We start from the raw sequence: 55,608 nt of genomic DNA on the forward strand, positions 1-55,608 counted from the left end.
CGAGTTCGACTTCGAGACGCTCCGCGCCCGCTTCCAGCAGATGGCCTTCCTTAACAAGGGCCTCCGCATCACGCTCACGGACGAGCGCACTTCCGCTGAAGCGGACGGCGACGCCGACCTGGACCTGGACGCCGTGGTCACCGAGGGCGAGGTCAGCGCAGAACACCGCACCGTGGTGTACCAGTACGACGACGGCCTGCTGGACTACGTCAAGCACCTGAACTCGGGCAAGAAGGTCGACGTGGTGCACGAGGACGTCATCGCCTTCGAAACCGAGGACAAGGACCGCAAGATTGCCCTGGAAATGGCGATGCAGTGGACCAACGCGTACTCCGAAAGCGTCCACACCTACGCCAACACCATCAACACGCATGAGGGCGGCACCCACGAAGAGGGCTTCCGGGCCGCGATGACGTCCCTGATCAACCGCTACGCGCGCGAAAAGGGAATCATCAAGGAAAAGGACGACAACCTGACCGGCGATGACATCCGCGAAGGCCTCACCGCCGTCATCTCCGTGAAACTCGCCGAACCCCAGTTCGAAGGCCAGACCAAAACCAAGCTCGGCAACTCCGAGGTCAAGGGCTTTGTCCAGCGCGTGGTCACCGACGGCCTGGGCGACTGGCTGGAGCGCAACCCGGGCCCTGCCCGCGACGTCATCCGGAAGGCGATCTCCGCGGCGCAGGCACGGATGGCCGCACGCAAGGCCCGTGACAATGCCCGCCGCAAGAGCCCGCTGGAATCCTTCGGCATGCCCGGCAAGCTCTCCGACTGCTCCTCGAAGAACCCGGAGAAATGCGAGGTCTACATCGTGGAGGGCGACTCCGCCGGCGGTTCCGCCAAGCGCGGCCGCAACCCGGAGACACAGGCCATCCTTCCCCTGCGCGGAAAGATCCTGAACGTGGAACGCGCGCGCTTGGACAAAGCGCTGGGCAACGCCGAAGTCCAGTCCATGATTACCGCTTTCGGCACAGGCATCGGCGAGGACTTCGACCTCTCCAAGCTTCGTTACCACAAGATCGTCCTGATGGCTGATGCCGACGTGGACGGCCAGCACATCACAACCCTGCTGATGACCCTGCTGTTCCGTTACATGCGGCCCCTGATCGAGAACGGCTACGTTTACCTGGCGCAGCCCCCGCTGTACCGCATCAAGTGGTCCAACGCCGCCCACGACTACGTGTACAGCGACCGCGAACGCGACGCGAAACTCGTGGCCGGACAGGCTGCCGGGCGCCGGATTCCCAAGGACAACGGCATCCAGCGCTACAAGGGCCTGGGCGAAATGGACTACACCGAGCTGTGGGACACCACCATGGACCCGGACCACCGCACGCTGCTGCAGGTGACGATGGACGATGCCCTCGCCGCCGACCAGATCTTCTCGGTCCTTATGGGCGAGGACGTCGAGTCGCGCCGCAACTTCATCCAGCAGAACGCCAAGGACGTCAGGTTCCTCGATATCTAGGACACGGTCCGGTAGATATTCGATTACTGACATATACCTGAAACGGAAATTAATATGAGCGACGAAACACCCGAGAACCCGGCCTCCGAAGCCGGCATTCCGGACACCGTTCTTGAAGGCGACGTGCTGATAGACCGCGTGGAGCAGGTGGACCTGCAGACTGAAATGCAGCGGTCCTACCTCGACTATGCGATGGCCGTCATCGTGGGCCGTGCACTCCCCGACGTCCGCGACGGACTGAAGCCAGTCCACCGCAGGGTCCTTTACGCGATGTTCGACGGCGGCTACCGGCCGGACCGCTCCTTCAATAAGTGCGCCCGCGTGGTGGGCGAGGTCATGGGCCAGTACCACCCCCACGGTGACACCGCGATCTACGATGCGTTGGTCCGCCTTATCCAGGACTGGACCATGCGGTACCCCCTGGCCCTCGGCCAGGGCAACTTCGGTTCCCCGGGCAATGACGGCGCTGCCGCACCGCGGTACACCGAAACAAAGATGGCGCCGCTGGCCATGGAAATGGTCCGTGACATCGACGAGGAAACCGTCGATTTCCAGGACAACTACGACGGCAAGAACCAGGAACCCACCATCCTTCCTGCCCGTTTCCCCAACCTGCTGGTGAACGGCTCCTCGGGTATCGCCGTCGGCATGGCCACCAACATTCCGCCGCACAACCTCCGCGAGGTAGCTGACGGGGTGCAGTGGTACCTGGCCAACCCCACGGCCAGCCGCGAGGAACTGCTGGAAGAACTCCTGCTGCGCGTCAAGGGCCCCGATTTCCCCACCGGCGCCACCATCCTGGGCCACAAGGGCATTGAGGATGCCTACCGGACCGGCCGCGGTTCGGTCACCATGCGTGCCGTGGTAAACGTCGAGGAGCTCCAGGGCCGCACCTGCCTGGTGGTCACCGAGCTTCCGTACCAGGCCAACCCGGACAACCTGGCCATCAAGATCGCCGAGCTCGTCAAGGACGGGAAGATCCAGGGCATTGCCGACCTCCGGGACGAGACCTCCGGCCGCACCGGACAGCGGCTGGTCATCGTCCTCAAGCGCGACGCCGTGCCCAAGGTGGTGCTGAACAACCTCTACAAGCACACCGAACTGCAGAGCAACTTCTCCGCCAACATGCTGGCCATCGTGGACGGCGTTCCGCGGACGCTGAGCCTGGACGCCTTCATCCGCCACTGGGTAACCCACCAGATGGACGTCATTGCCCGCCGTACCCGGTACCGGCTGCGCAAGGCTGAGGAGGAAGCCCACATCCTGCGGGCCCTCCTGAAGGCACTGGACATGCTGGACGAAGTGATCGCCCTGATCCGCGCCTCCAACACCACCGAGGCAGCCCGTGACGGCCTGATGGAACTGCTGGACATCGACGAACTGCAGGCCAGGGCCATCCTGGATATGCAGCTGCGCCGACTTGCCGCCCTTGAACGCCGAAAGATCCAGGACCGGCACGCCGAACTCGAAGCCCTGATCGCCGAGTACAACCAGATCCTCGGCTCCGAGCAGCGCCAGCGGGAAATCATCAGCACCGAGCTGGGCGAAATCGTGGACAAGCACGGGGATGACCGCCGCACCAAGATCCTCATGGGTTATGACGGCGACATGTCCATGGAGGACCTCATTCCCGAAGAGGAAATGGTGGTCACCATTACCCGGGGCGGCTACGTCAAGCGCACCCGCAGCGACAACTACCGCTCCCAGCAGCGCGGCGGCAAGGGCATCAAGGGTGCCCAGCTCCGCGGTGACGACGTGGTGGAGCACTTCTTCGTCACGACAACGCACCACTGGCTCCTCTTCTTCACGAACCTGGGCCGCGTTTACCGTGCCAAGGCCTACGAACTGATGGAGGCCGGACGGGACGCCAAGGGCCAGCACGTGGCCAACCTGATGGCATTCCAGCCGGACGAGCACATCGCCCAGGTCCTGGACCTGAAGGACTACCAGCAGGCTCCCTACCTGGTGCTGGCAACCAAGCGCGGGCTGGTCAAGAAAACCCGGCTGGAGGATTACGACACCAACCGCTCCGCCGGCGTTATTGCCATCAACCTCCGCGACGGGGACGAGCTGGTCTCCGCGCAGCTGGTATCCGAGACCGACGACCTGCTGCTGGTGTCCCGCAAGGGCCAGTCCATCCGCTTCACCGCAACCGAGGATGCGCTCCGCCCCATGGGCCGGGCCACCTCCGGCGTCACCGGCATGAAATTCCGCGAAGAGGATGAGCTGCTGGCCGCCAACGTGGTGACCGACGGTTCCTACGTCTTCATCGTCACCGAGGGCGGCTACGCCAAACGGACAGCTGTTGAGGAATACCGGCTCCAGGGCCGTGGGGGGCTGGGGATCAAGGTAGCCAAGCTCGCGGAAGAACGCGGTGACCTGGTGGGGGCACTGATTGTCCAGGAAGAGGACGAGGTGCTGGTGGTCATGGAGGGCGGCAAGGTGGTCCGCTCCTCGGTTGCCGGAGTCCCTGCCAAGGGACGCGACACCATGGGCGTCATCTTTGCCAAGCCGGACAAAAATGACCGGATTATCGAGGTGGCACGCAACAGCGAACGGGGTCTTGAGGGCGAGGAATCGCCGGAGGATGACGTAACGTTGGCTGAAGATGGCGGATCCCCCGAGGATTCCACCAGCCCAGCAGTGGCAGAAGAATCACCGGCCGTTGAGTCAGAGGACGCCTCGGGCGACGCTGAGCCGAACGAAGACTACACGGAAGGTAACGAGTGAGTAATCCCGACTCATTTCCCAAGTCGAACAGCACCGCTCCGGACGGAAACCGGCCCTCAGCCGCACCACGGGTAAACGCTCCCGTCCGTCCGCAGCAGCGCCCGGCCGCCCCCGCCGCCGCCCCCGGGCAACGCCCCGCCGTTCCCGGCCAGCGTCCTGCACAGGGTGACCGTCCGGCACAGGGCCAGAACGACCGTCCTGCAGGCCAGCCAGGCCAGCCAGGCCAGCCCGGCCAGCCCGGCCAGCCCGGCCAGCGCCCGGCACCGGGACAGCGGCCCGCAGCAGCCGGCCAGCGCCCAGCAGTCGGCGCTCCGGGCCAGGGCAACCCCGGCCTTGTGAAGCCTGCACCGAAGGCAAAGGTCCGGCGCGCCCGGCTGCTCATCAGCAAGGTGGACCCGTGGTCTGTCCTGAAGATGGCCTTCCTCCTGTCCGTGGCCCTGGGAATCGTCACGGTGGTGGCCGCCATTGTCCTGTGGACCGTCCTTGACCTGACGGGCATCTTCGACCAGGTGGACAGCCTGCTGGGCACGCTGGCCGGCTCCGAGGGCGGCGGCTTTGAGCTGAAGAAGGTGGCTTCCCTGGGCCAGGTGGCCTCTTTTGCCACCATCATCGCGGTGGTGAACGTGGTCCTGCTGACCGCGCTTTCCATGCTTTCCGCTGTGCTGTACAACATCTCCGCCACCCTGGTGGGCGGTATCGGCGTTACCCTCACGGACGACTAAAGTCCCTTTTCCGCAGGCCTGACAGCCGCGGAAAGGCCCGATTTGAGATCGGGCCGGGATGTGCTGTAAAGTCATGTCTCGGCCCGATGAGGCATCGGGGCGTATAGCTCAGGCGGTTAGAGCGCTTCGCTGATAACGAAGAGGTCCCAGGTTCAAGTCCTGGTACGCCCACGGAACCTGTGCAGGTTCAAGTGTAGGTTTGGATTGCGTAGCCCGCAGCCGGACCGGAACGGGGAGCATGTGAAGAAGTTGCTTGTAGTGGCAGCGGCAATCGCAGGCGTCCTGCTCTACCGGAAAGCACAGGAATCCGAGGCCCGGAAAGATGTCTGGAGCAAGTCAACCGATACGGTGGACTAGCCCCGGAGCCCGGAACGGAGCTGGTCAAAGGCTCCCTGGTTCTAGGGTATGATTGACGGGTTGCTTCTTATGGGGGCATGGCGCAATTGGTAGCGCACCTGCTTTGCAAGCAGGGGGTTCGGGGTTCGAGTCCCCGTGCCTCCACCATAGGAAAGTCCCGGTCAGCGGAAACGCTGGCCGGGACTTTTGCTTGGCACCGGAACCCCGCAGCATCCGGTCCGGACCGCCCATTAGGGTAGTGCAGTGAACTTCTTTCTCGCAGCCATCGGTGTACTGGGCGTCGCCTCGTCCGGCCCGTTGATTGCTGCCACCCTCGGGGCCACCACTGTGAGTGCCCTGGCCATTGCATTCTGGCGCAACGCCATCGGCGCTGCCGTGATGGCCTCTCCCACCCTCATCCGGGAACCCCGGCAGTTCGGCAGGATCACCCAACGTGAGTTCCGCTGGTGTGTGCTGGCCGCCGGCGCGCTGGCCCTGCACTTCGCCTGCTTCATCACCTCCCTGCAGCTCACCTCCGTTGCCGCGGCCACGGCACTGGTATGCCTGCAGTCAGCCTGGATAGCGGTCTTCCAGCTCTTCCGCGGGACCCGCCACCGGTGGCAGGTGCTGGCTGGCCTCGGCATCGCTTTTGGCGGCGTTGTTGCGATCACCGGATTCGACATGGGGTCTTCGCCGGATGCCCTGCTGGGTGACCTTCTGGCCGTCGCCGGCGGGGCGCTGGCCGGCCTCTACACACTGGCAGGGGGAAAAGCCCGGCAAAGCATGACGACGGGCACCTACACCACGCTCTGCTACGGGATGTGTGCAGCCCTGGTTGCCGTACTGGCGCTCCTTGGCAGGCAACCGCTGGTGGGCTTTGAAGCCGCCGGCTGGCTGGGGATCCTGGCCATCACAGTCTGTGCACAGCTGGTGGGGCATACCGCGTTCAACCACCTGCTGGCCACCATGAGTCCGCTCCTGGTCTCCATGATCATCCTCCTGGAGATCCCGGGAGCTGCGCTTCTTGCCGCGGTCTTCCTCCACGAAACACTTCCCGCCGGTACTTACGCCGGCCTGGGGCTTATCCTGGCGGGTCTCGCCGTTGTGGTGCTGGGCCAGCGGTCAGGCAAAGCCGCACGCCGCGGAAGGCCAGCGGCAAACGGGAGGAACGAACCGCCGTCGGACCTGCCACTCGCGGAGCTGGGAACCGACTGACGCCGGCGCGCTGCGTGCCCTCTACTGACCGCCGCGGCGCACAGGCTGGGCGGTATTGACGGTGTGGATGGCCCGCAGGAGCTTGGCGGGGAAGTACACGGAGAAGAACACCACCATGGGAGCCTTCAGTGCCATCTTCTTGACGTTGTGGGCCTTGTAGGTCCGGTCGAAGCGGGTGACATAGTAGCGGTAGTCCCGCGGTGAATCCTCAAGCCTGCGGGCAGACATCCCGGACACCATCTGGGGGCAGTACTGGATCTTCAGATCGTTCTCGGCCAGGTGCAGGGACAGGTCGATGTCCTCATGCATCTCGTCCTTTTCGTCCCGACAGGTTTCTGCCCGGATGGTTTCCCATGCGGTGGAACGCAGCGCCATGTTGGAGCCGAAGAGGAAATGGTACTGGTGCTTGGCCAGCTTCAACATGAGCTGGCGCATTTTGTCGTCTGCCTTGAGGCCAAAGCGGCGCATTGGCATGTCGTAGTACACCACCGGGCCCGTGGCTGCCTGGACGGAGTGGTCGAGGAACGCTTTCTGCACCTGCTCCACCCAGTCCGGTTCCACCACCGAATCGGCGTCGATCCTGCCCAGGACATCCCCGGTGGCATGGTCCAGTCCGAAGTTCCGGGTGGGGATCAGCCCCTGCTCCTTGTCCTGGCTGAGCAGGACGATGGGGGTCTCCGGGTACTCAAGCTGCATCTGTTGCACAATGCGGGCCGTGCGGTCCTTGGACAGGTTGTCCACCACCACGATTTCGTGGGCCGGGACGGACTGGTAGATGGCAGCTATGAGGCACTGCCGGATGACGCTCTCCTCGTTGTACGCCGGGATGACAATGGACACGCGGGGCAGGTCTGCTGCGTGGTTCAAGGCATCCCCAGAGGATTGTTCGGCTGACATCGGTTCAAATCTAGCACCGAACGGCGCCCCGCCTCCGAAACACCGAAACCATCGGAGACGGGAAAAGGGCCCCGCCCTGCGGCGAGGCCCTTTCCGGTTGCTGTTCCGGCCCACCGAGGACCGGGTACATCAGGACTGTTGATTCAGGACTGTGATGCGCCCTTGTCACCGTTGCCGATGTTGGAGGCGATGTTCTTGGTAGCGGTCTTCGCGTCCGTGGCTGCCTTCGCTGTGCTGTCAGCGGCTTCCTCGGCCACGTGCTTTGCCTTCTCGCCGGTTTCCTCAGCCTTGTCGGAGGAGGTGCCGGCCTCGGCGGCTGCCGGAGCTGCCGCGCTTACCGGTGACTCCTGGACCTCGTTCACCGTGGTGGCGGGTACGGGTGCCGGCGTGGGTGTTACCGGGGACGGGGTCTTCCAGGGGTCTTCGACCGGCTTGGAAGCCTTCCAGGCCGCGACGCCGGCTGCAACCGCAGCAGCGATCACACCGAAAACCAGCCAGCCGCGCTTCTTCTTGGGGGGTTCCGGCTGTGCAAGCTGGATTCCCACCGTGCGGCCGGCTTCGGTTGCTGCGGCCTTCAGCTGGGTACCGGTGGCCTGCGCCTGTTCCTGGATGGCGTGGATGATTCCCACGTCACCGAGTTTGTGGGCGACGGCGTCCACCCGTGCAGGCGTGTTCTCCAGCGTGCGGTGCACGGCGTCGGAGGCAGAACCGATCTGGTCCGAAAGTCGAGGCAGGTATTCCACAACCACGCGGTCACGGGCGTTCAGAATCACCGGGGTTGCTTTGTCCAAGGCCTCGTGCAGGCGGGGCGACGCGTTGTCCACAGCGTCGTTGATCCTCGGAGCGAGCTGGGCCAGGCCGTCCTGGATACGCGGGGTCACCGTTGCTACACCGTCGGCCAGGTTGTGGGCCGCGGACTTCAGGCCTTCCTGGACTTTTGGAGATGCGGTGTCCAGGCCATGCTGGAGACGGTCAATGGCTGCTTCCACACGGGGGGTTGCCCAATCCTTGGCATTCTCCACTGCGCTGGTGACTGACAGTTCAAGGTCACGGGCAATACGGTCCGACTTCTTCACAACTACCTCCCGATTAATGTGACGGTTCTGTGGTTAGCCTACGTGGCTTGGTGTTCACCTGCTATTCCCCCAGCGGATTTTAGGAGGATTTCACCCAGCGCGGAACTGCGACGGCAGCCGTTCGCTCCCAGGGCCGCCGTGGAAGAATAGGGCCTATGACTGCCATCGCAACTGCAAAAGCAACCATTCACACCAGCCTCGGCGACATTGTCGTCAACCTCTTCGGCAACCACGCCCCCAAGACGGTCAAGAACTTCGTTGGCCTCGCCACGGGTGAGCAGGCATGGACCCACCCGGAGACCGGCGAAGACAAGAGCGGTACGCCCCTGTACAACGGCACCATCTTCCACCGCATTATCAAGGACTTCATGATCCAGGCCGGCGATCCGCTGGGCCGCGGTACAGGTGGTCCGGGCTACCAGTTCGATGACGAGATCCACCCCGAACTGGGCTTCAACCAGCCCTACAAGCTGGCCATGGCCAACGCCGGCATCCGGATGGGCAAGGGCACCAACGGCTCGCAGTTCTTCATCACCACCATCCCCACCGACTGGCTGCAGGGCAAGCACACCATCTTCGGTGAGGTGGCAGACGACGACTCCAAGAAGGTTGTTGACGCCATCGAGGGCGTGCGCACCGGCATGGGCGACCGTCCGGTGGAGGATGTCACCATCAACAGCATCGACATCGAACAGCTGTAATACCGCGCCATGAGCTACGGAATTCCGGCGGCTGAGCCGTCCGCCCAGGTTCCGGTGTGCCCACGGCACCCGGACCGGCCCTCCTACGTCCGCTGCCAGCGCTGCGGACGACCGGCCTGCCCCGACTGCCAGCGGGCGGCCGCCGTCGGATTCCAATGCGTTGACTGCGTCAACGAAACAAAACGTACGACGCCGGAGGTGCGGACCGTCTATGGCGGCGCCGTAGCTGCCGGCAAGCCACGGGTGACGTTCGGGATCATCGCCTTGTGCGGTGTGATGTATGTCCTGCAGTGGCTGGTGCCCAACGATGGCATCTATCAGAGCCTCGGTTTTGCGAACTACTACGCGGAGCCCCAATACGGGGAATTCGAACCGTGGCGGATGCTTTCGGCCGCATTCCTGCACTCACAGGGGTTTATCCTCCACATCGCGCTGAACATGTACATGCTGTGGATTTTCGGCCAGGCCCTTGAACCGCTCCTGGGCCGCGTCCGGTTCCTGGCCTTGTACCTGTTGTCAGCGCTGGGCGGCTCTGTTGGCTACCTTCTGCTGACTCCGCTCTATACACCTGGTCAGCCGCTGTACGGAGTGGTCGGTGCTTCGGGTGCCATCTTTGGCCTCTTCGGGGCCATGCTGCTGGTACAGCGCCACCGTGGCGGTGACACCCGGCAATTGTGGGTCCTCATCGCGATCAACGGGGTGATCGGGTTCATCATTCCCCAGATCGCCTGGCAGGCGCACCTGGGCGGACTTGTCACCGGCGGCCTCTGCGCCGCGGTCCTGGCCTACACTCCGCGCGGTCCGCGGCAGCGGCTCCTCCAGGCGGCAGGACTGACCGGAGTCCTCCTGCTGCTCATTGCCCTCAGCTGGGTACGGATTTCCCTTTAGGACCAGGTTCGGGCAGCCGATACCCACACCACGCACAAGAAACCCCGCCGTCCCGAGGACGGCGGGGTTTTTGTTTTCCACAGCCCTTATCCACAGTGTTGGTAACTTACAGGCATGTAGTTCATCGTGCAGACCCTCCCAGACCGCTGAATTGCGGCCGTTTTCCCCAGAACGGGCCTATTTTTCTCCACAGTTGTGGATAACCTCTGGGGATACGGGTGTGTTTAAGTGGACAAACCGGCCGCAGAATGAGGTTCTGTGGATAACCTCGGGAAAGTTCTTTCCCAAGGGGCCCTGGCCGCCGTTCAGAACGGAACTATCAACACCGTTATTCACATTGTTAATAAACAACAACGCTGTAGTTCACGTCTGTGTACAGGCCCGCATTGCAGCGTGCAGGCCTCGGCAGCCCAGCTTGACTCCGCTTGTATCCACAACTGTGGATAACTTGTGGGTATCGGCATGTTGGTAAGTGGATAAGCACCGGGCGCCTACCCTTGGCTTACGTCCGTTTCCGACAGGAGGGTCCATGACTGCGACCACAAAACACATCTTCCTCGACAAGCAGCACCCCGCCGTGTGGCGCGCGCTCAATGGCCTGGGGCTCAAGGTCAAGGAAGCGGCGCAGGAGGCGGGAATGGAGCTGAGGACCATGGAACTCCTGCACGTGCGGATCTCACAGCTGAACGGTTGTGCCTACTGCCTGGACCTCCATGTCAGGGATGCGGTCCAGGCAGGCGAGTCTCCGCAGCGGCTGGCCGTACTGCCGGCCTGGCGGGACACTGCACTGTTTACCGAAAAGGAGCGTGCCGCCCTGGCGCTGGCCGAGAGCATCACGTCCCTTCCCGGCCACAGCTCACAGGAGCAGGATGAAGCCTATGCCAGGGAACACCTGACGGAGGAGGAATTCTCCGTGGTCAGCTGGCTGGCCATTGCCATGAACGCCTTCAACCGGGTGTCGATCACCAGCCACCACCCGGTCCGCAAGGAGCGCTAAGCCTGCCGGGCCTGTCCCCGTCCGTTATCCACAGGTATTCCACACTGTTAATAACTGCGTCCGGGGTGCAGGATTAGCGCGTGCCGCCGTCGCGGCGGGGATCGGCACGTTGAACGTCTTCCGATGGGCGGGTGGCTGTGGATAAGGTTCCTAACAGCTGGGGAAAGCGCGCGGGCCGTGGTGTCATGCGGCCGCCGTTGGCGCAGTAGACCGGGCGGGCCTGCCAGGGGCGCTTCCGCCTAGCCTGCGTCCGGCCAAACCCCGGAGGATCCCCGCCGGTGGCTTCCCACCAGATGGGTGTCCACCATTCCGATGGCTTCCATAAGGGCGAACATGGTGGTGGGGCCCACGAAGGCGAAGCCCTTCTTCCGGAGGGCCTTGGAGAGGGCGATGGATTCCGCCGACTGGGTGGGGATGTCCGCGTGGGTCCGGGGGCGGGGGGTTGCTTCGGGCTGGAACTGCCACACAAAGTCCACCAGGCCGCCGTCCTGCCGCAACGAAAGAGTCGCGTGGGCATTGGTCACCGCGGCACGTATCTTCAGCCTGTTCCGGACAATGCCGGCGTCCTGCAACAGCCGCTCGACGTCGGCCTCAGTGAACTGTGCGACGGCGTCGGGGTTGAAGCCGGCAAAAGCTGTCCGGAACGCGTGGCGCTTGCGCAGGATAGTGGCCCAGGAAAGCCCTGCCTGGAAACCTTCCAGGCAGATGCGTTCGTAGAGGCCCTGCTCATCCCTGACGGGCATGCCCCATTCATGGTCGTAGTAGTCCCGCAGCAACGGGTCTGAGGACGCCCACGCCGGGCGGGCCAGGCCGTCTCCGCCCAACTGGACACCGTGATCGTCAGGGGGCATGCGTTTCCCTACGGGCTAAGGTCCGGCCTGCCGGCCGTCCGGGAAAAGAAGCTATGAGCGCCAGCGGGTGGTCATCAGGAATCCAACGATGGCGATACCGAAACCGGCCACGATGTTCCAGGACTCCCACGCCTGGACCGGAAAGCGTCCTTCGCTGATGTAGAACGTGATGATCCAGAAAAGGCCGATGATCATCAGCCCAAACATCACGGGCTTGAACCACACCGCGTTCGGCTTGTACGTCTGGGAAGAAGCCTGCGTGGTGGTGCTGGCAGTCTTCTTGCGTGGCTTTGACTCGGGCACTGGCTCTCCTTGGCGGGCTGAGGCAAGCTCGGCGTTCCGGGCTTGGTATCCTGCAAGAAGGAAATTGCCAGCGGTCTGCGCGATCTTGGTCAAATCTGGATTCTTACTAGCAGCCAATTCTAGCCGTAGTTCACGGGCCGCCGGTGCCCGTGGAACCGCCCCGAGGAGAACGCGTGGTGTTGCAGGAGAAGGCGGGGCGAGCCGCTGCGGCGCCTGCCGGCGTCGTAATTCTGCGCGGAGCTGTCCAGGTGGTTGGCGAGCTGCTCATCACCGCCGGCATCATCCTCCTGTTGTTCGTTGCCTGGCAGCTGTGGTGGACCAACGTCGAATCGGACGCCAGGCAGAGCGAAGTGATCAAGGAATTCGCCCAGGACCTCGGCGGCGCTGCCCCGGCCGGACCAGCCGCCCCGGACGCTTCTGCGGCTCCCGCCGGGGAGGACTTCGGCGAGCCGGTGGTGTCCGCCGCACCCGGCCACGCCGGCACTATCGGCATCATGTACATCCCGCGGTTCGGCAAGAATTACACCCGCCCCATTGTGGAGGGCACCACCGGCGATGTTCTGGACACCCTGGGGCTGGGACACTACGGCACCACCGCCATGCCGGGAGCAGTCGGCAATTTCGCCGTTGCCGGACACCGCCAGACCCACGGCGCCGTTTTGGACAACATCCACACCCTGGTTCCCGGGGACAAGATCTACGTCCAGACCAAGGACGGCTATTACGTCTATGTCTTCCGGAACAACCAGATCGTGATGCCATCGCGTACCGACGTCCTGGAACCGGTGCCGACACTCCCGGGGACCGTCCCCACCGAAAGATACCTGACCATGACAAGCTGCAACCCCCGCTATGGGGCCGAAGAACGCATCATTGCCTACTCGCTCCTGGACAGTTGGCGCCCCGCCTCGGCAGGTCCCCCCGCCGAAATCGCGGACCAGGTGGCTGCGGCGATCGGAAAGGGCTGAGCATGTACGGCTGGATCTTCCGGCAGCTTCCCGGGCCCCTGTGGCTGCGGATCGTCACCTCATTGGTGCTCATCGCTGCCGCACTGGTATTGATGGTTCAGTTCCTTTTTCCCTGGATGTCCGAATACACCCAATTCACCGACTCAACGATTGGTTCAGCAAGCCAGCCATGACCACAACCAAAATCCTCGTGGTGGATAACTACGACAGCTTCGTCTACACCCTGGTGGGCTACCTCCAGGAACTCGGCGCCGAGACCACGGTTGTCCGCAATGACGACGTCACACTGGCGGAGGCCATTGAACTGGCCGGCACCCGTGACGGTGTGCTCATCTCACCCGGTCCCGGCAACCCCGCGGAAGCCGGGGTGTGCATTGAGCTGATCAAGTGGTGCGGCGAGAACAGCGTGCCGATGTTCGGTGTGTGCCTGGGGCACCAGGCCCTGGCGGAGGCCTTCGGCGGGAAGGTCACGCACGCCCCGGAGCTGATGCACGGCAAGACGTCCCTGGTCCAGCACATCGGCACGAGCGTCTTCGCCGGGCTCCCCTCCCCCGTTACCGCTACGCGCTACCACTCGCTGGCAGCCGTCCGCGAATCGATTCCTGACGTCCTGGAGATCACTGCCGAGACCGCAACAGGTGTGGTGATGGGACTCCAGCACCGGACGGCGCCGCTGTGCGGCGTGCAGTTCCACCCGGAGTCCGTGCTGACTGAAGGCGGCTACCAGATGCTGGGGAACTGGCTGGAGTCGCTGGGGATGAAGGGCGCCGCCGCCCGGGCAGCCAAACTGAGTCCGCTGATCCAGCACTGACCTGCAGGCTGACCCGCTCAGTCGTCATCCTTGTCAGTGGGGGTCGGCTTGGGTGTCGGCGTCGCTGTCGGCTCGGGGCTCGGCGGGGGTGGTGGTGGAGCTTTGGCCACCACGATCGTGACGGTCTTGCCCTGCTCCACTGTGGCGTTGACCGGATCGCTTTGGTCCGTCACCCTTCCTGCCTCCACCTGGGCGTTCTCCACCTCGATCACCGCAGGGACCAGGCCCAGTTCCTTGAGCGCGGCTTCAGCCTCTTCGCGGGTGCGTCCCCGCAGTTCCGGCAGCGCAACCTTGCCCGTGGACACAATCAGTTCGACGCTGGTTCCTACCCCGACCATCTGGCCCGGCGCGGGGGTGGTGGTGATGACAATTCCGGCAGGAACCGTGGCGCTGTTGGCCGTGGTGGTGGAAGGGGCACCAACCAGTCCGCTTTGGCGCAGGATATCCCTGGCTGCCGCTTCCGTCTTCCCCGGGAGGCTTTCGGGGATCATCACGGCGCTGGGGCCCTCGGAAATGTTCAGGACCACCTCCGCCCCCGGATCCATGGACGCGCCGGACTCCGGTTCGGTGCCGATAGCCGTGCCCTTGGGAACGGTATCGTGCTGCGACCGGACAATCCTTGGCTTGAGGTCGGCGTTGTACAGTTCCTGCAGCGCCGCCGATTCTGTCATGGCAGCGACCACCGGGATCTGGACTTTCGGAATCTCCGGGGCCGGCCGGTTGACGGTGCTGTACAGCCACAGCCCACCGCCGGCCAGGACGAGAAGGGTGAAGACCACCAGGGTGGCAATCCATGCACGACGGCGGGACTTCTGCCGGGGGCTCGGCTCACGTTCCGGAGGGAGGCCAAGCGGCAGCGCCTCCGCCTGGGTCCGGTCATCCATGCCGGCTGCCAGGGGGAAACCGGCCCCGCGGTCACCGGAGGACGCATGCGTTGCGGCCAGCCTGCCGGTAGGAGCATCGTCCAGGAAGCCCGCCCCTGTGACTCCGAACGCTTCGGTGGCCGGAGCAGATGGGGCCGGGACGTGGTCGTTGGGGTCCGTCGGGGCTTCGGAGGCCGGTACGGCAGGAACCGGCACCCCCGACCGGGCAGCGCGCAGGGCACGGCGGAAGGCCGCCGCATCCTGGAACCTGTCGTCCCGGTTCTTTTGCAGGGCCTTTGCCAGCACGCTGTCCAGGGCCGGAGTGACCTCCGGATTGAGGGTGCTCGCCGGCTCCGCTATTTCGCGGACATGCTGGTAGGCCACCGAAACGGGGCTGTCGCCGACGAACGGCGGACGGGACGTGAGCATCTCGTACAGCAGGCAGGCAGCGGAGTAGAGGTCGCTCCGCGCATCTACGGCCTCACCGCGGGCCTGTTCGGGAGACAGGTACTGGGCAGTACCCACCACGGCCTGGGTTTGGGTCATGGTGGCCGAAGAATCCGCGATGGCGCGGGCTATCCCGAAATCCATCACCTTCACCGAGTTGGTGCTTTCGCAGTACATCACATTGGCCGGTTTGATGTCCCGGTGGACAATCCCGGCCTTATGGCTGTACTCGAGCGCACCCAGGACGCCCATGCAGTAGTCGATGGCCTGGCCAATGGTGACGTCGTGGCCGCGGATGAGTTCGCGGAGGGTTTTCCCCTCCACGAATTCCATCACGATGTACGGCACGCGGACGTCCTCGGAGCCATCGTGGACGAGGTGCTCGCCTGTGTCGTAGATGGCGACGATGGAAGAGTGGTTCAGGGCGGCCACAGCCTGTGCTTCGCGCTTGAACCTGGCCTGGAACTGCGGATCACGCGCAAGGTCCGGGCGCAGCAGCTTGATGGCCACCGTCCGCCCCAGCCGGGTGTCCACGCCGCGGTACACGTCTGCCATGCCACCGCGCCCGATCAGGCCGCCCAGTTCGTAGCGGCCACTCAGGACGCGGCGATTATCCACCGGGAGGCTGTCCTCACGGTGCAATGGGGTGCGCGGTGACTCATTCATGGGATGTCCTGGCGGCTACTGGTTGCAGGTTGGGGGCGTACCCGGCTGCTGGCCGTTCGTGCAATCGGGCAGGGGTGACTCCAGGGCAGGCGCCGCCACCGACGAGGTGGTGGGTGCTGCGGTGGGAGCCGGAGCTGGGGCAGATGTTGTGGGCTCAGGTTCGGGCGCCACGGCGTAAACGACGGTGATGGCAGTGCCCTCCGGAACGGCCCCCGTGGGGTTCAGTTCCAGGACACGTCCAGGGGCATCGGCGGTGCTCTCCTGCGGAACAACCGTAACGGCGAGGCCCAATGCGGCGAGGTCTGCCTGCACCTGCCGGTAGTCCTTGCCCAGGTAGGCGGCCGGTATCACGTTGACCAGTTCCTGGGTGGGCTCGGTGGTCGGCGTCGGCGTCGAGCGGGTCTGCGTGGGGGTGGCGGACTGGCTTGTCCGGGTGGGGCTGGCGCTGCTCGGTGCCGCGCTGCTGGTGGTTACACCGGACGTGGGGTCCTCGGAGGGGAAAAGGATTCCCCGCTGGCTGAGGAAGAACCCCACCAGCGCGAACAGCAGCAGCAGGATCAGGGCGATGAGCGGCCAGGTCCAGGGACTGCGGCCCTTGCGCTGGGGCTCATCGGCGGGATCGTCGTCGTACGTTGTGTCTTCCGGAACCCACTTGCGCTCCGCAGCGAGGGCGTTGGCCCGGGCCAGCGTCCCCTGGGGGGCGTCGGCGTCGGCGGCTGCACCCGCAGCGCCGGCCGCCGCTCCAGCGGCTGCACCCGCTGCACCCGCGCCAACAACCGGCAGAGCTGAAGTACGGTCTGTGGAATCATCCCGCTGTGCGCCGATGACGCCGGTCGGCGCCGTCGCAGTGTCTACCGGAGCCGTGATGGGGCCGGTGTCAGCGTCGAAGAGGAGCATTCCCGGGACGGCTGCGCGGGCTGCGCTGATGTCACCGTTGCGGATGGCCTCTGCTGCTTCGGCCAGCTTGATGGCGTTCTCCGGACGGTCCTTGGGGTCCTTGGCCAGCATGGACATCAGGAGGGCGCGTACCGGGGTGGGCAGTGATTCCGGCAGGGGCGGCGGAGCGTCATTGACCTGGGCGAGGGCAATCGCAATCTGGGATTCGCCGGAGAAGGGGCGGTGGCCGGTCAGGCACTCATAGCCGATGACGCCCAGCGCGTAGATGTCCGACGAACCGGTGGCTGTTTGGCCGGTGGCCTGCTCGGGTGCCAGGTACTGCGCCGTGCCCATCACCTGGCCGGTCTGGGTGAGCGGCACCTGGTTGGCGAGGCGGGCAATGCCGAAGTCCGTGACCTTGACCCGTCCGTCAGGGGTGATCAGGAGGTTGCCTGGCTTCACGTCGCGGTGCACCAGGCCCTGCGCGTGCGCAACGGAGAGGGCGCGGGCGGTCTGCGCGATGATGGACAGCGTACGGTCCGGCGAAAGGACCTGCTCATGTTCGATGATGCTGCTCAGCGGCTGGCCGGGGACCAGCTCCATGACCAGGTAGGCGGAACCTTCCTCCTCGCCATAGTCAAAGACGTTGGCGATGCCCACGTGGTTCAGGAGTGCTGTGTGGCGGGCCTCGGCACGGAAACGCTGGAGGAACCCGGGATCGCCCGTGTACTCCTCTTTCAGCACCTTGATCGCGACGATGCGGCCCAGGACGAGGTCTTTCGCCTTCCACACTTCACCCATGCCACCAATCGCGATCCGCGTGGTCAGCTGGAACCGCCCGCCGAGGGTGATTCCGGTTGTAGGCCTCACTTATTCAACACCGCCTCAAAAATTCTCTTCGCGTTCGGACTGGTTAGCTGGGCTCCTGTGGTGATGTCCACGCCTTCCATGACGATCGTGACACCCACCTGGGGGTTGTTTGCGGGGGCAAAGCCGGTGAACCAGGAGTTGTTCGCTCCGTTGCCCAGCTCGGCGGTTCCGGTCTTTCCTGCCACCTGGACGCCGGGAACAGCCGCCCGGTTGGCGATGCCCTCGCTGACCGCACTTACCATCCACTCCGTAATCTGGTTGGCGATGTCCGGGGTAGTGGAGGTCCGCAACTGCTTCGGCTGGGGTTCATCAATCACGCGGAGGTCCGGGGAGCGCAGGGTCTTGATGAGGGTGGGCTGCATCTGGACGCCGTCGTTCGCGATTGCGGCGGTCATCAGTGCCACCTGCAACGGCGTAGCCCTGACGTCCTTCTGCCCGATGACGGACTGCGCCAGGCCGGGGCCGTCGAGGTCATCAGGGAAGGTGTTGCCGCTGGCGTAGTCCAGCTTGAGCTGATCGCCCATGTCCTGGCCGAACCCGAACTTCGCCGCCTGTTCGGCAATGGCGTCACGGCCAAGGTCCAGGGCAATGCTTGCGAAGGGGGTGTTGCAGGACTGCTGGAGTGCGAAGGCGAAACTGGCTGTGTCCCGGGTGTAGCAGTTGCCGCCCGCGTAGTTGGGCAGGCGGTACTGGATGCCCTCGAAGGGCAGCTCCGCAGGGTTGGGGAGTTCGCTGTCCTTGTTGTACTTCCCGGATGCCAGGGCCGCTGCGGTATCCACCAGCTTGAACACTGAGCCAGGGGCCAGCAGTTCCCCGGTGGGTCCGCTGACGTTCGGGTTCAGGTTGATCCCGGGCACCTTGATCAGTTCATTCATGCTGGCATCGGCCGCGGCGAGGTCCTGGGTGGCCACCAGGTTCGGATCATAGGACGGCTTGGACACCATGGCCAGGATGGCGCCGGTCTTGGGATTGGTGACCACAATGGAGCCACGCTGCCCGTCCGGGATCAGACTATAGGCCAGCTGCTGGATTTCGGGGTCGATGGTGAGTTCCACCGATGCGCCCTTGGGCTGGTTTCCGAGGAACAGCTGCCCCACCCGGTCCAGGAACAGCTGGTCCGAGTTGCCGGCAAGCTCCGCTCCCATGGACTGCTCCAGGCCGGTGGCGCCGAAGTTCTGCGAGAAGTACCCCGTGATCCCTGCGTAGGCCTCCGGCTGCGGGTACGTGCGCTGGAAGGCGCAGGTTTCCGAACCAGTCTCCACGGATTCCGCCACGGGGGATCCACCCACAATGACGGCGCCACGGTCGTTGCAGAAGCTCTGCAGGACGGCGCGCTGGTTCCAGGGGTTGGCCTTGAGTTCGTCGGCCCCGATCACCTGGACGTAGCTGATGGCTCCAAAGATGAGTGCGAACATGGCGATGGCCGCCACCCATGAATGCCGTATTGCCTGGTTCACAGGTGCTTCACCGCCTCGGTAGGAGTATCAATGCCTGGTGCTTCCGATCCTTTGCCCGGCGGCAAGGGAGTGGTGTCCACGGGGCCGCGCGCGGTGTGCGAAATCATCAGGAGCAGGCCAACAATGATCCAGTTGGCCAGCAGGGACGAGCCGCCCGCCGCCAGGAACGGTGTGGTGAGGCCCGTCAGCGGGATCAGGCGGGTCACGCCGCCGATCACCACAAAGCACTGCAGCGCCACGGCGAAGGACAGCCCGCAGGCAAGGAGCTTTCCGAACGCGTCCCGGGTGCCCAGGGCAGCCCGGAAACCGCGGGTGAACAGCAGCAGGTACATCAGGACGACGGCGAACAGGCCGATGAGCCCCAATTCCTCGCCCAGGGAAGCAATGATCATGTCGCTGTTCGCGAAGGGAACCAGGTCCGGGCGGCCCTGGCCCAGTCCCGTGCCCACCAGGCCGCCGTTGGCCATGCCGAAGAGCCCTTGAATGATCTGCCGGCTTCCGCCGGGAAACCGGTCGTAGACCTCCGGTGTGAAGGCATTGAGCCAGCCGTCGATGCGCAGCTGCACGTGGGAGAACACCTGGGCGGCCACGAACCCGCCGCCGGCGATGAGGGCCAGGCCTATGACAACCCAGCTAATCCGGCTGGTGGCCACGTAGATCATCACGATGAACAGGCCGAAGAAGAGGATGGAGGAGCCCAGGTCCCGCTGGAAGATGAGCACACCGATGCTGACCAGCCACGCGGTGATCATGGGGCCCATGTCCTTGAAACGCGGGAACTGCAGCGGCCCCACCTTGCGGCCCGCCAGCAGGATCAGGTCCCGGTTGGAGGAAAGATAACCAGCGAAGAATATAGCCAGGGTGATTTTCGCGACCTCGCCGGGCTGGAACGTCATGGGGCCGAGGCGGATCCAGACCCGTGCGCCAAGGATCTCGCCGGCGGTGATGCCCGGAACAAGCGGCAGGATCAGGAGGAGTGCGCTGGCAGCCAGTGAAATGAAGGTGAACCGGCGGAGGATCCTGTGGTCCTTCAGGAACCAGATCACCCCGATGGCTACGGCCATGGCGATGAGTGTCCAGCGGAGCTGGTTGTTTCCGGTGTCGTCACCGGGGGCGTCCAGCCGGTGGATCATGGCAAGCCCGATCCCGTTCAGCGCGACCACGAGCGGAAGTATTACCGGATCGGCATACTTTGCGCGGAGGCGAAGGACGCCGTGGAAGACCAGGGCAGCAACGGCCAGGAGGCCGGACTGGAACCAGAAGTCGGAATCAAACGCGTCCTCCCGGTCGATGCCCACCAGCATGTTGGCGCCGATGCCTACGGCGAGGGCGAGCAGGAGCAATGCAAGTTCTACGTTGCGGCGCGGTTTGGGCATGGTGCTGAGCTGGCTCATTGGACCGCCTCGCAGGTGACGGAGGGGCTGGGTGAGGGGGATGGGCCCGCCGGCGCAGGCGAAGCGTCCGGGGCCGGTGCAGCGGCCGCGGAGTCCGTGGGCGCCGGGGCAGGGGTGGAGGCTGCCGGGGACGGAGAAGGCGCCGGGCAGTCCTGTTCTGGAGACGTGGTCCCGGTGAGCTCAAGGTTCTTTACGATGCGCTGGGCGTCGTACAGGTCGTTGGCGGGAACGGTCTGGCGGACCCGCTGCTGGGAAAAGGGCGGCAGGGAATCCATCCGGATCTCCGTGACGGTCTCCAGGCTGGACAGTCCGATGGGCCCCAGGCGCTGCGAAACCCCGTTGTAGATGGCCACCCGTGAATCGAACTCGCCCACGTAGTACCGGGTCTGCGTCCAGGCATAGCCCAGCCACAGGCCCACCGTCAGCGCCACCAGCACCGAAGCGGCGATGGTCCAGGTGACCCACCGGCGCGGCTTGGGCGGTACGAGGGCTTCCTCGGCGTCGTTGCCCCGTTGTTCGGCCCTGTGGGTGAGGAGGGTTGCTGCCCTGCGCGCCACAGTGCGCCCCGCGATGGTGGGGATGGAACCGGACTCGGCGGCCGCAGCGGCAGCACCCACAAGTTCGTGCGGCCGCGACGCCAGCTCTTCCCGCAGGACTTCCGCGGACAGGTGCTCGCCCAGGTGCGGATCGGTGGCGCCCGCCTGCACGGACGGAGCACCGCCGGCGTCCTTGGAACCTCCCGAGTCCTTCGCTTCGGTGGAGGCAGGGTCCCCGGCATCCTGGGCAGAGGCATTCCTGCCCTCCGGCGGGGTGTCCTTCCGGGCTGCCGCGGCAGCGGCCAAGGCGGCATTCGTGGACGGAATGACTTCGACGGCGGCCGTACTGACGTCGTCGGGCGTTTCTTCGACGATTTCCACCATGATCACGGTGACGTTGTCCGGGGATCCGGCTTCGAGGGTCAGGTCAACCAGGGTTTCCACGCACTCGCGGAGGTCCTTGGTCTCCCGTACCGTCCGCTCCACGGCGTGGCCCGCAACGTAGTTGAGCCCGTCGGAGCAGAGCAGCCAGCGGTCGCCCGGCCGAACGTCCAGGGTGTCGAGATCAAGTTCGGGACTGGCGTCGACGTCGCCAAGGACCCGCATCAGGACGTTCTTGTGCGGGTGGCTCTCGGCCTCCTCCGGGCGGAGCCTGCCTTCGTCGATGAGCCGCTGGACGAACGTGTGGTCCACGCTCACCTGCTTGAACTCGCCGTCGCGCAGGCGGTAGGCCCGGGAATCGCCAATGTGTGCGAAGTGGAGCTTTCCCTCGGCCAGCAGGAGGGCCGTGACCGTGGTGCCCATTCCCGCGAGCTTGGGGTTCTGGTGCACCAGTTCGGACAGCAGCGAATTCGCGGTCTGGATTTCATCGGCAAGGACCGTGCCGGCGTCACCCTGGTAGCCGCCGCGGTCCAGGTGGATCATGTCCAGGACGGTGGCGGCGGAGGCAACATCGCCGCCTGCGTGGCCACCCATTCCGTCCGCGACGACGGCGAGGTGCCGCCCTGCGTAGGCGGAATCGTCATTCTTGGAGCGGATGCGGCCGACGTCGGAGCGCGCGGCGAAGCGCATGATGAGGGGCCGCTGCGGGGGCTGGTGCCCGTTTGCGGGGAATTGCGTGGCGGCCACGGCTATGGCCTCAATTCGATAACCGTCTTGCCGATTCTCACGGGTACCCCTGGCTCAACCGGCAGGGCACGGGTAAGTTGCTGGTCCGCCAGGTACGTTCCATTCGTTGAGCCGAGATCCTCGATGAACCAGCGGCTGCCCTGGGGGAACAGCCGTGCGTGGCGGCCGGAGGCGTAGTCGTCCTCCAGGACCAGCGTGGCCTCCTGGGCCCGTCCCAGGAGGATGGGGCTGGCGGCAAGCGGAAGGGTGGTTCCCTTCAGCGGTCCCTCGATGACAACCAACTGGTGGGCCTGCTGCTTAACCGGCTGCGGGGCGGCTTCCGCCAAGCCCGGGTTTTTGCGGACCTCGCGTTGGGTTGGAGCGCCGGACGCCGCCTTGCGCCCCACCATGAGGTCCCGCCGCATCGCTGACACGATGCTGAAAATCAGCACCCAGAGGAGCAGGAGGAAGCCAAAGCGCAGGGCTGTGATGGTCAGGTCGCTCATGCGCGGCCACCAGGGCCGGCAGGCAGAAGGCGGAAGATGATTTTTGTCCGTCCCATAGTGATGGTGGAGCCGTCAGTGAGCTCGGTGCTCCCTGACACCTTCTGCCCGTTGACGTAGCTGCCGTTGGTGGATCCCATATCCACTGCGCTGGTCACGCCGTCGGCCGTGCGGATTTCCAGGTGGCGGCGGGAAACGCCGGTGTCCTCGACATGGATGTCGGCGTCGGAGGACCTGCCCAGCACGATGGACGGCGCGTTGAGGGAGTAGCGCTGCCCGTCGATGTCCAGGACGGGCTGGAGCCGGACCGGCTGGCGGCTGGGAGCTGCCGGCACGTTGGAGCGTGCGGGGGCGCCCGCCGGGGAACCCTGGGTCTTTTCGGTGGTGGAGATGATTTCAAAGTCGCCGGCGCGCAGCTCCGTGTCCCGGCGGAAGGAAATCCGCACCGATCCCTGAAGCGTGTACCCCTGGCTGCGGACGTGGTTGATCACCACATCGCACAGTTCTTCGGCCAGCGGGGTGCCCCATTCCTGGGCCCTCTTGAAGTCGTCTTCACTGAGCTGGACGTCGAAAACGTTGGGTGCCAGTGTGCGGCCGGCCGAGACCGTAAGGGCCTTGTGGTCCACCTCGCGGCGCAGCCTGCTGGCGATTTCCACAGGCTCAACCTGGGCGCGGGAGCCGGTGGAGAAGACGCCCCGGACAGCCTTTTCAATGCCGCGTTCAACTTTGTCCAGCAGACCCATGATTCTTCTCCTTTCCCCCCGGCTGCGGGGCAGTTTCCGTTCCGGAACTTCACCCGCCGTGCAGTTCACAACTCAGGAGCGTGCGCGCGTGCGGCAGCCACTCCTACATCCGATACTACTGGGCAGGCCTGTGAATGACCTTAATCAACAACGGCCCGCCGCCTGCAAAAGTTCACTCCGAAGTCGCAGCCGGGCCGGATCCGGCCCCAGTTCCATCCCCGGGCGGGGGCACGAATTTCCGGGTTCCGCCGGAGCCGGGCAGGCGCACGGAAGCCCAATTGGTAATTTCCGTCCACTGTCCGTTATGCTTGATCTCGCTGCTTTCACAGGGTTGCGGATCCGGGAAACCGGCCGTGGCCGGATGAAAGAAGTTGCGCGCGAGTGGCGGAACGGCAGACGCGCTGGCTTCAGGTGCCAGTATCCGAAAGGGTGTGGGGGTTCAAATCCCCCCTCGCGCACGCAAACAGGAAGAGCCCCGGTCTAAGGACCGGGGCTCTTCTGCGTTCACTGAGTTTGCATAATGCTGATTGCACCGCGGGTTGGACTTCTCACCCAGGTGTTACGGGGTGTTATGTCCAAGCCCGGGTGCCGCACAGCCTGGTTCGACGACGGGAGCCTGGTTGGTGCCACGCGGCGGCGATATTCCCCGCCCGCTAGGGACGCGCCGATGCCTTGAACCGGCGTCGTGAATTCGCCAGGTGGCTGCGCATGGCAGCCGCCGCGGCAGCCTCATCCCCGTCCGCGATGGCCTCCGCGATGGACCTGTGTTCCTGCACCACCTGGTCAAAGTGGTCCCGGGCGTAGTGTTCGACGCCGGTCATCAGCCGGGTGCGCGGCATCGCGATCATCGTCTGGCCCAGCGCCGCGAGGCAATCGGAATAATAGGGGTTGCCGGAAGCGGCGGCTACGGCCCGGTGGAACTCGAAGTCCGACTTCATGGCGTGCGCCGGGTGCCCCGCGCTGGCGGTGAATTCCTCCAGCGCTGCGGTGACGGCCCGCAACTGCCGCTCTGTATGGTTGCGCGCTGCCAGTGCCGCGGCCTCCGCTTCCACCCCCATGCGGAACTCCAGCAGGTGCAGCCGGTCCTCCATGGTGGCCACCGGACGCGCCCCCGGAGCAGGAGAGGGTCCGTCCGATGGCGGGGTGAGGGCAAAGCTGCCCCGTCCCCGTTCGGTTTCCACAAGTCCCTCGGCCTGCAGCCGGGTCAGGGCGGCACGCACCACGGTACGGCTGACGCCAAAGTCGCTGATCAGGGTGTTTTCGCTGGGGAGCTTCTCGCCCGGCTGGATGACGCCGTCGACGATGCGGGTGCGAAGGTCAGCGGCGAGGTCCGCGGTGAGGTTCCGGCTCATGGCAACTAGGTTACGCGCCGAACTCCACTGATTCGGTGGTCCAGGCGCGCGCCTGGTCGCTCAGGGTGATGCCCAGGCCGGGGCGGTCCGGGACGATCATCCTGCCGTTCTTGGTTTCGAGGCGTTCGTTGAACAGCGGATCCAGCCAGTCGAAGTGTTCCACCCAGGGCTCGCGCGGGTAGGCGGCGGCCAGGTGCAGGTGGATTTCCATGGCGAAATGCGGTGCCAGGCCCAGGCCGCGCTCATCCGCCAGGGCGGCAAGGCGCAGGAACTGGGTAATGCCGCCCACCCGGGGCGCATCCGGCTGGATGATGTCGCAGCTGTTCGCGCTGATGAGGCCCTTGTGTTCGGCCACGGAGGCGAGCATTTCCCCGGTGGCGATGGGAGTGTCCAGGACCTGCGCCAGGTGCGCGTGGCCCTCGAAGTCGTAGGCGTCCAGGGGCTCTTCGATCCAGATGAGGTTGAACTCCTCGAGCTGGCGGCCCATCCGCAGGGCGGTGGCACGGTCCCACTGCTGGTTGGCATCCACCATCAGTGGAACGTCCCAGCCAATGTGCTCGCGGATCCCGGCGACGCGGCGGAGGTCCTCCTTGCTGTCCGGCAGGCCAACCTTGATCTTGATGCCGCCGATGCCCTCCTCCAGCGACTGCGTGGCGCGGGCCTTTACTTCCTCGAGGCTGGCGTTGAGGAAGCCGCCGGAGGTGTTGTAGGTCTGCACGGAGTCGCGGTATGAGCCCAGGAACTTTGCCAGGGGCAGGCCGGCCCGCTTGGCTTTGAGGTCGTAGAGGGCAATGTCGATTGCGGCCAGGGCCTGCGTGGCCACCCCCGAGCGGCCCACGGACGCTCCGGCCCACAGCAGCTTGGTGTAGATCTTCGCGATGTCGTTGGGATCCTCGCCTATGATGCCGCCGGCGACCTCCTTGGCATGTGCGTACTGCGCCGGACCGCCGGCACGTTTGGAGTAGCTGAAGCCGACGCCGGTGTGCCCCAGTTCCGTGGTGATCTCGGCGAAGAGGAAGATGACCTCGGTCATGGGCTTCTGCCGGCCCGTGAAGACCTTCGCGTCGCTGATGGGAACAGCGAGGGGCAGGCGGGCGGTGGACAGCTTGACGTGCCGGATCAGATCGACGGTACTCACGGGTTCTCCTTCAGGCGGGGGCGGGCTCCTTCGCCCGCCCTCTTAGGATATAAGTGGAGTACTTGTATTACAAGTGGCGCCAGGTCCGCCGGGGAATGTTGTGGGGAGGCTGGACTAATCCCGCTGCTCCCGCAGGGCGCCCAGTCCTGCGATGAGCGCCTCAAGCCCAAGGCTGAACGCCGCGTCTGCGGGCGGCCCGTCCACCTGCCCCTCCGCGCTCCGCACGGCAGCCGTGAAGTGCGGTGTTGCCTCCGCCATGGAGCCCGACTCGAAAATATCGGCCGGCGCCGTCACGTCATAGGCGGAGCCAAAAATAAACGATTCCAGGGCCACGATGGAGGAGACAATCCGCTCCTGCGGGAATCCGGCGTCGAGGAATCCCTTGCTGACGGTCTCGTACATGGCCAGGGTCTGCGGCGCGTCAGTCACCGGAAGGACGGCGATGACCGGAATGAGCGGCGTATGCTCGGCGAAGACGTTCCGGTAGCTCCAGGCCCAGCCGCGGACGGCTTCCTCCCACGGTGCCGAGCCGAAGCCGGACACATCCACCAGAGAGGTGAGGTGGTCCTCCACCAGGAGGAGGACGTCCCGCTTGGCTGCCACGTGGTTGTAGAGGGCCGACGGCGCCACGTCCAGTTCCTTGGCCAGTGCGGCCATGGTGAGGCCGTCATATCCCTTGCGGTTGATCAGCTCCAGTGCCGCCGTGGTGATTCCGGCCTTGTCCAGGACGGCGGCCGACGGCCTGCCGGCCCTTCGCCTCTGGGTGCCGGCACTCCCCGCGGGGCGCCCCTGAGTGGCTGATACTGCCGGCATGCCTGCCCTTTCGTCGGTGGTCTCCAGCATTATTCCACCGGGCACTTCCCGTCCATGACAGGACCGGCTATAGTTCTAATAAATGAATGCCGTTCATTTAGTGGTTCCCGTCACCTGGCAGGACCAAAGAGAGGACATCATGCTGAACCTGAACCGCGACGTCGTGGTCGTTGGAGCCGGGCCGTCCGGACTCACCGCAGCCCGTGAACTGAAGAAGGCCGGCCTGACCGTTGCCGTGCTTGAGGCGAGGGACCGCGTGGGCGGCCGCACCTGGACCGGCACGGTTGACGGCGCAATGCTGGAGATCGGCGGCCAGTGGGTCTCGCCGGACCAGACCGTACTCCTGGAACTCCTGGACGAACTGGGCCTGCAGACGTACCCCCGGTACCGCGAGGGTGAGTCGATGTACATCGGCGCGGACGGGGTCCCCGTGCGCTACACCGGCGATTCGTTCCCCGTGGACCCGGACACGCAGGCCGAGATGGACAAACTGACCGCACTGCTGGACGGGCTTGCGGCGGAAATCGGAGCCACCGAGCCATGGGCGCACCCGAAGGCGCGCGAGCTGGACACCATCTCCTTCCATCACTGGCTGCGGCAGCACTCGTCCAATGAGGAAGCGTGCAACAACATCGGCCTCTTCATCGCCGGCGGCATGCTCACCAAGCCGGCCCACGCCTTCTCCGCCCTGCAGGCCGTGCTGATGGCGGCGTCGGCGGGGTCCTTTACCCACCTCACGGATGAAGACTTCATCCTGGACCGGCGCGTGGTGGGCGGAATGCAGCAGGTCTCCCTGCTGCTCGCGCAGGAGCTGGGGGACGATGTCGTCCTCAACTCCCCGGTGCGCACCATTAACTGGCATCCGGAGACCGAAGGCCACAGCGTCAAAGTGGTCTCGGACGGGGCAACCGTCAACGCGCGGTTCGTGATCATGGCCGTGCCGCCCAACCTCTATTCACGCGTCTCCTTCAACCCGCCGCTGCCCCGCCGCCAGCACCAGATGCACCAGCACCAGTCGCTGGGCCTGGTCATTAAGGTCCACGCCGTCTACAGCCGCCCGTTCTGGCGGAACTCCGGACTGTCCGGCACCTGCTTCGGCGCCGGATCCCTGGTCCAGGAGGTGTACGACAACACCAACTTCGGCGACACCAGGGGCACTTTGGTGGGCTTTGTTTCGGATGAAAAGGCCGACGCCGTCTTCGAGTTGGGTGCCGAAGAGCGCAGGCGCGCCATCCTGGAGTCCATTGCCGGGTTCCTCGGCGCCGAGGCGCTGGAACCGGAGGTGTACTACGAATCGGACTGGGGTTCCGAGGAGTGGACCCGCGGCGCCTACGCCTCAAGTTACGACCTCGGCGGCCTGCACCGCTACGGCAAGGACCAGCATGCCCCGGTGGGTCCCATCTACTGGTCATCCTCCGACCTGGCCGCCGAAGGCTACCAGCATGTTGACGGAGCCATCCGGATGGGCCGGCACACCGCGGCCCGGATCCTCGAAGTGGCCCGCGTGGCCGTCCCGGCCGGAGCCTGACCCCGGTTTCAGCGCAGGGCGGACAGGCCCTTCCGGGCTGGAAAATAAGCATGCTTACCAATAAGCTGGCCCGTGGGGAGTTCCCCCCGCACGCAGACGAACGAGGTGAGATATGACTGACACTGAGAGCATCAGCAAGGTTACGGACATCATCAACGGTTCCCACATCGGGATGTTGACCACCATCAATGAAGAAGGCGCCCTCGTGAGCCGGCCGCTGGCTGTCCAGGACGTGAAGGACGACGGCGACATGTGGTTCTTTACGGGCCTTGGCACCTCGCAGGTGGCCCATGTCCGGGCGGACCCCCGCGTCAACGTCTCCTTTGGCAAGAACACCGAATGGGTCTCCGTTGCGGGCACGGCCGAGGTTGTCACGGACCGGGAGAAGATCCGCGAAATGTGGAACCAGGCTGTCGAAGCATGGTTCCCGGACGGTCCGGACACCCCTGAGGTGTGCCTGCTCCGCGTTGACTCGGACTCGGCAGAATACTGGACCAGCCCCGGCGGCACCGCCGCCACGGTGCTCCAGTGGGTCAAGTCCAAGGTCACCAACAGCCAGATGAGCGTCGGCGAGAGCGGCACGGTGGACCTCTAGGGCCTGCCAGCGAATTCGACGGGCGGGGCGGCTGAGGCCGCCCCGCCCTTCTGCTGTGTGCCCTTAACCGGGCTCCACCGCTGAGAGGGCGGCCAGCACCTCCGGGAGCAGCAGGTCATTCCTGCCCCAGGCGGGGTCGAAGACCTCCACATACCAGGAGTCGGCGAGCAGCAGCGCCAGCGATTCGTTGGTTTCCTCGGCCCAGTCACGGATCTGTTCCTCGTCCACCGGATTCTCGCTGGAACCCAGCACCGTGGTGACTTCAGTGCCTGCCAGCGTCACCGGGATCGCGGCGCTGCTGGACTCGCCGGGGGCGTGCGCCACGGTGACCAGCTCCGTGCGGGAGGACAGGCCGATCAGGGCTGAGGCGGCGGCCGCGGAGCAGAACCCCGTCACGTACTGCCGCTGCGCCGCCGGACCCGGGCGGAGGCCGGGCTGGGACTCCTTGGTGAAGAGTCCGTTGCGGTTCAGTTCCGCGAGGGAAGACGCAATCGGCCGGGTTTCGTCGTCAAAGCCGGGGGCGAAGGTTCCGGGCTGGTACTGGCTTTCGCCTTCCAGCCAGCGGGCAGTCAGTTCTCCGGCCGCAGCCAGGGTGGTGGCCTGCCGCCAGGCACCGCGGTCCTCCAGCCGCCGGCCGAACTGGTCATGGGTTGGCAACTCCTGGGGATCCATCATTGGATGTTATCGCCGCAGGGTTACCCGTTCCACGGCCTGCGACACAGCGGGTAACGTCTACGCCTGTTCCGCCGGGACGCCCGCTGCCTTCTCAGCAGCGGCAAGGGTGGCACCCAGGCTGGTGACGGCGTCGGGATATCCCCGGTGGGGCGCACCGCGCAGCTCGTCAGCCTGCCGCATGGCCTTGATAAGGGCCGAGGTCTCGGGGGTCCGGACGTCCGTCAGCGCGGGATAATCAATGGAGCAGGCCGGATCCAGCTCATACCGCCGCCACCGGGCGATCAGCTCGTCGTGCCGGGCCTGCGCCGCAAGGTGCGCGGACTCCACCGCCCGGTAGTCGTCGCGCGCCGCACGCCGCGCAAGATACTTCGGCGTCCCCCGGTAGGCGGCCACGCCGGCGGCAATGCCGGCTGCTCCCAGGAACAGGCCTGTCCACGGCGAGACCATCGTGGGGATCAGCAGGGCGGGAACAGCAACGGCTGCCCCAAGGAACAGGTCCCAGAACAGCTGGTCCGAACGCTCAGTTGGCCCGTTTCCTCCGGCAAGGGCGCGGCGCCGGACCACGAAGACGGTGGCCGCAACACTGGCCACCAGCACCGGGCCGCACAGCAGCAAGGCCCAGGCCCCCTGGACCAGACCCTCGAAGAATCCTTCCCCCATGGCCGACACCTGACTTCCAGCGCGTGCCCGGGCCGCGGAATCCCGGGCTGGTAATTCCATTCCACCCCGTTCCTGATGGCCGGTCAATGGTCCGGACGGCCGGGGCCGGAACGGGCATCTTTCCGGAGGGCTGAACGCCACGTACCGTGGGTCCATGAGACTCAAAATGTGCAGCATCCACGTCAAGGACCCCGCCGCCGCCCACGCCTTCTACACAGGAACGCTGGGCTTCGAGACGCTGATGGCCATGCCCGAGCACAACCTGTACATCATCAAGGACCCCGGCTCGGACGCCGGCTCCGTGGGGCTGCTGCTGGAGCCCAGCGACAACCCGATCGGCGCCGCATACATGAACGCCGTGCACGACGCCGGGCTCCCGGCCATTGTCTTCGGCGTGCCGGACGTGCGGGCGGAGTATGAGCGGCTGCTGGCGGCGGGGGTCAGCTTCAAGGGCGAGCCGGCCGAGGACCCCTCCGGGATCAGCGCCGTGTTCGACGACGGCTGCGGCAACTACATCCAGCTGCACCAGGACTGAGCCTCCCGGGACCGTTGCGGTTCGAGCGGGCCTACTCGGCCTTGGCGCGGGCCTTCTTGGCGTCCTTCTTCGCGGATTCTTCCTTGACGCGCTGCGCCTCGGCCCGGACGGCGGCCTGCGTGGCCCGCTCGGTGACCAGCCACTGCGGGGGAGCCTGCAGCAGCGCGGTGATCTCCGCCGTCGTCAGCGCGTCCTCAACGCCGCCGCGCGCCAGGCCGCTGATGGACACGTTCAGCTTCTGCGCCACCACCGGGCGGGGGTGCGGGCCGTTGCGGCGGAGCTCGGCAAGCCATTCCGGCGGGTTGGCCTGCAGTTCGGCGAACTCGGCGCGGGTGATGGTCGAATCCTGGAACTCCTGCGGTGTTGCGGGCAGATAGATGCCAAGTTTCTTGGCAACAGTGGCCGGCTTCATGGACTGGGAGTTCGCAGAGGTCATGCTTCAAGGGTATCCGGGCGGACGGTACTGTGAAGACGTGCCCTCCCACGACATCCCCCAGACAACCGGTCCCGGTGACCAGGACCAGCCGGCCGGGCAGGCGGAAGACACCGCCCCCCGCCTGCTCCGCATTGCCTATGTGGCCGGGGTAACCCCGGGCAAATGGATCCGGCGGTGGGAAGAGCGGATGCCGGACGTTCCGCTGCAGGCGTTTATGTCCGACGACGGCGCGCAGGTTGAGGTGCTCCGCGAGGGTTCAGCCGACCTCAGCTTCGTCCGGCTCCCCGTGGAGCGCGAAGGCCTCAGCGTCATTCCGCTGTACGAGGAGCAGCCGGTAGTGGTGGCGCCCAAGGGCCATGAGATTTCCGTGTTCGAGGAAGTGGCCTTGGCCGACCTGGAACAGGAGTCCTTCCTTGACGTGGCTGCACTCGGAGGCCCCGGGCCCGCGCTGCAGGTGGTGGCCACGGGCGCCGGACTGGCCATCCTCCCCATGTCCGTCGCCCGCCACTTCAACGTCAAGGACACCGTGGCGCGGCGGCTCACCGGTGCCCCCGGCACGGAGATCGCCGTGGCGTGGGCCTCCGATTCAACGGATGAAGTGATTGAGGAGTTCATCGGGATTGTCCGCGGACGGACAGCGCAAAGCTCCCGCCAGCCGTCGGCCCAGCCGGTGAAAACCAAGAAAGAGCCCAAACCGGACCGTCGGGGTACCGGAGCCAAGAAGGCGCCCAAGGTGGCCCAGCGGTACGCGCCGAACCCGGACAAGGGGCGGGGCAAGGGTTCACGGAAGAAGGGCAAGCGGTAGCCTGGTTCGCCCCATACGTACGCGGTCTGGCAGGCGCCAGCCCGCGCAGGCAGCACTCATAGCGTTAACGGCAACAGGCCGGCTCCGAAAGGAGCCGGCCTGTTGTCTTATCCACACAATTTAGGTGTTCTTGACGTTGGAGGTGGCGTCGGTGGTGCGGTCTTTGACGTCGGTGGCGGCGTGTTGGCCTTCGGCTTTGACGTTTTGGGCGGCGTCGGTGGCGGTGGCCTTGACGTTTTCCATGGCTTCCTGGGCGGGTTCCTTGAGGTCCTGGACCATGTCCTTGGCGGCGTCGGTGACCTGGGTGGCCAGGGGCTGGGCGGCGGTTTTGAGCTGGTCCGCGGCCTCGCGTTCCTTTTGGCTGGCCGGGATCAGGGAGGAGATCAGCATGCCGGCGCCGAACGCGATCAGGCCTGCGGCCAGGGGGTTGCCCTGGGTTTTGGCTTTGACCTGGTCCGGTGCGTTGGAGATCGCGGTTCCGGCGTCGCCGAGTTTGGCTGCGGCGGTGTCTTTGGCCCCGTGCAGGGTGTCCCCGGTGGAGTGCAGGGCGTTGCCGGTATGACCGGCGCCGGTGTGCATGGTGTCCTGGACACGGGTGGTGGTGTGGTCTGCTGCGCCCATGATTTTCTCCTTGACCCCGCTCACGGCGTCTTTTACCTTGTCGGTTTGGCGGTTCACGATGTTGGACGGGGTGACCTTATCGGCCACGGCGTCAACGTTGGTGCCCAGGCGTGCGCGGGTGGCTTCTATGTCTGAACGGATTGCGTCCGGGTTATCGCTCATCGGTTTACCTCACCTGGTTTTAGGGTTGGGGGTATTTCGGACAGGGTTTCCCCGGTCTGGGGCAGGCCTTTGACCTGTTTGAGTTCCTTGCGGCCGATCGAGGCCAGGACCGCGGCGATGATGCCCCAGACCACGGCGACGATCAGGGCGGCCCAACCCAGCGGCATCAGGGCGCCCAGGGCGAACATCAGGCCCAGGGACAGGAACACCAGGACGAAGTGTCCTGCCACCCCTGCCCCCGCGAGCATGCCCGAGCCCTTGCCGGCCTTCGTGGCCGACTGCTTCAGCTCGGCCTTGGCCAGCTCGACTTCCTGGCGCATCAGCGTGGACAGGTCACGGGTCACGTCCCCGAGCAGCTCACCCAACGAGGCGTTATCCGCCTTCTGGTGCGCCGCACTCGGAGCAGGCTCCGGAATCGAGCTACTCACAGCTGGCGTCCTTCCGAAGAGCGGTAACCGCCGTCAGTGCTGCGGTAGGAGCCGTCCTCGTCCCGGTAGGGGTCATCCTCAAACCGGAGGGGAGTCTCTTCAGCAGTGCCGGAGGGCAGGGAAGTGGTGGATACCGGAGCGCCGGCGCCTACAACAGGCTCGCTGTAGAGGTCGTCATTTCCGGCTGCGTACACGGTCTCCTGACGGAGGGGTGCAACCGGCTGGTTCTGCACGGACCGCTGCGACGGTGACCCATTCGCTGCACCGTGGGAATCCGGTGCGCCTGCGGTCAGGCCACGGGTGAGCCGGCCGGCAAGAACGCCGGCTCCGGCTGCAAGCAGCAGGAAGGTGCCGGGGTTGTTGCGGGCGAACCGCTGGACTTCGCCGAGAATGTCGCCCGGCTGCTTGTTCTCCAGCCAGGAGGCCACGGTGTCGGTAGTGCCGGCGGCCTGGCGGATCAGGTCGCTGGCCATGCCCTGCTGGTCCGGCGCGTCGGCCATGCTGTGCAGCTGGCTGGAAATGGTGCGAATGCCCTCGGCGGCCTTCTGCTGCTGGGTCCCAGCCTGGCTTGTCAGGCCCGACTTCGCCTGGTGCAGAAGATCCTGCGCACTGGACTTCGCCTCGGCCGCCACGTTCGCGGCTTCGTCCTTGGCGGTCTGCGCAACGTTCTGGGCTGACGCCGCGGCCTGGCCGGCAACGTTCGATGCCTCTTCCTTCGCCGCCTGGCTCTTGGAGGTTCCGGCAGAACCCTCAACGGGGGTGGTGCCAAAGTTCTCTTCGGCACCTGCTGCGGTCACACCATAGGGATCGGTGGTTGCAGTGCCGGGGGTCTGGGGCCATTGGTTCTCTGTCATCGGGCTCTCTTTCCTGAAGGGTCAGCTGGCGATCAAGAACCAGCAACGCTGGCTAGTAGTAAGCATGATTACTAATTAGATACTAAGCACACTTTCCTTTTGAAGCGCAAGAGGGTCGCCTAATAAAGGCCTTCAGGAACGGCTCTGGGCCCGGCGGATAGTAAGCCTACTTGCGAATTAGATGCTAAGCATGCTTATTGTAGAGAACGTAGCGACGCAACAAGAGGTGATCACACCCTGCACTTCGCCACCCATAGGAAGGCCACGGCCCGATGACCAGCAATCTCGATCCAGATGCCCGCACCAGCTACCGCCTTATTTCTGTGGCGGCCAGGCTGGTTCAACGGCGCCAGGACGACGCCCTGGCGCACTTGGGCCTCACCCGGGCGGCTGTGATAGCCCTTGAAGGCCTGGCCGACGGGCCCTTGAACCAGGAACAGCTCGCCGAAGCAATACGCGTCCAGAGCCAGACGTTGGGACGGGTCCTGCTCCGGCTGGAGGGCGCCGGCCACATCACCAGGACGCGCCAGTCCACCGACCGCAGGCAGTTCAAGGTGGAACTTACGGAATCAGGGGAAGCCATCCTTGAGGCTGCCCGCCGGGAAGAAACCAATGCCTACCCTGATGATCCGAACATCGGCTGGAAGGTCCTCAGCGAGGAGCTCGCAAAGTTCGTGAACGCGCTGCCGGCCAGCCGGAACCAGGAGGTGGTCCCGTTCGCTCCGCCTGAGCACCGCACCGGGAGGCGCCCCCAGGGGACGCGCGGAACAGGCCTTCGCGGCATGGACCAGGCTGGCCACTAAGGCGCGCTGGCACGGCCGCTGAAGTCGGCAGCGCAGCGCCCTAATGCCGTAGTCCGCCGGTCCACGCCGGGCAGCTAGGCCGCGCAGGCATCCTTAAGTGCCTGGACGGACTCTGCCGGCACCTCGTCTCCGGCTTCCGCAATCTGGCCCAACGGCGTCGTAATTTCAGCCGGGACCCCGGCAGTGGATGCTGCAGAGACGAGCCCCGCCAGCAGCTGCTTGTCCTCGGCGCTGACCAGCCCGTCCTGGACCACGGCGCAGATCTGGCGGTTCACTTCGGCGGCGCCGGCCGTTGCCACCTTCGAGGCGGCGTCGCTGACGGCATTGCCTGCGGCCTCCTCAACGGCACCACAGCCGGAAAGGAGCAGGAGCAGGGGTGCGGCGGTCAGGACTGCGAGGCGGCGGTTCATGCGCCCAGCCTATCGGGTGCGCACAAAGTGCTACCGCGCGCTGGCCGCCGGCACCCCCAGGATGCTGTCCAGCAGCCCGTTCCGGAATTTGCCGTCCGGATCGTGCGACGATGCCAGTGAACGGAAGTCGGCGAAGCGCGGGTACAGCGATTCCCAGTCGTGCTCTGCCGGGGAGAAGAGCTTGCCCCAGTGCGGACGGGCGCCGAAGGGCCTCAGCAGATCCTCGAGTTCCGGCAGGACAGCCTCCACTTCGGGCTGCAGCGGCCTCCACGTAAAGTGCAGGGCAACGCTCTGCTGCCGGTAGAAAGGACTGAGCCAGAACTCGTCCGCGGCACCGGTACGGATCTCCGACACAAAGAGCAGCGGAGCGAGCTTGTCCGCGAGTCCGCGGACTGCCTCAATGGCGGCCGGGGCATGCTCCAGCGGAAGGATGAACTCGCTCTGCAGCTCCTCACCCTTGCTCGGCGTGAACTCGTGGCGGAAGTGGGGAAGGCGGTCCAGCCACTGGCCGGGTTCGTCCAACTGCACGGTGCAATTTTCCGCGGACATGTCCGGCAGCGGGTGCCGCGGGCTCACGGCCGCAGTGGCACCAAACAGCCCGTCCACGGGCGGCTCCGAGTCCAGCGCCTTGAGCCAGACCTGACTGATGGAATCCCCGGCATAGTCCGTGAAAAGGCTGACGCTGTAGGCGCTGGACACGAGCTCGCGGAAGCTGGCCAGTGCCTGGTCCCACGGCAGGTCCTCCAGAACGCGCTGGCGCATCCGGAAGCTCGGCTGGACGGCGAGTTCCAGGCCGGTCACAATCCCCAGGGCCCCAAGCCCCACCACGCTGGCCAGGAATTCGTCGCCATCGGCGCGGGTGAGGGAAACCTGTTCGCCGGAGGGCCGCACCAGGTCGATGGACTGGACTGCTCCGGCCAGGGACTGGTTGTTGACGCCTGAGCCGTGCGTTCCGGTCTGGACTGCGCCCGCCACGGAGATGTGCGGGAGTGACGCGAGATTATGAATGGCGGCGCCGGACTGCTCCAGGGCGCGGCACAGTTCCCCGTAGCTGACGCCGCCGCTGACCCGCACCGTTGTGCGGTCCGGGGAGAGTTCGATCCGCTGGGGCAGCGCATCCAGGAGAACATGCACGCCGTCCGTGTCGCCCACCCGGTTGAACGAGTGCCGCGATCCCAGGGCCTTGACCCGCCTGGCACCGGCCACGATTCCGGCAAGTTCGTCCACCGAGGCTGGCCGCCGGACCTCCGCGGAGGCGTATTCAAGGTTCCCTGCCCAGTTCTTCATCGAGTCGGCTTTCCGGTTGGAGGTGCAAATTGGCTCCCTCAACTGTCAGCGCTAACAATCCCACTGTCAAGGCGCGTTCACGCTGCCCGCCCACAGCGGGCCACGGTGCGCCGCGACACGCTGGCGCTTGTCTTTCTATCGTTGTAAATTTGCCGGATGACACGTGCGGGCACCCCTCCGATGGGATGGAACAGCTGGGACTGTTACGGCACCTCCGTGACCGAGGACGAGGTCATGGCCAATGCCTCCTTCATGGCCGGGCACCTGCTGCCTTTCGGGTGGGACACCGTGGTGGTGGACATCCAGTGGTACGAACCCGCGGCCCGGGCCGGAGGCTACAACGACGGCGCAGAACTGGACCTGGACGGGTACGGCCGGCAGCTTCCGGCGACCAACAGGTTCCCGTCCGCCGCCGGCGGGCTCGGCTTCAAACCGCTCGCCGACCGGATCCACGCCCTGGGTCTCAAGTTCGGCCTTCACATTATGCGCGGCATCCCCCGCCAGGCGGTCCGGGATGCCCTCCCCGTTGAAGGGACGGACGCCACTGCACACCAGGTCGCTGACACGTCCTCCGTCTGCGCCTGGAACACGGATAACTACGGCCTGGACCACAGCCACCCCGGCGCACAGGCCTACTACGATTCCCAGCTGCGGCTCTTCGCTTCGTGGGGCGTGGACTTCATCAAAGCCGATGACATGCTGGGCCCCTACTTCGCCGGGGAGATCGCGGCCTACCGCCGCGCGATAGACCGCAGCGGCAGGGACATGGTCCTTAGCCTGTCGCCGGGCAGGGCCCTGTCCCTGGCACACCTCGACCACCTGCGCGCGAACGCAGACATGTGGCGGGTTTCGGACGATCTCTGGGACAGCTGGGAGGACATTGAGGCCCAGTTTGGCCGGATGGCACGGTGGGCTCCCCACCAAAGGCCCGGAAGCTGGGCGGACGCGGACATGCTCCCGGTGGGACGGATCGCGCTGCGCGCCGAGCGGGGAAATGCGCGGCTCACGCGCCTGACGCCCGACGAACAACGGACCATGCTGTCACTCTGGTGCATCGCCCGTTCCCCGCTCATGCTCGGCTGCGACCTTCCCTCCTCACCCCCGGAAACCCTTGGGCTGCTGACCAACCGGGACGTCCTGGACGTACTCACGGAGAGCCGCAACAGCCGCGAACTGCTGCGGGACGGGCACCTCGTGCTGTGGGCGGCGGAAAGTACGACGTCGGAGGACAGGTTCGTGGCGGTCTTCAACACCGGGACGGCCGGCGTGGCCCGGACACTGCCGCTCGCTGATCTTGGCCTCCCGGGTCCGGGGAGCTGGACAGCCCGGGAGGCGTGGAGCGGCGCCGGGGCCGGGCTCACCCGGCTATACGGTGCCCCGGCCCTCGCGGTGGATCCCCCTGCCCACGGCGTGCAGTTCTACCGGTTCTCCCGCACCCGGTCTTAGCTCCCGCCGTCCTGTGGGCCGGTGCGGGGCGGCGGGACCCTGCGCCTGCCGGTGGCTTCGAACGCGGCCGCGACCCGCAGCAGGGCGGTGTCGCTGTAAGCCCTGCCGGCGAAGGTCAGGCCCACGGGCATGGCGATGTCCGCGGCAAGCCCCATGGGAACCGTCACGGTGGGAATGCCGAGATGCCGCGGAACCAGGTTCCCGTTGGACACCCAAACGCCGTTGCGCCATGCCAGGTCAGCCGAGCGCCCGTTGCGGTCCGCGTCGGAAGGGCCGATGTCGGCAGCTGCCGGGAACACCACGGCGTCGAGGCCCAGGCCGTCCATCCACTGCTCCAGGTCAACCCGGCGTGTCTCCTCCAGCCCGCGCAGTCCCTCGGCCAGGTGCGGTATCGCGGCCAGTTCGGGCACGCCGTTCTCCCGGATCCACGTGGGGTAGTCGCTGATGTCGTCGTCGAACCCGTGGTACCGGTCCGGGAGCGAGCCGTCCGGCGCGGGAAAGATGGCCGCGCCGTCCACGTCGGACAGCCGGCAGAGATCCGGGTCCCCGTTTGCGTCCAGGAAGTCGTTCCAGGCCCAGGCCGAGAGGTCTACGATTTCCCTGCGCAGGTAGTCGGGGGACACCAGGCCCCTGGTCGAAATGCTGGGGGCCCCGGGGCGGTCGCCTTCATAGTTGGACACCACCGGGAAGTCCACCTCGATAACATCGGCTCCCGCGGCCACGAGATCGCGCCGCGCAGCCTCCCAGAGCCCGATGATCGAAGCCCTGGTCTTGATCCGCTGCCCCGTAGGCCCGCCAATCCCCGGAGTAGGGGCGGTTCCGGCATCAGGATCCGCGTTGACGTACATCCGGGGGACCCCAAAGCGTTTGCCGGCCAGGACGCTTTCAGCCGCAACCCGGTCCGGTGCCGCCAGCTCCACGTAGGAACCAGGGCGCACTTCGGATGCTTTGGGCAGCCCGACCCATGGCTGCATCCGCCAGAAGTCGCCCCGGGTTTCGGCATCATCAGCCACCACAACATCCAGCACCTCCAGGAGGTCCGCCATGGTGCGGGCATGCGGCACCACCACGTCCATGGTGGGCACCAGCGGCCAGTTGCCGCGGACAGAGATCACGCCCCGGGACGGGGTGTAGGCGCAGAGGGCGTTGTTCGACGCCGGCGCCCGGCCGGAGGACCAGGTCTCCTCCGCGAGCCCGAAGGCGGCGAAGCTGGCCGCGGTGGCCGTTCCTGACCCGTTGGAGGATCCGGAGGCGAAGGCTGCCGTGAGGTAGTCGGCGTTGTACGGGCTTTCGGCACGTCCATATACGCCGCGCTGCATACCTCCGTTGGCCATTGGGGGCATGTTGGTCAGTCCAATAAGGACAGCGCCGCCGGCCCGCAGCCGCTCGATGGTGAACGCGTCCTGCTGTGCCACCAGATCCTTGAAAGCCGGCGATCCGGCAGCGACGGTCAGGCCGCGCACCTTATAACTGTCCTTGGCTGTATAGGGGATGCCGTCCAGGGGTCCGAGCGTGGCCCCCTGGGCGCGCCGCATGTCCGACGCCCGGGCTTCAGCAAGGGCGTCCGGGTTCATCACCACGACTGCCTTCAGGCATATGCCCGACGAGTCATACTTCTCGATCCGTTCCACATAGAGGCGGACCAGGTCCTCGCTGGTGACTTCTCCCGCCTCCAGTGCCGTACGGAGTTCGCTGACGGAGGCCTCGACGACGTCGAAGCTGGCCTGGGTGCCCGGCGCGCCGGCTGTTGGGGCGGGCTTCATTCCGCGCCTCCTTGGGCTGCGGGCGCCGGCTGCTGCTGCGTGATGCAGTGGATGCCCCCGCCGAAGGCGAAGATGTCGCGGGCATCCACCAGCTCCACGGTCCGGCCAGGGTAGGCGCGTTCCAGGATGCCGGCGGCAATGGTGTCATTGGGGTCATCGAAAGCGCACAGTACCACTGCATTGTTCGCCACGTAGTGGTTGATGTAGGACCAGTCCACAAACCCTTCGCCGTCCTCGAGCACGGTGGGGGCGGGGACGTCGATGACGCGCAGCGGACGGCCCTTGGCATCCACTTCTCCGGCGAGGACCGCGGAAAGCTCCCGGTACACCTCGTAATCCGGGTGGGCTGGGTTGTCCTGGCGGTGGAGGAGGACGGTTCCGGGGCCGGCGAAGGCCGCCACGATATCCACGTGGCCGCGGGTGCCGAACTCGCCGTAGTCGCGGGTGAGCCCACGCGGGAGCCAGATGGCCTTGGTGGTGCCCAGGGCTGCATGGATTTCGGCCTCGACAGATTCTTTGGTGGCTCCGGGGTTGCGTCCCGGATCCAGCTGGACCGTCTCCGTCAGCAGCACCGTTCCCTCGCCGTCCACATGGAATCCGCCGCCCTCATTGACCAGTGGACTGGACGTGGCCGGGGCTCCGGCCTTCCCGGCGACCGCGCGGGCCACGTCTGCGTCCCTGTCCCAGGCGGCCCACTCCTGCGCGCCCCACCCGTTGAAGACCCAGTCGACGGCGGCCAGCGAGCCGTCCGGACGGTGGACAAAGGTGGGTCCAGTGTCCCGGATCCACGCGTCGTCGAGCGGAACTTCAGCCACGGTGATGCCCCCGCCAAGCCATTCCCGCGCGGCGGTGGCGTCGCGGGGGTCTGCCACGACGGTCACGGGCTCGTGGCGGGCGATGGTGCGGGCAACTGTGGACCAGGCGGCGCGGGCGCGGTCCAGCGAAGGACTTCCCAGGGGGCCAAAGGTTTCGTTGGGCGGCGGAAAGGCCATCCAGGTGCGGTGGTGGAGGTCCCATTCGGCAGGCATGCGGGTGGCCGTGTCGTCGGTGGCAGCGGCACCCGGAGAAGCTAGTGGGGAAGAATAAATGAATGACATTCATTTATTATGGATTCGAGGATGCCCACAGGCAAGGGATGCGGGGAAAATTAAGCTACTGCTACCTGGCGGGTGTCCTGTCCACGGCAGCCAGGATGGCCCGGGCCAGTTCCGCTGGCTTGGTGAACTGGGGCCAGTGGCCGGTGGGCAGGTCCACGTACTCCACGTCGCGCAGCCTGGAAAGCTCCGCCACAAAGGGATGGCCGGCCTGGATCCACTCCTGCAGCAGCGACGACGGGAACTCGCACGCAATGACGGTGGCCGGCACGTCGTAGCGCCGGTCGTCATGCAGATGCTGCTGGTCGTAGGCAACGCCCTTGGGCTGCGGAACGGCCCGTGCCCGGAACGCCTCGCGGAGGCCGTCGTCGAGGTCCACCAGGTCGGCGTCCTCGAACGCTTCCCACGGCGGCAGCGGAACGTCGTCGCCGTCGGCCGGCAGTTCATCGTTGATCACGCCGCCCTCACCCAGCGGTCCGCTGTCCACGTAGACCGCCCGCTCCACCCGGTCCGGCCGGGAATCCAAGGCGCCGTGGATGATGGCGCCGCCGCCGGAATGGCCCACCAGCACCACCTTGTTGTCCAGGGCATCAATGGCGGCAACCACGGCATCGATGTGGTCCCTGAGGCGGATGCCGGAGCGGTCTGCGTCCACCGATTGCATCCCGGGAAGCGTGAGCGGGTGCGTCCGGTGGCCCGCGGCCTCAAGCGGCGGCGCCACCTCCTCCCACGAGGAAGCATCCAACCAGAAACCGGGAACCAGGATGATGTCCATGATGGAACCCTACTCCCGGCGGAGACGGCCGCGGGTCATCCGGGCGGAGTGCGGGGCATCGGGAGCAGCAGGGCTTTCGCGCAGCCTCGACGGGCAGTAAAGTCCCCGAGTAGCCTGCGTTTCTCCGACGTGACCTGAGAGGGAGCCCTCATGAAACGGCCAGAATGCTTTTGCGGACCCGCCGGCGCCGTGCCCGGCCCAGCCGGGGCCGGAGGTGTGGAGGCATGAGCGGCTCACCATCGCAGGGCCAGGCCGCGCCGGCGAAGCGTGAAACGTTCTCCTCGCGCCGGCTCTTTATCCTCTCGGCCATCGGCTCGGCGGTCGGCCTGGGCAATATCTGGCGCTTTCCCTATATCGCCTATGACAATGGCGGCGGCGCCTTCCTGATTCCCTACCTGGTGGCACTGCTGACGGCCGGCATCCCGCTGCTGTTCCTCGACTACGCCGTGGGCCATAAGTTCCGCGGCTCGGCGCCGCTGGCCTACCGCCGGCTCCACCGGGCAGCTGAGCCGCTGGGATGGTGGCAGGTGCTGGTGTGCTTCGTCATCGCGGCCTACTACGCAGTGATCATCGCCTGGTCGCTGATGTACACCATCTTTTCCTTCACGGAGGCATGGGGTGACGACGCCGAGGGCTACTTCTTCGGGAACTTCCTGGCCGTCGCGGAGGCCCCGGGCATCGGCTTCACCTACGTGCCGTCCGTCTTCTTCCCGCTCCTGCTGATCTGGGTGGCGGTCATCATCATCATGGTGGCAGGAATCCGCAAGGGCATCTCCCGCGCCAACTCCATCCTCCTGCCCTTGCTGATGGTGATGTTCCTTCTCCTGGTGGTCCAGTCGCTCTTCCTTCCCGGCGCAGCGGAAGGCCTGAACGCGTTCTTCACGCCGGACTGGGCCGCACTCGCAGACCCCTCTGTGTGGGCTGCAGCCTACGGACACATCTTCTTCTCGCTGTCCGTGGGCTACGGCATCATGGTCACGTATTCGTCCTACCTCAAGCGCCGGACGGACCTCACCGGTTCCGGCATGGTGGTTGCCTTTTCCAACTCCGGATTCGAAATCCTCGCCGGCATCGGTGTTTTCGCGGCTCTTGGGTTCATGGCGCAGGCAGCAGGCACAGGCGTGAACGACGTCGTGACCCAGGGCATCGGCCTTGCCTTCGTCGCATTCCCCACCATCGTGTCCCAGGCACCCTTCGGCGGGCTCATGGGCGTGCTCTTCTTCGGATCACTGGTGTTCGCGGGGATCACCTCCCTGATCTCCGTGCTGGAGGTGATCGTGGCCGCCGTGCAGGACAAGCTGGGCTGGGGCCGGGTCAAGGCTTCAGTGGTGGTCAGCGTGCTGGTGGCAGTTGTCTCCCTGGGCCTGTTCCCCACTGCTACGGGCCTTTACCTGCTGGACACCTCGGACGCTTTCGTCAACAGCTTCGGGATCACCCTGGGCGCACTGGTCACCGTGGTGGTGCTCGCGTGGTTCCTGCGCAAGCTGCCGCTGCTCTCGGCCCACCTGAACCGTGTTTCAACCGTCAAGATGGGGCGGGCGTGGATAGTTCTGGTGGCCGGCGTGGTGCCCCTCGCCCTGATCTATATGGTGGCCAACGAATTCATCAGCAAGATCACCACCACCTACGAGGGGTACCCCGAGTGGTTCGTGGGCCTGTTTGGCTGGGGCATGGCCGGCGCGCTGGTGGTCCTGGCCCTCATCCTGACGGCTATTCCCTGGAGCCGCAGCTCCAAAGCCCACCATGACCCCGAATACGACGACGTGGTCAAAGAGGATGCACAGGAGACGGCACCATGACACCCATCGCCATCACCATGATGATCATTGCGATCCTCACTGTCTGGGGCGGGCTGGCGCTCGCGCTGGTCAACCTCAAGAGGCACCCGGAGGACGAGGGCGCCCTGCCCGAAGAGCACGCACCCGAGCTCTGACCCACCTTTGCGGGCGGGGGCCCGGGTGCCGGGGCCCGGGGCTGCCATGGTTACGGGTTGGGCTGTCCCTTGCCGGTGCTGCCGTGGTTGGCGGCGGGCAGGACGACGGCGTCAGTCACCGCCTTGCCATGGGCGTTCTGGAACACCGCCCGCACCAGGACCGCCGGCTGGCCGGGCGCCGCGGCGGGCAGCTCAAGCGTTGAGGTGTAGGTGCCTTCATCCGTCCGTTTCGTCACGGGCTGGCGGCCTGCCTTCTGCCAGTTTGCCCCGCCGTCGGACGAGGTTTCCCACACTGCCACCGGGCCCGGGGTGCCGGTGGCCGTAGCGGCCACACTGGCTGTGCTGCCCGCCGCCCTGGCCTTCGGCTGCTTGGAAACCTGCGGCAGTTCCACTGTCTGGTCGAAGGCTGGCCAGCCGTCCACCCAGTCGATCTTCTGTAGGCCAAGGGTTGGGACGTATGGGATGTCCTGGTTGGAGCCGTCGTAGTAGTGGAAGGCCAGGTAATCGCCAAACACGGACTGGCCGCCCGGGCCGGTGACGGCACCGTGCGAATCCAGGACCACGGACCCGCCGCCGCCGAACATGTCGCGGCCGTCCTTGTCCAAATAGGGGCCCTTGACGGAGGTGGAACGCCCCACGGCCACCTTGTAGGTGGAGTCGGCGCCGCGGCAGCAGGAGTCGAAGGAGACAAACAGGTAGTAGTAGCCGCCGTGCCTGGTGATGTACGGCGCCTCGATGGGGTTGCCGGGCATGAACCGGTCCGCAATGTTCACGGTTTGTGACTGCCAGCCAGCCACCGGCTTGCCGCTGGGCCATTCGATGGGCACCAGGAAGATCCCGTACCAGAACGATCCGATGGCCATGTACGGTGTGCCGTCGGCATCTTCGATGATTCCAGCGTCGATCGCGTTGAAGGTCTTGCCGGGGTTGTCCGGGTCCAAGCCGGTAGCGGGGGAGGAGACCACCAGGCCCCGGTCCACCCACTCGTAATCCGGATGGGTGGGATCCAGCGTGGTGTTGGTGGCCAGGGCAGTCAGGGACGTGTTGCCGCCAAAGCGCGACGCCGAGTAGTACAGGTAGTAGGTGCCGTTATGCTCCGTGATCTCCGGCGCCCACAGGTTGCCGGGGAGCTCGCCGTCGGCGAAGTGCTCATCGATCCAGGCGGGAATCCGGTCCCAGACGGTGCCGCTGTACTCCCACGTGGTTCCCTGGTCATGGGAAGACCAGGCCTGGATGGTGCCGCCGTTTTCCCGGTTCACCAGGCCTGTGGAGTAGACGTACCAGGTGCCGTCATCGTCGATGATCAGGGCAGGATCGTGGATGGGGGAGGTCTGGCCAACGACCGTCTTTCCGCCCGGCAGGTCCGCCAGGCTGGGGTCGTTCTTTGCGGCCGGAGCTGACACCGTTCCAGGAACCTTCAGGGCCGGGGCGCTTGCGGCTATGTGGGGACTGGCCGCCGTCGGGAGCGCTGCCGCTGTGAGGGTGAGGCCCAGGGCTGCAGCCAATCCTGCAGCGCGGAGCGCCCATGGACGTGACTTCATCATCACGTGGTCCTTCCGGGAGGTGGAGCGGTTTCAACCGCAGGGAACAGGCAAGTCTTTGCAACGTTGTAACGAAGAATATGGCATGCGGCGTGGGTCACGTCAAGGAGGTGTTGGGGCAGGAGAAAGTAATTGCCGGAGCGCCCTTGACGATTCTTCTTGTCGTGTGTGATGGTTTCTTACAACGTTGCAAAGCAGCAGCTGCTCCGATGGCGGTCCGCTACCGCGGACCGCGGAGCCCGGTACCGCCCAGCCCAATAAACTTGTTTGCTCCACCCAACCCGGAAGGACTGCGTGATGATGAAGTCACGTCCCATGGCCGCGACCCTGGCGCTTTTTACCGCCGCCGGCCTTATGCTCGGCGGCTGCTCCGCCCCCTCTGGCGGGGACGCCGGCGGCGAAAAGAAGCTCACCTTTATGTTCCGCGGGGGTGAAGACGAGAAGAAGGCCTACGAGAAGGCCGTTGAACAGTTCGAGGCCGCAAACGGTGTTGACGTTGACATCATCGTCACAACAGCGGACCAGTACGCCACCAAGCTGAAGGCCGCAATTGCCGGCAAGCAGGTCCCGGACGTGTTTTATATCGGGCCAGGCGACGTGCAGGCGTACGTGCAGAACGGAATCGTCAAGGACATCACCGAATACGTGGAAGGCTCGGACACGATTGACCTGGATAATATCTGGGAATACGGCGTGGACAGCTACCGCTACGACGGCAAGCGCGTGGGTGAAGGTTCCATTTATGCCCTCCCCAAGGACGTGGGCCCCTTCTCCTTCGGCTACAACAAGACCATGCTGGAAAAGGCCGGGGTTCCGCTTCCTGACAAGGACAAGCCCTACACCTTTGACGAGTTCGTGGCTGCGGCCAAGAAGCTTACAGCCGATACCAACGGCGACGGCACACTGGACCAGTGGGGAACAGGCCTGAATGTCCAGTGGAACCTGCAGCCGTTCGTCTGGTCCAACGGCGGGGACTGGCTCAACGAGGACCGCACCAAGGTCACCGTGGACACCCCCGAATTCGCCGAGTCGCTGCAGTGGTTCGCAGACCTGCAAAATGTCCACGGCGTAACCCCTTCTGTCGCTGAGGCACAGACGCTGGACACCTACCAGCGCTGGATGAAGGGCGAAATCGGCTTCTTTCCCATCGCCCCCTGGGACCTCTCCACCTACCAGAAGCTCGGCTTCGAGTGGGACGTCATCCCCTACCCTGCAGGCGACACCGGCGAGACGGCCAGCTGGATCGGGACGCTCGGCGTCGCGGTCTCCGAAAGTACCAAGCACCCCGAAGAGGCAGTCAAGCTGGTGGAGTACCTCACTGCCAACAAGGAAGCCCAGCAAAGCCTGGTGGATGCGGGCATCCAGATCCCCAACCTGAAGGACATGGCCGAGACCTGGGCAGCGGACACCAGCACCAAGCCGGCCAACAAGGAAGAGTTCCTGCAGGTCGTCAAGGACTACGGCCGCGCCCTGCCCGGCGGCAACACCTTCAACGCCGAGTGGTATGACGAGCTGTTCACCAACATCCAGCCCGTGCTGGACGGCAAGCAGACCGCTGCCGACTACCTGAAGGAAGCCCAGCCCAGGATGCAGGAATTCCTGGACGCCGCCAACCAGCAGGCCGGCAACTAGGGGGATCACCGGTATGACAACAACCATCACCCGCCGCTCGCGGCTTCACCGGAAGGAACACCGGGCAGCCCTCGCTTTTGTTGCCATACCGGTGATCGGGTTCCTCCTCTTTACGCTCTTCCCGCTCCTCTTCTCGGTGTACGCCTCCTTCACCAACTGGAACGGCATCTCCGCCCCGGTCTTCAAGGGCCTGGACAACTACATCAAGATGTTCGGCGACCGCTACTTCCTGCAGTCGCTCTGGAACACCCTGTACATGATGATCGGCATCCCCATCGGACTGGTCATCTCACTGGGCCTGGCACTGGCAATGAACCGGAAGATGCGCGGCACCACGTTCTTCCGCACCGTGTACTACCTGCCCGTGATCTCCTCCATCGCCGCCGTCGCCATCCTCTGGCAGTGGGCCTTCAACGGCGACTTCGGCCTCATCAACCAGGGCCTGGCCCTGGTGGGCATCGACGGCCCCAACTGGCTGCAGGACACCGCCACCGTGAAGCCCGCCCTCATCATCATGGCCATCTGGAAAGGCCTGGGATATTCCATGCTGCTGTACCTGGCAGCCCTCCAGTCGGTGCCCCGCTACCTGTACGAGGCCGCAGCACTGGACGGTGCAACTGCCTGGCAGCAGTTCCGGCACATCACCATCCCCATGGTCCGGCCGGTCACCTTCTTCCTGATTGTCACCAGCATCATCGGCGGCTCCCAGATCTTCGTCGAAATCAACATCATGACCCCCACCGGCGGCCCTGAGTTCCAGTCCGCCTCCATCGTTTGGTACATCTGGCAAAAGGCGTTCGACAACCTCCAGATGGGGTACGCGTCCGCCATGTCCGTGGTCCTGGGGCTGCTGGTCTTCGTCATCACCTTTATCCAGTTCCGGCTCAACCGCCGCAACCAGTTTTCGATCGATTGAGGCAGGCAGCCATGTCCGCACAGAACGTCATCACCACACCCCCGCTGGAGCCCGCCCACGAAATCCCCGGCAGTGCCGGGAGCGGAAAACCTGCCGGTCCCCGGCGGGCGGGCAGGGGCTCCCGGTCCGCGAAGGAAACACTCCGCCTGGGCAACATCCTCACCACCCTGGTCCTCAGCGTCGGCGCAATCGTGATGATCGCCCCGCTCGCCTGGACCTTCTCCACCTCGCTCAAGACGAAGGACGGCGTCTTCGAACTTCCGCCCCAGTGGATTCCGGACCCCTTCGTGTGGGAGAACTACGCACGCATCTGGACCGCGGGCCCGCTGCTGAGCGGCATCCAGAACAGCCTGATCGTGGCCTGCTCGGTGACCATCGTGGGCTCGCTGACGTCCGCGCTCGCCGCCTTTGCCTTTGCCAAGATGCGGATGCCCTTCAAGAACGTCCTGTTCCTGGGGCTCCTGTCCGGGCTCATGATCCCGTTTCCCACCCTGATGATTCCGCAGTTCACCATCTTCGCGAGCATCGGCTGGGTGGACACGCTGCTGCCGCTGATCGTGCCGGGGCTCTTCGGCAACATCATCATGATCTTCTTCCTGCGCCAGTTCCTGAACAGCATCCCGGACTCCATCGTGGAGGCAGCCCGGATCGACGGCGCCTCCTACCTGCAGATCTTCTGGACGCTCATCCTGCCCGCCATCCGCCCGGCGCTCGCCGCCCAGTTCATCCTCTGGTTCATGGCCATGTGGAACGACTACCTGGCGCCGATCATCTACCTGAACTCCCCGGGCACGCAGACCCTTCAACTGGTCATCGCCAATTTCAATGCGCAGTACGCCATCCAGACGGATTACCCGCTGATCATGGCCGCATCCTTCGTGGCGCTCCTGCCGGTGCTCATTGTCTTTGTAGTGTTCCAGCGCCAGATCATCGAATCCATCGCGCTTTCCGGATCCAAGGGCTGAACCGTGCCAGTGGATACCAACACCGATACCGCGGCGGAGCTGCTTCCGCTCCCCGCGGGCGCCGGCCAGGAGCCGTCCTCCTGGGGCGCGCGGCATGCGCATGACCCCACGGTTGTCCGGGACGACGACGGCACCTACTTCATGTTCTCCACCGACGCCGTGGCCAATACGAAAGACATTCCTTCCGGGGTACATATCCGTACATCCGCCGACCTGGTGCGGTGGACGTACCTCGGAACCGCACTCGGCGGAGTGCCGGAGGCGGCAGCGGCGTGGTCCGGCGCCCAGGGGCTGTGGGCGCCGGAGGTGGTCCGCTGGCCCACCGGGGAATGGCATATGTATTACTCGGCGTCGACCTTTGGCTCCAACACCTCTGCCATCGGCCTCGCCGTCGCCGCATCGCCCAAGGGCCCGTGGGAGGACCGCGGCCTGGTGGTGGCAACCCGGAAGGGTGAACATTCCCAAAACGCCATAGATGCCGCGGTTGCCTTCGACGCCGGCGGCAACCCCTGGCTGACCTACGGATCCTTCTTCTCGGGCATCTACATCCTGCCCCTGGACCCCAGCTCCGGGCTGCCCAGGGTGGAAGGCGACCTGGGCTCCGTCATTGCCCGGCGCCCACGGTCTGTGGAAGGGGCAGTGGAAGGCGCCTTCATCCTCCGGAGCCCCCACGATGGCCGCTACCTCCTGTTCACGTCCTATGATTCGCTGTTCAGCACCTACAACGTGAGGGTGGCTGTCGCGGATCACATCACCGGACCCTACCGGGATTTCCGGGGGCTGGAGATGACCGACCTGGACGCACCGCCTGCTGCGGTAGGCACCAAGGTGCTGGGCAGCTACCAGTTCGACGGCGGAACGGCCTGGCTGGCGCCCGGCCACAATTCAGTCCTGAGTCAGAAGGGGCCGGACGGAGCCGCCGAGCACTTTATGGTCCACCATGTCCGGTTTGGAGCGGATCCCAGCCAGCACGTGGTCCAGCTGCGCCGGCTCTTCTTCACTGCCGGCGGCTGGCCCGCCATCTCACCCCAGCCGTTCGCCGGGCTCCGGAGCGAGGCTGTTCCCGTTCCTGCCGAAGTGGCCGGAACGTGGCAGGTCCTGCGCTTCGACCCTGAATCCACGGACGTTGTGCCGGCCGCCCGGATGAACGTGGAGTGCGTTGACCTTCGTCCCGCGCACTTCCGGGGGCATCCACTGGCTGTCCGCCTGCGTCCCACGGGGCCTGGCTGCGAACCGGGCACGGAGATAGACGCCGTGGTCTTCAGCTCGTGGGACTGGTCCCGCAACAGCCCGGCCCTTTCCTTCAGCGGCATCGACCAGCGCGGAGTGGCCTGGTCCGGAACCCGGGAGGGGCTGCTGTGACTGATGCTCCCCTGGGGTGGGCCGGGCGGCTGATGGACTGGCTCCGCTTTTCCACCCGGCTGGTCCTGGTCAACGTGCTCTTCGTGGCCGGAGCCCTGGCCGGGCTGGTGGTCCTGGGCGTCTTTCCTGCCGCGGTGGCTGCCACCACCGTCCTGGGCAGGCTGCGGAACGGTTCGGCCGGGGACAGCCTGGTGCGGGACTTCATCACCTCCTACCGCTTCCAGTTCCGGCACGCCAACCGGGTGGGAAGCGCCTTCTGGATTGCCGGCGTCGTCCTTGTACTGGACTTCGCATCACTGCTGGGACCTGCCGGGACAGCCATGCCGGCGCCCGTACACGCCGTCCTCCTGGCGCTGTCCACAGCTGCCGCGGGAGTCACGCTGGCTGCTGCCGCCACCGCTGTGGGCCTGTGCAGCCGCTACCGGGATTCCGTGGCCAGGACGTGGCGGACTGCCTTGATGCTCCCGCTTGTATCACCCGCCATGAGCCTTTCCCTGCTGGCGACCCTGGCAGCGGCCGCCGTCGTCTTCTCCGGAATGACTGTGCTGGTGCCCCTCGTTGGCGCCTCGGTCCCGCTGCTCATCTCCGGATGGCTGGTGGGCCACAGGCTCGCCGGGCTGGAAGCCACAGGTCCTGCCCACGCCTAGAACCACCCATCAAAAATCTCCACCAGACCCACCGCCTTATTACAACGTTGAATAGAACAGGAATACACACCGTGACCATCACTTCCGCCGCCACTGAACAGGCCGACCTGGCTGTCGTGGCACCCACCGTCATCACCGTGGACCGCTCCGCCGTCGTGGCGCCCGTCAACCGCCGCATCTTTGGCTCCTTCGTGGAGCACCTGGGCCGCTGCGTCTATGACGGCATCTACGAACCCGGCCATCCCACCGCCAACGAGGACGGCTTCCGCCTGGACGTCATCGAACTGGTCAAGGAGCTCGGGTCAAGCACCATCCGCTACCCCGGCGGCAACTTCGTTTCCGGCTACCGCTGGGAGGACGGCGTGGGACCGCGGGACCAGCGTCCCGTACGCCGGGACCTCGCGTGGCACTCGCTTGAATCAAACCAGGTGGGCCTGGACGAGTTCGCCCGCTGGTGCAAGCTCACCGGTTCCGAACTGATGATGGCCGTGAACCTGGGCACCCGGGGCATCGAGGCAGCCCTTGACCTGCTGGAGTACACCAACCACCCCTCCGGCACCGCACTCAGCGAGCAGCGCATCGCCAACGGAGCCACGGATCCCTACAACATCCGCATGTGGTGCCTGGGCAACGAGATGGACGGTCCCTGGCAGATCGGCCACATGTCAGCCGAGGACTACGGAAAGCTCGCCGCCCGCACCGCTTCGGCCATGAAGACGGCGGACAAGAACCTGGAGCTGGTGGTCTGCGGCTCGTCCGGGTCCGCCATGCCCACCTTCGGCGAGTGGGAACGGGTGGTCCTGGAACACAGCTACAACTACGTGGACTACATTTCCTGCCACGCCTACTACCAGGAGCGCAACGGCGACCTGGGCTCCTACCTGGCGTCCTCGCTGGACATGCAGTACTTCATCGAGACCGTGGTGGCCACCGCAGACCACGTCAAGCACAAGTTGAAGAGCAAAAAGACCATCCAGCTGTCCTTTGACGAATGGAACATCTGGTACCTGGACGAGCACCAGGCCTCCGACGAGGTCAACGAGGAATGGACCCACGCGCCGCGCCAGCTGGAGGACACCTACTCCGTGGCGGACGCCGTGGTGTTCGGCAACCTGCTCATGACGCTCCTGAAGAACCACGACCGCGTTGCTGCCGCTTCCCTCGCCCAACTGGTGAACGTGATCGCGCCCATCATGACCGAACCGGGGGGCAACACCTGGCGCCAGACCACGTTCTTCCCTTTCTCCGTCACCTCACGGCTCGCCAAGGGGGAGGTACTCCGCCCCCGCATCGACGCCGGAACCTACACGACAGCGGTTTACGGCGAGGCACCGCTGGTGGACGCGGTGGCAACCGCCGACGCCGCCACGGGAGAGTCTGCCCTCTTCCTGGTGAACCGCAGCCAGACCGAGGCGATTGACGTGACCATCAACGTCTCCGACCTCAACGCGAAGGTGATCACCGAGGCCGTCACGCTCCACGACGAGGACGTGTACGCCAAGAACACCCTCCAGGACCAGAACCGGGTGGGACTCAAGCAGCTCCACGGCGCCGTCCTGGACGAGGGCACGCTCACCGTAACCCTGCCGCCCGTGTCCTGGTCCGCCGTCGCGCTTGGCTGACATGCCCCGGGAAACACAGGGATCCGCTGCCGGCCGCGTGAGGATGCGGCTGGCAGCGGTGCTGGCCGCCGTCGTCGTGCTGGTCCTGGCCGGTTGCGCTGCCCCGGCAGCGGGTCCGGCGCCGAAGGCAAGCGCCGAACTAACCGGCGACTTCTTCACCCATGACCCCGCGCTCGTGAAAGGGGAGGCCGGGGAACCCTGGTTCATCTACTCCACCGGCAACGGCCAGGTGGCGGACGGCAACATCCAGGTGCGCCGCTCCGACGACGGTGTGGACTGGGAATACGCCGGCGAAGTCTGGCAGGAGAAGCCGGCCTGGCTCAGCGCAGCGGTGCCGGGCGTGGACAACCTCTGGGCGCCCGAGCTGTATGAGCATGACGGCATCTGGTACCTGTACTACTCGGCGTCCACGTTCGGGAAGAACCTGTCGGTGATCGCGCTGGCGACGAACAGCACCCTGGACCCCGGGGACCCCGCGTACGAATGGGTGGACCGCGGGCAGGTGGTCTCCTCCAAGGGAGAACGCTTCAACGCCATCGATCCCGGCATCGCGGAGGACCACAACGGCACGCCGTGGATGTCCTTCGGATCGTTCTGGACAGGGCTGCGGCTCGTGGAACTCGAATGGCCCACGGGCCTGCGCGCGGACGCCGCTGAACCGCTGGCCATCGCGGACCGGAAGGAGCCGCCCAACGCCATCGAAGCACCGTACATCCTGCCGCACGGCGGGAAGTACTACCTGTTTTTCTCCCGCGACTTCTGCTGCCAGGGGCTGGACAGCACCTACAACATTGCGGTGGGGCGCGCGGACACCATCACCGGGCCGTACGTTGACGCCGAGGGCAGGGAACTGCTCGACGGCGGCGGCACGCCGCTGCTGGCATCCGACGGCGGGCGCGTGGGGCCAGGCGGGCAGTCCGTTTCAGGGAACACCCTCGCCTTCCACTACTACGCGGAAGAACTCGACGGCGCCTTCCGGCTGGGCCTCGCCGAGCTGGAGTGGAAGGACGGTTGGCCTGCTGCGCGCTGGGAGTGAGCCCAGGGTTTGTCCAGATACGGGATCTTGGTTGTTACCCCCGCATCCGGACAAAATCTGACGGCTCTTTCCTAGGGGAAGCTGGGGACGTAGCTGGGCACCCCGACGGCGTCCGTTGAAACGGGTGCGCCGGTGTCATTGATGACGTGGTCCAGCGTGCCGGCGCCCAGGTTGACCGTCAGCAGGCTGTGCAGCTTCACGCCCGGCGTCACCGGCACCTCAAAGCCACGGGTGGCATGGATGGTGGGGTCCACGTTGTTGTAGACGTAGCTGCCTCCGCCCCAGAGTTCGTGGGTTGTGACGGAGTCTGCGATCTTGTAGCCGGCCCAGCCCAGGACCCCGTCGTGCTGCCAGGCGGCCTGGTTGGGCGCGTCGTAGGGCAGTTCATTCTGGAAGAAACCGCCAACGGCCTGGGCCTCACCACGGTGACCCAGCCCATGGTGGACATGGCCGTGACAGCCGGGCAGCTCCTGATCCGCGCGATCGAAAACCCGGAAGAGGAGCTGGAACCGGTCATTTACCCGGCCGAGCTGGTTGTTCGCGGCAGCACCGCGGGACACGGCGGCTAGATCACCCCGGCAGAGCGGAGTGAGTTAGCCCGGGGTGCCCAGCCGGGCGGTGCGTCAACCCCTGTTGGCGCCCACGGTCGATTCCCGCGGGACCACCCGGAACGCCGTCTCAACTTCCCGGGGCGGCAGTCCGTCCGGGTCCTTGATCCGTTCCATCAGCATGCGGATGGCGGTCTCGGCGATCTCGGTCCGGCCGGGGTCCACCGTGCTCAGGGTGGGGAGGGTGTACCGGGTTTCATCCAGATCGTCGAAGCCGATCACCGCGACGTCGTCCGGGACCCGGTAGCCGGCTTCCTGCAGGACGCGCACGGCGCCCTGGGCCAGGGTGTCGTTCAGGCCAAAGACGGCGTCGAAGGAGGCGCCGCGGTCCAGCAGGTCGTGCATGGCCGCCGCACCGTTGGACCGGTGCCAGTCCACCACGTAGGCGACGATCCCGTCGTCGTACGCAATGCCGCGCCCTTCCAGCGCCTCCCTGTATCCGCGCAGGCGCAGGCCGGCCGAGCCGATGACCTCGCCCTCGTGGGCGCCGACGACGGCGATGCGCTTCTTCCCGAGGTCCAGCAGGTGTTCGGTGGCGGCCCGGGCGGCCGTCACGTTCTGCATGGTGACGTGGTCCGAGGAACTGCCGAAGATGCGCTCGCCGAGCAGGACTACCGGGACATCGGCCTTGATCAGGTCTGCGTCCTCCTGGCCGAGCGCCAGCGGGCTGAAAATCAGGCCGTCGGACATCTTGAGGCGCGGACTGGCCATCACCTCAAGCTCGCGCTTCCGGTCAGCGCCGGTCTGCTCGATCAGCACCACCAGCCCGTGCTTGGCGGCAGCCTCGATGACCGCGTCCGCGAGTTCCGCGAAGTACGGCAGGCTCAGTTGCGGCAGGGCCAGGGTGATGGCGCCGGTGTGCCCGGAGCGGAGGCTGCGGGCAGTGAGGTTGGGGCGGTAACCCAGCTCGGCAATGGCCTTTTCCACCTTGGCGCGGGTGGTGTCCCGGACGTGGGGGTGGTTGTTGATCACATTGGAGACGGTCTTGAAGGACACGCCCGCCACACGCGCCACATCGTGAAGAGTTGCCGCCATCCCAGTTCCTTAGTTTCAACCGCGGCCCGCAGGCCAGTACCGCCCACTTTACAACGTTGAATCGACTCAACCGGTTGCAGGGGACGGCGGTGCCCCGCCGCTGCAGGGCACCGCCGCGGTTCAGCGCCGCTTGCGCCCCGGCCGGTCCTTCCGTCCACGCTGTTCGGAGAGGTCGCGTTCGGCGGAACGCTGGGACTTTCCTGCCATCACCACCTTCTGGTGCCATTCCCGCTGGTAGGCACGCTGCGCTGCGGCGTCGCTCCGGCGGGCCAGGGCGGCAAGCTCCCGCTGCAGTTTCAGGTAGTTGTGCCAGCGGCGTTCCTCCAGCACACCGTGCGCTATCGCCTCCTGCACGGCACAGCCCGGCTCGCTCTGGTGGGCGCAGTCCGTGAACCTGCACTGGCCGGCCAGCGCTTCAATGTCGCCGAACATCCCGCCGATGCCGTCCTCTGCGTCGAACAATCCGAAGCCCCGCACGCCGGGTGTATCCATGAGGACCGTCCCGTTGGGAAGGGGCACGAGTTCCCGGGATGTGGTGGTGTGTTTACCCCTGAAGTCGCCGGACCGCACCTCCCCGGTGTGCTGGACATCGTGGCCCACCAGGGCGTTGATGAGCGTGGACTTCCCGGCGCCGGACGGCCCCAGGAGGACGATGGTGCCGCCCGCAGGGATGTGCGCCAGCAGCTCGGGGATGCCGTCACCGGTT

At 65.7% G+C, this 55,608-nt stretch carries 55 protein-coding genes, 3 tRNA genes and 1 pseudogene (2 of these 59 only partly in view); 30 read left to right on the top strand and 29 right to left on the bottom strand.

The window, feature by feature from the left end:
• The 7 genes from gyrB to IEX33_RS05690 all read left to right on the top strand — a co-directional run.
• Positions 1–1,468, top strand: partial view of a DNA topoisomerase (ATP-hydrolyzing) subunit B gene (gene gyrB / locus IEX33_RS05665; RefSeq protein ID WP_104186667.1) — the 3' portion only. 620 nt of this gene lie to the left of the window's left edge; the window shows 1,468 of its 2,088 coding nt (coding positions 621–2,088); its start codon lies off the left edge, out of view; it ends in the stop codon at positions 1,466–1,468.
• 54 nt (positions 1,469–1,522) lie between these two features.
• Positions 1,523–4,198, top strand: a complete 2,676-nt coding sequence (gene gyrA, locus IEX33_RS05670; protein WP_188728455.1) for a DNA gyrase subunit A — start codon at positions 1,523–1,525, stop codon at positions 4,196–4,198.
• On the top strand, positions 4,195–4,920 hold the full coding sequence (locus IEX33_RS05675; RefSeq protein ID WP_188728457.1) for a DUF3566 domain-containing protein: 726 nt from the start codon (positions 4,195–4,197) through the stop codon (positions 4,918–4,920). The genes gyrA and IEX33_RS05675 overlap by 4 nt, the downstream gene beginning before the upstream one ends.
• Before the next feature lie 97 nt (positions 4,921–5,017).
• Positions 5,018–5,091: transfer RNA gene (locus IEX33_RS05680), tRNA-Ile, on the top strand.
• A 69-nt stretch (positions 5,092–5,160) separates the two neighbouring features.
• Positions 5,161–5,277 (top strand): DLW-39 family protein, encoded by a 117-nt coding sequence (locus IEX33_RS19325; RefSeq protein ID WP_219816817.1) that lies wholly within the window; start codon positions 5,161–5,163, stop codon positions 5,275–5,277.
• Positions 5,278–5,348: 71 nt separating this feature from the next.
• Positions 5,349–5,424: transfer RNA gene (locus IEX33_RS05685), tRNA-Ala, on the top strand.
• A gap of 96 nt (positions 5,425–5,520) precedes the next feature.
• A complete protein-coding gene (locus IEX33_RS05690; RefSeq protein WP_188728459.1) occupies positions 5,521–6,471 on the top strand; it encodes a DMT family transporter in 951 nt (316 codons plus the stop codon).
• A gap of 21 nt (positions 6,472–6,492) precedes the next feature.
• Here IEX33_RS05690 and IEX33_RS05695 read toward each other — a convergent pair whose 3' ends face one another.
• Entirely contained in the window at positions 6,493–7,368 is an 876-nt protein-coding gene (locus IEX33_RS05695; protein ID WP_188728462.1) for a glycosyltransferase, read from the bottom strand.
• Between the two features lie 143 nt (positions 7,369–7,511).
• The gene (locus IEX33_RS05700) at positions 7,512–8,444 is read right to left on the bottom strand and encodes a hypothetical protein (RefSeq protein WP_188728465.1); all 933 of its coding nucleotides are present in this window, start codon (positions 8,442–8,444) and stop codon (positions 7,512–7,514) included.
• 155 nt (positions 8,445–8,599) lie between these two features.
• On the opposite strand from IEX33_RS05700, the gene IEX33_RS05705 reads away from it, so the two are divergent.
• The 3 genes from IEX33_RS05705 to IEX33_RS05715 all read left to right on the top strand — a co-directional run bounded on the left by IEX33_RS05705 (position 8,600) and on the right by IEX33_RS05715 (position 11,030).
• Entirely contained in the window at positions 8,600–9,145 is a 546-nt protein-coding gene (locus tag IEX33_RS05705; RefSeq protein ID WP_104186651.1) for a peptidylprolyl isomerase, read from the top strand.
• Between the two features lie 9 nt (positions 9,146–9,154).
• Positions 9,155–10,033 (top strand): rhomboid family intramembrane serine protease, encoded by an 879-nt coding sequence (locus IEX33_RS05710; RefSeq protein ID WP_188728467.1) that lies wholly within the window; start codon positions 9,155–9,157, stop codon positions 10,031–10,033.
• 529 nt (positions 10,034–10,562) lie between these two features.
• Positions 10,563–11,030: a carboxymuconolactone decarboxylase family protein gene (locus tag IEX33_RS05715; protein ID WP_188728469.1), complete on the top strand. Its 468-nt coding sequence runs from the start codon at positions 10,563–10,565 to the stop codon at positions 11,028–11,030.
• 239 nt (positions 11,031–11,269) lie between these two features.
• Here IEX33_RS05715 and IEX33_RS05720 read toward each other — a convergent pair whose 3' ends face one another.
• On the bottom strand, positions 11,270–11,881 hold the full coding sequence (locus IEX33_RS05720) for a DNA-3-methyladenine glycosylase I (RefSeq protein ID WP_188728471.1): 612 nt from the start codon (positions 11,879–11,881) through the stop codon (positions 11,270–11,272).
• A gap of 51 nt (positions 11,882–11,932) precedes the next feature.
• Positions 11,933–12,184, bottom strand: coding sequence for a cell division protein CrgA (locus IEX33_RS05725; protein ID WP_188728473.1), 252 nt, complete (start codon positions 12,182–12,184; stop codon positions 11,933–11,935).
• A 173-nt stretch (positions 12,185–12,357) separates the two neighbouring features.
• Between IEX33_RS05725 and IEX33_RS05730 the strand changes: the two genes are divergently transcribed.
• Genes IEX33_RS05730 through IEX33_RS05740 form a run of 3 tightly spaced genes read left to right on the top strand, consistent with a single transcriptional unit; the run spans position 12,358 to position 13,963 of the window.
• Positions 12,358–13,152, top strand: coding sequence for a class E sortase (locus IEX33_RS05730; RefSeq protein ID WP_188728474.1), 795 nt, complete (start codon positions 12,358–12,360; stop codon positions 13,150–13,152).
• Between the two features lie 2 nt (positions 13,153–13,154).
• On the top strand, positions 13,155–13,325 hold the full coding sequence (locus tag IEX33_RS05735) for a hypothetical protein (RefSeq protein WP_188728475.1): 171 nt from the start codon (positions 13,155–13,157) through the stop codon (positions 13,323–13,325).
• Positions 13,322–13,963: an anthranilate synthase component II gene (locus IEX33_RS05740; RefSeq protein ID WP_104186637.1), complete on the top strand. Its 642-nt coding sequence runs from the start codon at positions 13,322–13,324 to the stop codon at positions 13,961–13,963. The genes IEX33_RS05735 and IEX33_RS05740 overlap by 4 nt, the downstream gene beginning before the upstream one ends.
• Before the next feature lie 17 nt (positions 13,964–13,980).
• Here IEX33_RS05740 and pknB read toward each other — a convergent pair whose 3' ends face one another.
• Genes pknB through IEX33_RS05775 form a run of 7 tightly spaced genes read right to left on the bottom strand, consistent with a single transcriptional unit; the run spans position 13,981 to position 23,425 of the window.
• Entirely contained in the window at positions 13,981–15,939 is a 1,959-nt protein-coding gene (gene pknB / locus IEX33_RS05745; protein ID WP_188728477.1) for a Stk1 family PASTA domain-containing Ser/Thr kinase, read from the bottom strand.
• A 15-nt stretch (positions 15,940–15,954) separates the two neighbouring features.
• Positions 15,955–17,685, bottom strand: a complete 1,731-nt coding sequence (locus IEX33_RS05750; protein WP_188728479.1) for a protein kinase domain-containing protein — start codon at positions 17,683–17,685, stop codon at positions 15,955–15,957.
• Positions 17,682–19,142, bottom strand: a complete 1,461-nt coding sequence (locus IEX33_RS05755) for a peptidoglycan D,D-transpeptidase FtsI family protein (RefSeq protein ID WP_188728481.1) — start codon at positions 19,140–19,142, stop codon at positions 17,682–17,684. Before IEX33_RS05755 ends, IEX33_RS05750 begins: the two co-directional genes overlap by 4 nt.
• Positions 19,139–20,536, bottom strand: a complete 1,398-nt coding sequence (locus IEX33_RS05760; RefSeq protein ID WP_188728482.1) for an FtsW/RodA/SpoVE family cell cycle protein — start codon at positions 20,534–20,536, stop codon at positions 19,139–19,141. The genes IEX33_RS05755 and IEX33_RS05760 overlap by 4 nt, the downstream gene beginning before the upstream one ends.
• Positions 20,533–22,200 carry a PP2C family protein-serine/threonine phosphatase gene (locus IEX33_RS05765; RefSeq protein WP_377090447.1) on the bottom strand — a complete coding sequence of 556 codons (1,668 nt, stop codon included), beginning with the start codon at positions 22,198–22,200 and terminating at the stop codon, positions 20,533–20,535. Before IEX33_RS05765 ends, IEX33_RS05760 begins: the two co-directional genes overlap by 4 nt.
• A 2-nt stretch (positions 22,201–22,202) precedes the next feature.
• Positions 22,203–22,685, bottom strand: a complete 483-nt coding sequence (locus IEX33_RS05770) for an FHA domain-containing protein FhaB/FipA (RefSeq protein ID WP_104186625.1) — start codon at positions 22,683–22,685, stop codon at positions 22,203–22,205.
• On the bottom strand, positions 22,682–23,425 hold the full coding sequence (locus tag IEX33_RS05775) for an FhaA domain-containing protein (protein ID WP_188728484.1): 744 nt from the start codon (positions 23,423–23,425) through the stop codon (positions 22,682–22,684). The genes IEX33_RS05770 and IEX33_RS05775 overlap by 4 nt, the downstream gene beginning before the upstream one ends.
• A gap of 375 nt (positions 23,426–23,800) precedes the next feature.
• On the opposite strand from IEX33_RS05775, the gene IEX33_RS05780 reads away from it, so the two are divergent.
• Positions 23,801–23,883: transfer RNA gene (locus IEX33_RS05780), tRNA-Leu, on the top strand.
• 195 nt (positions 23,884–24,078) lie between these two features.
• Here IEX33_RS05780 and IEX33_RS05785 read toward each other — a convergent pair.
• From IEX33_RS05785 to IEX33_RS05795, 3 genes are all read right to left on the bottom strand, one after another.
• Positions 24,079–24,777 carry a FadR/GntR family transcriptional regulator gene (locus tag IEX33_RS05785; RefSeq protein WP_188728486.1) on the bottom strand — a complete coding sequence of 233 codons (699 nt, stop codon included), beginning with the start codon at positions 24,775–24,777 and terminating at the stop codon, positions 24,079–24,081.
• A gap of 10 nt (positions 24,778–24,787) precedes the next feature.
• Positions 24,788–25,915, bottom strand: coding sequence for an L-talarate/galactarate dehydratase (locus tag IEX33_RS05790; RefSeq protein ID WP_188728488.1), 1,128 nt, complete (start codon positions 25,913–25,915; stop codon positions 24,788–24,790).
• Positions 25,916–26,029: 114 nt separating this feature from the next.
• Positions 26,030–26,728 carry a TetR/AcrR family transcriptional regulator C-terminal domain-containing protein gene (locus IEX33_RS05795; protein WP_377090521.1) on the bottom strand — a complete coding sequence of 233 codons (699 nt, stop codon included), beginning with the start codon at positions 26,726–26,728 and terminating at the stop codon, positions 26,030–26,032.
• 139 nt (positions 26,729–26,867) lie between these two features.
• Between IEX33_RS05795 and IEX33_RS05800 the strand changes: the two genes are divergently transcribed.
• The gene (locus tag IEX33_RS05800) at positions 26,868–28,256 is read left to right on the top strand and encodes a flavin monoamine oxidase family protein (protein ID WP_188729177.1); all 1,389 of its coding nucleotides are present in this window, start codon (positions 26,868–26,870) and stop codon (positions 28,254–28,256) included.
• A 112-nt stretch (positions 28,257–28,368) separates the two neighbouring features.
• Positions 28,369–28,851, top strand: a complete 483-nt coding sequence (locus IEX33_RS05805) for a pyridoxamine 5'-phosphate oxidase family protein (RefSeq protein WP_188728490.1) — start codon at positions 28,369–28,371, stop codon at positions 28,849–28,851.
• 63 nt (positions 28,852–28,914) lie between these two features.
• Here IEX33_RS05805 and IEX33_RS05810 read toward each other — a convergent pair whose 3' ends face one another.
• Both IEX33_RS05810 and IEX33_RS05815 read right to left on the bottom strand, forming a co-directional pair.
• A complete protein-coding gene (locus tag IEX33_RS05810) occupies positions 28,915–29,523 on the bottom strand; it encodes a DUF6919 domain-containing protein (protein ID WP_188728492.1) in 609 nt (202 codons plus the stop codon).
• A gap of 60 nt (positions 29,524–29,583) precedes the next feature.
• Positions 29,584–30,186, bottom strand: coding sequence for a hypothetical protein (locus IEX33_RS05815; RefSeq protein WP_188728494.1), 603 nt, complete (start codon positions 30,184–30,186; stop codon positions 29,584–29,586).
• Positions 30,187–30,340: 154 nt separating this feature from the next.
• On the opposite strand from IEX33_RS05815, the gene IEX33_RS05820 reads away from it, so the two are divergent.
• Positions 30,341–30,721, top strand: a complete 381-nt coding sequence (locus tag IEX33_RS05820; protein WP_066272752.1) for a VOC family protein — start codon at positions 30,341–30,343, stop codon at positions 30,719–30,721.
• A 31-nt stretch (positions 30,722–30,752) separates the two neighbouring features.
• On the opposite strand, the gene IEX33_RS05825 is transcribed toward IEX33_RS05820, so the two are convergent.
• Positions 30,753–31,157, bottom strand: coding sequence for a DUF5997 family protein (locus IEX33_RS05825; protein ID WP_188728496.1), 405 nt, complete (start codon positions 31,155–31,157; stop codon positions 30,753–30,755).
• Between IEX33_RS05825 and IEX33_RS05830 the strand changes: the two genes are divergently transcribed.
• Positions 31,156–31,962, top strand: a complete 807-nt coding sequence (locus tag IEX33_RS05830) for a LysR family substrate-binding domain-containing protein (RefSeq protein WP_188729178.1) — start codon at positions 31,156–31,158, stop codon at positions 31,960–31,962. The genes IEX33_RS05825 and IEX33_RS05830 overlap by 2 nt on opposite strands.
• 120 nt (positions 31,963–32,082) lie before the next feature.
• Here IEX33_RS05830 and IEX33_RS05835 read toward each other — a convergent pair whose 3' ends face one another.
• Genes IEX33_RS05835 through IEX33_RS05845 form a run of 3 tightly spaced genes read right to left on the bottom strand, consistent with a single transcriptional unit; the run spans position 32,083 to position 34,027 of the window.
• Entirely contained in the window at positions 32,083–32,745 is a 663-nt protein-coding gene (locus tag IEX33_RS05835; RefSeq protein ID WP_188728497.1) for a DUF3618 domain-containing protein, read from the bottom strand.
• Entirely contained in the window at positions 32,742–33,173 is a 432-nt protein-coding gene (locus IEX33_RS05840) for a phage holin family protein (protein WP_188728498.1), read from the bottom strand. The genes IEX33_RS05835 and IEX33_RS05840 overlap by 4 nt, the downstream gene beginning before the upstream one ends.
• Positions 33,170–34,027 (bottom strand): hypothetical protein, encoded by an 858-nt coding sequence (locus IEX33_RS05845; RefSeq protein ID WP_188728499.1) that lies wholly within the window; start codon positions 34,025–34,027, stop codon positions 33,170–33,172. Before IEX33_RS05845 ends, IEX33_RS05840 begins: the two co-directional genes overlap by 4 nt.
• A 272-nt stretch (positions 34,028–34,299) precedes the next feature.
• Here IEX33_RS05845 and IEX33_RS05850 point away from each other — a divergent pair, with 272 nt between their 5' ends.
• Positions 34,300–34,830, top strand: a complete 531-nt coding sequence (locus IEX33_RS05850) for a MarR family winged helix-turn-helix transcriptional regulator (protein ID WP_188728500.1) — start codon at positions 34,300–34,302, stop codon at positions 34,828–34,830.
• Between the two features lie 74 nt (positions 34,831–34,904).
• Here the strand turns inward: IEX33_RS05850 and IEX33_RS05855 are convergent, their stop codons facing one another.
• Together IEX33_RS05855 and IEX33_RS05860 are read right to left on the bottom strand one after the other, a co-directional pair.
• A complete protein-coding gene (locus IEX33_RS05855) occupies positions 34,905–35,240 on the bottom strand; it encodes a hypothetical protein (protein ID WP_188728501.1) in 336 nt (111 codons plus the stop codon).
• 30 nt (positions 35,241–35,270) lie between these two features.
• The gene (locus IEX33_RS05860; RefSeq protein WP_188729179.1) at positions 35,271–36,527 is read right to left on the bottom strand and encodes a D-arabinono-1,4-lactone oxidase; all 1,257 of its coding nucleotides are present in this window, start codon (positions 36,525–36,527) and stop codon (positions 35,271–35,273) included.
• Between the two features lie 156 nt (positions 36,528–36,683).
• Here IEX33_RS05860 and IEX33_RS05865 point away from each other — a divergent pair, with 156 nt between their 5' ends.
• The gene (locus tag IEX33_RS05865; protein WP_188728502.1) at positions 36,684–37,973 is read left to right on the top strand and encodes a glycoside hydrolase family 27 protein; all 1,290 of its coding nucleotides are present in this window, start codon (positions 36,684–36,686) and stop codon (positions 37,971–37,973) included.
• Here IEX33_RS05865 and IEX33_RS05870 read toward each other — a convergent pair.
• The 3 genes from IEX33_RS05870 to IEX33_RS05880 all read right to left on the bottom strand — a co-directional run bounded on the left by IEX33_RS05870 (position 37,970) and on the right by IEX33_RS05880 (position 41,605).
• Entirely contained in the window at positions 37,970–39,736 is a 1,767-nt protein-coding gene (locus IEX33_RS05870; protein ID WP_188728503.1) for an amidase, read from the bottom strand. The genes IEX33_RS05865 and IEX33_RS05870 overlap by 4 nt on opposite strands.
• Entirely contained in the window at positions 39,733–40,833 is a 1,101-nt protein-coding gene (locus IEX33_RS05875) for an agmatine deiminase family protein (RefSeq protein ID WP_188728506.1), read from the bottom strand. Before IEX33_RS05875 ends, IEX33_RS05870 begins: the two co-directional genes overlap by 4 nt.
• A 61-nt stretch (positions 40,834–40,894) precedes the next feature.
• Positions 40,895–41,605 carry an alpha/beta fold hydrolase gene (locus IEX33_RS05880; protein WP_188728508.1) on the bottom strand — a complete coding sequence of 237 codons (711 nt, stop codon included), beginning with the start codon at positions 41,603–41,605 and terminating at the stop codon, positions 40,895–40,897.
• Positions 41,606–41,829: 224 nt separating this feature from the next.
• On the opposite strand from IEX33_RS05880, the gene IEX33_RS05885 reads away from it, so the two are divergent.
• Positions 41,830–43,404, top strand: a complete 1,575-nt coding sequence (locus IEX33_RS05885) for a sodium-dependent transporter (protein WP_188728510.1) — start codon at positions 41,830–41,832, stop codon at positions 43,402–43,404.
• The gene (locus IEX33_RS05890; RefSeq protein ID WP_013599219.1) at positions 43,401–43,538 is read left to right on the top strand and encodes a methionine/alanine import family NSS transporter small subunit; all 138 of its coding nucleotides are present in this window, start codon (positions 43,401–43,403) and stop codon (positions 43,536–43,538) included. Before IEX33_RS05885 ends, IEX33_RS05890 begins: the two co-directional genes overlap by 4 nt.
• 50 nt (positions 43,539–43,588) lie before the next feature.
• On the opposite strand, the gene IEX33_RS05895 is transcribed toward IEX33_RS05890, so the two are convergent.
• A complete protein-coding gene (locus IEX33_RS05895) occupies positions 43,589–45,082 on the bottom strand; it encodes an arabinan endo-1,5-alpha-L-arabinosidase (protein ID WP_229675253.1) in 1,494 nt (497 codons plus the stop codon).
• A 294-nt stretch (positions 45,083–45,376) separates the two neighbouring features.
• Between IEX33_RS05895 and IEX33_RS05900 the strand changes: the two genes are divergently transcribed.
• The 7 genes from IEX33_RS05900 to IEX33_RS05930 all read left to right on the top strand — a co-directional run bounded on the left by IEX33_RS05900 (position 45,377) and on the right by IEX33_RS05930 (position 53,259).
• The gene (locus tag IEX33_RS05900; protein ID WP_104188949.1) at positions 45,377–46,711 is read left to right on the top strand and encodes an ABC transporter substrate-binding protein; all 1,335 of its coding nucleotides are present in this window, start codon (positions 45,377–45,379) and stop codon (positions 46,709–46,711) included.
• 13 nt (positions 46,712–46,724) lie between these two features.
• The gene (locus IEX33_RS05905; protein ID WP_188728513.1) at positions 46,725–47,627 is read left to right on the top strand and encodes a carbohydrate ABC transporter permease; all 903 of its coding nucleotides are present in this window, start codon (positions 46,725–46,727) and stop codon (positions 47,625–47,627) included.
• Between the two features lie 11 nt (positions 47,628–47,638).
• The gene (locus IEX33_RS05910) at positions 47,639–48,592 is read left to right on the top strand and encodes a carbohydrate ABC transporter permease (protein ID WP_188728515.1); all 954 of its coding nucleotides are present in this window, start codon (positions 47,639–47,641) and stop codon (positions 48,590–48,592) included.
• Positions 48,593–48,595: 3 nt separating this feature from the next.
• Positions 48,596–49,954 carry an arabinan endo-1,5-alpha-L-arabinosidase gene (locus IEX33_RS05915; RefSeq protein WP_229675254.1) on the top strand — a complete coding sequence of 453 codons (1,359 nt, stop codon included), beginning with the start codon at positions 48,596–48,598 and terminating at the stop codon, positions 49,952–49,954.
• A complete protein-coding gene (locus IEX33_RS05920; protein WP_188728517.1) occupies positions 49,951–50,601 on the top strand; it encodes a YesL family protein in 651 nt (216 codons plus the stop codon). The genes IEX33_RS05915 and IEX33_RS05920 overlap by 4 nt, the downstream gene beginning before the upstream one ends.
• Positions 50,602–50,672: 71 nt before the next feature.
• The gene (arfA, locus tag IEX33_RS05925; RefSeq protein ID WP_377090434.1) at positions 50,673–52,223 is read left to right on the top strand and encodes an arabinosylfuranosidase ArfA; all 1,551 of its coding nucleotides are present in this window, start codon (positions 50,673–50,675) and stop codon (positions 52,221–52,223) included.
• Between the two features lies 1 nt (position 52,224).
• Positions 52,225–53,259, top strand: coding sequence for an arabinan endo-1,5-alpha-L-arabinosidase (locus IEX33_RS05930; RefSeq protein WP_229675255.1), 1,035 nt, complete (start codon positions 52,225–52,227; stop codon positions 53,257–53,259).
• 71 nt (positions 53,260–53,330) lie between these two features.
• On the opposite strand, the pseudogene IEX33_RS05935 reads toward IEX33_RS05930, so the two are convergent.
• Positions 53,331–53,657: pseudogene (locus IEX33_RS05935) on the bottom strand (adenylyl cyclase); the annotation flags it as partial.
• Between the two features lie 48 nt (positions 53,658–53,705).
• Here IEX33_RS05935 and IEX33_RS19520 point away from each other — a divergent pair.
• Positions 53,706–53,828 (top strand): hypothetical protein, encoded by a 123-nt coding sequence (locus tag IEX33_RS19520; protein WP_407681606.1) that lies wholly within the window; start codon positions 53,706–53,708, stop codon positions 53,826–53,828.
• A gap of 54 nt (positions 53,829–53,882) precedes the next feature.
• Here IEX33_RS19520 and IEX33_RS05945 read toward each other — a convergent pair whose 3' ends face one another.
• Complete coding sequence (locus IEX33_RS05945; protein ID WP_188728519.1) at positions 53,883–54,902, bottom strand: LacI family DNA-binding transcriptional regulator; 1,020 nt, start codon at positions 54,900–54,902, stop codon at positions 53,883–53,885.
• Positions 54,903–55,022: 120 nt separating this feature from the next.
• Positions 55,023–55,608: the 3' portion of a ribosome small subunit-dependent GTPase A gene (gene rsgA / locus IEX33_RS05950; protein WP_188728521.1), read on the bottom strand. Its footprint extends 575 nt past the window's final position; 586 of the gene's 1,161 nt are visible here — the last part of the coding sequence; the start codon falls outside the window, past its right edge; its stop codon occupies positions 55,023–55,025.

It is taken from the genome of Pseudarthrobacter scleromae (genome assembly GCF_014644515.1).
Taxonomy (GTDB): Bacteria; Actinomycetota; Actinomycetes; order Actinomycetales; family Micrococcaceae; genus Arthrobacter; species Arthrobacter scleromae.

Coding starts and splice junctions, on each gene's coding strand:
- IEX33_RS05900 (WP_104188949.1), top strand. CDS start 45,377: ATGATGAAGTCACGTCCCATGGCCGCGACCCTGGCGCTTTTTACCGCC.
- IEX33_RS05885 (WP_188728510.1), top strand. CDS start 41,830: ATGAGCGGCTCACCATCGCAGGGCCAGGCCGCGCCGGCGAAGCGTGAA.
- IEX33_RS05850 (WP_188728500.1), top strand. CDS start 34,300: ATGACCAGCAATCTCGATCCAGATGCCCGCACCAGCTACCGCCTTATT.
- IEX33_RS05930 (WP_229675255.1), top strand. CDS start 52,225: ATGCCCCGGGAAACACAGGGATCCGCTGCCGGCCGCGTGAGGATGCGG.
- IEX33_RS05720 (WP_188728471.1), bottom strand. CDS start 11,881: ATGCCCCCTGACGATCACGGTGTCCAGTTGGGCGGAGACGGCCTGGCC.
- IEX33_RS05830 (WP_188729178.1), top strand. CDS start 31,156: ATGCTTCAAGGGTATCCGGGCGGACGGTACTGTGAAGACGTGCCCTCC.
- IEX33_RS05875 (WP_188728506.1), bottom strand. CDS start 40,833: ATGTCATTCATTTATTCTTCCCCACTAGCTTCTCCGGGTGCCGCTGCC.
- IEX33_RS05895 (WP_229675253.1), bottom strand. CDS start 45,082: ATGATGAAGTCACGTCCATGGGCGCTCCGCGCTGCAGGATTGGCTGCA.
- IEX33_RS05695 (WP_188728462.1), bottom strand. CDS start 7,368: ATGTCAGCCGAACAATCCTCTGGGGATGCCTTGAACCACGCAGCAGAC.
- IEX33_RS05775 (WP_188728484.1), bottom strand. CDS start 23,425: ATGGGTCTGCTGGACAAAGTTGAACGCGGCATTGAAAAGGCTGTCCGG.
- IEX33_RS05795 (WP_377090521.1), bottom strand. CDS start 26,728: ATGCCGGCAGTATCAGCCACTCAGGGGCGCCCCGCGGGGAGTGCCGGC.
- IEX33_RS05820 (WP_066272752.1), top strand. CDS start 30,341: ATGAGACTCAAAATGTGCAGCATCCACGTCAAGGACCCCGCCGCCGCC.
- IEX33_RS05705 (WP_104186651.1), top strand. CDS start 8,600: ATGACTGCCATCGCAACTGCAAAAGCAACCATTCACACCAGCCTCGGC.
- IEX33_RS05735 (WP_188728475.1), top strand. CDS start 13,155: ATGTACGGCTGGATCTTCCGGCAGCTTCCCGGGCCCCTGTGGCTGCGG.
- IEX33_RS05845 (WP_188728499.1), bottom strand. CDS start 34,027: ATGACAGAGAACCAATGGCCCCAGACCCCCGGCACTGCAACCACCGAT.
- IEX33_RS05715 (WP_188728469.1), top strand. CDS start 10,563: ATGACTGCGACCACAAAACACATCTTCCTCGACAAGCAGCACCCCGCC.
- IEX33_RS05825 (WP_188728496.1), bottom strand. CDS start 31,157: ATGACCTCTGCGAACTCCCAGTCCATGAAGCCGGCCACTGTTGCCAAG.
- IEX33_RS05945 (WP_188728519.1), bottom strand. CDS start 54,902: ATGGCGGCAACTCTTCACGATGTGGCGCGTGTGGCGGGCGTGTCCTTC.
- IEX33_RS05810 (WP_188728492.1), bottom strand. CDS start 29,523: ATGGATCCCCAGGAGTTGCCAACCCATGACCAGTTCGGCCGGCGGCTG.
- IEX33_RS05860 (WP_188729179.1), bottom strand. CDS start 36,527: ATGAAGAACTGGGCAGGGAACCTTGAATACGCCTCCGCGGAGGTCCGG.
- gyrA (WP_188728455.1), top strand. CDS start 1,523: ATGAGCGACGAAACACCCGAGAACCCGGCCTCCGAAGCCGGCATTCCG.
- IEX33_RS05770 (WP_104186625.1), bottom strand. CDS start 22,685: ATGAGCGACCTGACCATCACAGCCCTGCGCTTTGGCTTCCTCCTGCTC.
- IEX33_RS05760 (WP_188728482.1), bottom strand. CDS start 20,536: ATGAGCCAGCTCAGCACCATGCCCAAACCGCGCCGCAACGTAGAACTT.
- IEX33_RS05855 (WP_188728501.1), bottom strand. CDS start 35,240: ATGAACCGCCGCCTCGCAGTCCTGACCGCCGCACCCCTGCTCCTGCTC.
- IEX33_RS19520 (WP_407681606.1), top strand. CDS start 53,706: ATGGCCGTGACAGCCGGGCAGCTCCTGATCCGCGCGATCGAAAACCCG.
- pknB (WP_188728477.1), bottom strand. CDS start 15,939: ATGAATGAGTCACCGCGCACCCCATTGCACCGTGAGGACAGCCTCCCG.
- IEX33_RS05905 (WP_188728513.1), top strand. CDS start 46,725: ATGACAACAACCATCACCCGCCGCTCGCGGCTTCACCGGAAGGAACAC.
- IEX33_RS05865 (WP_188728502.1), top strand. CDS start 36,684: ATGACACGTGCGGGCACCCCTCCGATGGGATGGAACAGCTGGGACTGT.
- IEX33_RS05800 (WP_188729177.1), top strand. CDS start 26,868: ATGCTGAACCTGAACCGCGACGTCGTGGTCGTTGGAGCCGGGCCGTCC.
- IEX33_RS05805 (WP_188728490.1), top strand. CDS start 28,369: ATGACTGACACTGAGAGCATCAGCAAGGTTACGGACATCATCAACGGT.
- IEX33_RS05880 (WP_188728508.1), bottom strand. CDS start 41,605: ATGGACATCATCCTGGTTCCCGGTTTCTGGTTGGATGCTTCCTCGTGG.
- IEX33_RS05835 (WP_188728497.1), bottom strand. CDS start 32,745: ATGAGCGATAACCCGGACGCAATCCGTTCAGACATAGAAGCCACCCGC.
- IEX33_RS05890 (WP_013599219.1), top strand. CDS start 43,401: ATGACACCCATCGCCATCACCATGATGATCATTGCGATCCTCACTGTC.
- IEX33_RS05740 (WP_104186637.1), top strand. CDS start 13,322: ATGACCACAACCAAAATCCTCGTGGTGGATAACTACGACAGCTTCGTC.
- IEX33_RS05910 (WP_188728515.1), top strand. CDS start 47,639: ATGTCCGCACAGAACGTCATCACCACACCCCCGCTGGAGCCCGCCCAC.
- IEX33_RS05870 (WP_188728503.1), bottom strand. CDS start 39,736: ATGAAGCCCGCCCCAACAGCCGGCGCGCCGGGCACCCAGGCCAGCTTC.
- IEX33_RS05785 (WP_188728486.1), bottom strand. CDS start 24,777: ATGAGCCGGAACCTCACCGCGGACCTCGCCGCTGACCTTCGCACCCGC.
- IEX33_RS05710 (WP_188728467.1), top strand. CDS start 9,155: ATGAGCTACGGAATTCCGGCGGCTGAGCCGTCCGCCCAGGTTCCGGTG.
- IEX33_RS05815 (WP_188728494.1), bottom strand. CDS start 30,186: ATGGGGGAAGGATTCTTCGAGGGTCTGGTCCAGGGGGCCTGGGCCTTG.